The following is a 57,671-nucleotide window of genomic DNA, read 5'->3' on the forward strand; positions in this document are numbered from 1 at the left end:
CGCAGGATTCGCTCCTGACCTGGGCCGGCAACCCTACTACGTACTACAACTACCTCCGCACCCAATGGAAGGGTGTTTTGGGTGGTGACTTCAACAAAGCCTGGGATAAAGCCGTGCATGACGGTGTGGCCCTTGGTTCCGCCGCTCCGGCTGCTCCCGCCCAGGCGGCGCCGGCTCTCGACGTAAACGCTGCCATTTCGGCCATCAAGTCGGCCCCCAAGCCCTCGGGTATTGAGTTGGCTATTTATGAGAAAGTAGGCCTTGGCAGCGGGACGGATGCCAACAACCCCTGGCTGCAGGAGTTGCCCGACCCAGTAACTAAAGCCACCTGGGGCAACTATGTAACCGTACCCCGTGCGTACGCCATGGCCCAGAAATGGGAGCAGGGCGACGTGGTAAAGGTTTCGGCCAACGGTAAATCAGTTGAGCTGCCCGTACTGATTCAGCCGGGTCAGGCCATCGGTACCATTGGTATTGCATTGGGCTACGGCCGCACCAAAGCGGGTAAAGTAGGCAATGACCGGGGGGCCAACGTCCTGCCCTTGGCGCAGATGCGCAACGACGCCATCCTGTACACCAACTCCGTAACGCTGGCCGCAACCGGCACTACGGAACCCATTGCCCAGACGCAGACCCATCACACCATCATGGACCGCAAGCCGGTGGTGCAGGAAGCTACGCTGGCCCAGTACATCAAAGATCCTAAGGAGGTAACGGAGTACGAAACGATTTCGACCCCCGATGGCCCCCAGAAACCTAATAAGGTTTCGCTGTGGCAGGACTACGAGTACAAGAACCACCACTGGGGCATGGCCATTGACCTGAACTCCTGCATTGGCTGCGGCTCGTGCGTGGTAGGTTGCCAGGCCGAGAACAACGTGGCCGTAGTAGGCAAACAGGAGGTAATCAACCGTCGCGAGATGCACTGGATGCGAATCGACCGGTACTACAGCTCTGCGACCCACAAGTCGGACTTTGAGGAGAAAGGTAAGCTGGCCACTTATGCGGCCATGGAAGACCCCTCCGAAAACCCGCAGGTTATCTTCCAGCCGATGATGTGCCAGCACTGCAACCACGCGCCCTGCGAAACGGTGTGCCCGGTACTGGCTACCACCCACAGCTCGGAAGGCCTGAACCAGATGACTTACAACCGGTGCGTGGGCACGCGCTACTGCGCTAATAACTGCCCCTACAAGGTTCGTCGCTTCAACTGGTTCTCGTACTACACCAACGAGAAGTTTGAAACCGTAAACGGCCACATGTTCACCGACCTGGGCCGCATGGTGCTGAACCCGGACGTAACCGTACGGGCCCGCGGCGTGATGGAGAAATGCTCCCTCTGCGTGCAGCGGATTCAGCTCGGTAAACTGGAAGCTAAGAAGCAGAAGCGTCGTCCGAAGGATGGCGAGATTGTATCCGCCTGCGCCCAGTCCTGCCCCACCCAAGCCATCGTATTCGGCGACATGCGCGACCCGGAGTCGCGGATTTCGCAGCTGCTGCGCCGCGAAGATGGGGAGCGTGCCTTCCACGTACTGGACGCCATCAACGTGCAGCCGAACATCACCTATCTGACCAAGATTCGTAACACTGAATCGTCGGAGTTTAACGCCTAGAAACTGAGCCACGGGGGAGGGCAGGAGTGCCCGCTGCGCTATTGCCCTCCCTCACTACTCCTTTAAGTCCAAAAAACTATGCAGCACGTATCGCCTGTACGGGAGCCGCTCGTTACCGGGGGGAAAACGTACCACGACGTCACCCAGGACGTGTGTCGCCAGGTAGAAGCCGCCCCGAATATCCGGTGGATGGCCGCCCTGAGCGTCGCCCTCTTCCTCCTTGGCGTCTTCTTCTACTCGGTATACCGTACCCTGTGGTACGGAATCGGGGAGTGGGGTTTGAATAAAACCGTTGGCTGGGCCTGGGATATCACCAACTTCGTGTGGTGGGTAGGTATTGGTCACGCGGGCACCCTGATTTCAGCAGTATTGCTGCTGTTCCGTCAGAAGTGGCGCACTTCCATCAACCGCGCGGCCGAGGCCATGACCATCTTCGCCGTAATCTGCGCCGCTATGTTTCCGGTACTGCACATGGGTCGCCCTTGGCTAGCCTACTGGGTATTCCCGCTACAGAATACGTTTGGGTCGCTGTGGGTAAACTTTAACTCCCCGCTGCTGTGGGACGTGTTTGCTATTTCGACCTACTTTACCGTGTCACTGGTATTCTGGTACACGGGTCTGGTGCCCGACTTCGCTACTATTCGTGACCGGGCCAAGGGGCCTATTGCCAAAGTTGCCTACTCGCTGCTAAGCTTCGGCTGGAAAGGCTCGGCCAAGCACTGGAGCCGCTACGAAACCGTGTCGCTGATTCTGGCCGGTGTTTCTACCCCCCTTGTACTCTCGGTACATACCATTGTATCCATGGACTTTGCTACCTCGGTTGTACCGGGCTGGCACACCACCATCTTCCCTCCCTACTTCGTAGCGGGTGCTATCTTCTCCGGCTTTGCCATGGTGCTGACGCTGATGCTCATCACCCGTGTGGTATTCAAGCTGGAGGACTACATTACTTTGGAACACATTGCCCTCATGAACAAAATCATGATGGTAACCGGCTCTATCGTAGGGGTGGCTTACATCACGGAGTTCTTTATTGCCTGGTACTCGGGTGTTGAGTTTGAGCAGTATGCCTTCATCAACCGCGCTACTGGTCCGTACTGGTGGGCTTACTGGTCGATGATGACCTGCAACGTAATTACCCCACAGCTGGTATGGATCCGTCGGGTGCGCTACAGCATCCCGCTGACGTTCGTCCTGTCAATTATCGTAAACATCGGGATGTGGTTCGAGCGTTTCGTAATCATCGTAACCTCGTTGCACCGCGACTATCTGCCGTCGAGCTGGGCCATGTTCTCGCCTACTATTATCGACATCGGTATTTACGTGGGTACCATTGGCCTGTTCTTCACGTTGTTCCTGCTGTTTGCCAAATTCTTCCCGGTAATCAACATGGCAGAAGTGAAGTCAGTCCTGAAATACACGGTTGATAATGGCCCGACTTACACTGGCCACGACCCGCACCACCACGTTCATCAGCCTGCCACCACTCACGGGGTTCCGGCCTCGGCCTCTGTAAACTACGATAAGCATGACTAAGCGCTTCGCCCTCGGCATCTTCGACGACGAAGACGTGCTGCTGCACGCCGTTGAAAACGTCCGCGAAGCGGGCGTCAAGATCTACGAAGTTTTCACGCCGTTTCCGATCCACGGAATGGATGATGCCCTCGGCATCGAACGTTCCCGTCTGCCCATTGCGGCTTTCTTCTTCGGCCTGACTGGTCTGTGCTTTGCCCTGTGGCTGCAGATCTACACGTTGGGCTTCGACTGGCCAATGATTATTGGTGGTAAGCCACATATTGCGCTGCCTGCCTTTATTCCGGTATCGTTCGAGCTAACGGTGCTCTTCTGCTGCCACGGTATGGTAATCACCTTCTATACCATCAGCAAACTCTATCCGCGCTGGAAAACGCCAGTATTGGACGTGCGCTCTACCGACGACAAGTTTGTAGTGGCCATTGAGGTGAACGAAAACACTGACATGACCAAGCTTACCCAGTTGCTGCGCGACAACGGTGCTTCGGAGGTGAACCAAAAAGAAATGTCTAAGTTCTAATGACGCACGCGCTGAAAACAACTCTGCAAGCGTCGGCGGTTCTGCTGGCATCGGTGTTCACCACCGCCTGCAACCGCGCCGATGATCCTGGCCTGGAGTACGCTCCTGAAATGTACGAGTCCATTCCGTACGACCCCTTGCGCCAAGTGAATGCCAACACGGTTAACCCGATGGGCATCAATGAGCGCACTCCCGCAGTAGGCACCGTTCCGCGGGGCAAAGCCAACTACTATACTCACATTGCCAAAGAGGATGTGGCTACGGCCGAAACCACTCTGCGCAATCCATTTCCTTATACCAAGGAGAATCTGGAGGAGGGAAAGGTTCTGTACTCGCGCAACTGCCAACATTGCCACGGTGAGGGCGGTGCCGGTGACGGTCCGGTTGGGGCTAAGTTCAAAGGTGTTCCGAACTATTCAGCCGGGGCTTACAAAACCATGAACGATGGTCATATCTACCACGTGATTCAATGGGGACGTAACCGGATGATGCCACATGGCTCACAGGTTAACCCAGAGGAGCGTTGGAAGATTGCCATGTATGTGCGCGCTCTGCAACTAGGCAAAGGTCCCGATGGGTTGGCTGACATGGTGAAGGCTGGTGGTGCCAATGCGAATGTACCAACGGCAGATTCGACTACTACCACGGGTCAAATGAAAGAAAACCCCACCAAGGCCGGCTCCGACAAAGCTTCGGAAACGCTTGGGCAGGGCGATAAAGCAAACAACGGAACGGCTATTTAACTGACTTCTATGGCAACTCTGACGCATCAAGAAAGCGTTACGGCTGAATACCTGGAGGTTACGCCGGGTACCCGCAAAAAATTCATGCTGATAATAGTGGCAGGGGTCATCCTGCTGGCTATCGGCATCATCATGTCCATGATGGGCATCGGGGCCGCACATCACGAGGGCGCTGCTGCTGCTCATGGTGCCGCCCACGGTGCTGCTGAGCATCATGGCAGTGCCCCTTGGCTCAAACGCCTGATTGTAAGCTTGTGGCATAGCAACGTGTTCTTTACCGGTGTAGCCGCTATTGGCACTGTGTTCGTTGCCATTCAGTACGTGGCCTACGCTGGTTGGTCGGTATTGATTAAGCGTATTGCAGAAGCTCTTAGTGCCTGGCTGGTTCCTGGTCTGGTGATTATGGTGGTGGTATTTGGCATCAGCTACTTCACCCACGATATTTTTCACTGGACGCTGCCTGGTATCATGGAGGAAGGCAATGCCAACTACGATGAAATCATTGCCGGCAAATCAGGCTTTCTGAACCTGCCCTTCTACATCGCCCGGATGATCATTTTTCTGGGACTGTGGGCGTTTTTCACCAAGCGCCTGCGCGACCTGTCACTGGCTGAAGACCTGAATGGTGGAACTGAGTACTTCCACAAAAGCATCAACGTATCCGCGCTGTTTCTGGTAATTTTCGCAGTGTCTTCACCCATTGCCGCCTGGGACTGGGTAATGTCGATTGACACGCACTGGTTTTCCACCATGTTCGGCTGGTACATCTTCGCCTCCTGGTGGGTGTCGGGCCTGGCTGCTATTACCCTGTGCACTATTCTGCTGAAGCAGGCTGGTTACCTGCACTGGGTGAAAGAGGGCCATCTGCACGATTTGGGCAAATTCATGTTTGGCTTCAGCATCTTCTGGACCTACGTTTGGTTCTCGCAGTTTATGCTGATCTGGTACGCCAACTTGCCCGAAGAATCGGTGTACTTCAACCAGCGCCTTGGTGGTTTCGATGGGCAGTATACCTGGATGTTCTTTGGTAATCTGCTTATCAACTTCGTCTTCCCTTTCCTAGTGTTGATGACCCGGGATGCCAAGCGTCAGATGATTATGATGAAAATCGTAAGCATTGCCATTCTGGTAGGCCATTGGTCAGACTTCTATTTGGCCATTATGCCCGGAACGATGAAGGCGGAAAACGGGTTTATAATTGAGATTGGCGTAGCCCTCATTTTCCTGGGTGCCTTCCTGACCCTGATGACCAACCGCCTGGCGCAGGCTTCCTTGGTGCCCGTTCATCATCCATTCCTGGATGAAAGCGTTCATCACACCACCTAAAATCAAAGAAGCTAGGAGTTAGGAGCTGGGAGTGGGAATATCCTCTACCTAGCTCCTGACTCCTGGCTCCTAGCTTCTAAATTCTTTCCAAATGACTACTCTTGGTATTCTTCTGGTGCTGGTGTTGCTGTTGGTCGTGTTTGGCCTGCTGTTTCGCCTCCAGATCCTGACCTCTATTTTCTCGGGCAGCTCAACCCGGGAAGTAGGGGTGAGCAACCGCGTTAACGCCATTTTGTGCATACTCTTTCTGGTAATTGGTGGTGCGGCCTTCGCGTGGTCGTTCGTCGATAACTATGATAAGATGAACCCGCCCATTGCTTCTGTTCATGGCCATGCTACCGAACGGATGTTCTGGACGACCATGATCATTCTGGGTATTGTATTTACCCTGACCCAGATTCTGCTGTTTGTATACTCCTACAAATACCAGCATAAGGATGGCCGTCGGGCTTTCTTCTTTCCACATAACAACAAAATAGAAGTTATCTGGACCGTAATTCCAGCTGTTGTAATGGCAGGCCTGGTTTTCGCTGGCTGGAAAGAGTGGACCCGTATTACGGGACCTGCCCCGAAGGATGCCATTGTGGTGGAAGTAATGGGCAAGCAGTTTAACTGGCTGGTTCGTTACCCCGGCCGCGACCAGAAACTGGGTGTGGTGAATTACCGTCTGATTGATGCCACTAACGAGTTTGGCTTCGACCTGAGTGACCAGAATGGTATTGATGACTTCGTGGCACCTGAGATTCACGTGCCTAAGGGGCACCCGGTGCTTCTGAAGATTCGCTCCCGCGACGTGTTGCACGCCGTATACATGCCGCACTTCCGCGTGCAGATGTATGCCGTGCCAGGAATGCCGACTAAGTTCTGGTTTACGCCTACCAAGACTACCGATGAGATGCGTGCTCAGACGGGCAATCCAAAATTCAATTATGAATTGGCTTGTAACCAGATCTGCGGCCGTGGCCACTTCGCCATGAAGCTGAACATTGTAGTAGATGAGCCAGACGACTACGTGAACTGGTTCGCGGCACAAAAGTCTTTCTCCGAACAAAACCCCGATGTTTTGGCTAGCTTCAAACAGAAGCCGAGCAAACTGGTTGAGAAGGAAGCTGCTGCTGCTGCCGTAGTTCCTACCGCTGCCAAGGCTTCGCTCTAAACTAATCTAATCGCACGCTTCACTTATGGCTGCTAACCTTCCTACTCACGCGCAAGTGCAGGGCGGCATCGGGACCACCGAGCCGGGCATTTCGCACGACGAGCACCTGCACCACGACGAGCACCACGACCAAAACTTCCTCCAGAAGTACGTATTCAGCACCGACCACAAAGTAATTGCCAAGCAGTTCCTGATTACGGGTATTCTGTGGGCTATTATTGGCGGTACGCTGTCGAGCCTTTTCCGGCTGCAGCTGGGCTGGCCCGAGGCTACGTTGGAGTGGCTGCAGCCCTTCCTGGGCAAGTGGATTGAAGGTGGGAAACTGAACCCCGAATTTTACCTTGCACTGGTAACGATGCACGGCACCATCATGGTGTTCTTCGTACTGACGGCGGGTTTGTCGGGTACGTTCTCCAACTTCCTGATTCCGCTCCAGATTGGAGCCCGTGACATGGCTTCTGGTTTCATGAACATGCTCTCGTACTGGTTTTTCTTCCTGTCGAGCGTAGTAATGTTCACTTCCCTGTTCATTGAAACCGGCCCGGCTGCCGCTGGCTGGACCATCTATCCGCCGCTGTCGGCACTGCCCCAGGCTATTTCGGGCTCGGGCATGGGCCAGACGCTGTGGCTGGTGTCGATGGCGCTGTTCATTGTTTCGCAGCTGTTGGGTGGGGTGAACTACATCACGACGGTGATTAACCTGCGTACCCAGGGCATGAGTATGAGCAAGCTGCCTCTGACCATCTGGGCCTTCTTCCTGACGGCGGTGCTGGGTCTGCTCTCATTCCCGGTACTGTTTTCAGCTGCCTTGCTGCTGATTTTCGATCGGTCGTTTGGTACTTCCTTCTTCCTCTCGGATATCTACATTGCCGGTAAGGCGCTGTCGAACACCGGTGGTTCGCCCATTCTGTTCCAGCACCTGTTCTGGTTCCTGGGCCACCCTGAGGTATACATTGTAATCATGCCAGCAATGGGCATGGTGTCGGAAATTCTGGCCACCAACGCCCGTAAGCCTATTTTCGGCTACCGCGCCATGATTGGCTCCCTGCTGGGGATTTCCCTGCTGTCGTTCATCGTGTGGGCTCACCACATGTTCGTGACTGGCATGAATCCCTTCCTGGGTTCGGTGTTTATGTTCCTGACCCTGATCATTGCCGTGCCCTCGGCCGTGAAGACGTTTAACTGGTTGGCAACGCTGTGGCGCGGTAATATTCGCCTGACCACTGCCATGCTGTTCTCCATTGGGTTTGTATCCTTGTTTATTGCTGGTGGTCTGACGGGTATAGTGTTGGGTAATGCTGCCTTGGACATCCAAATGCATAACACCTACTTCGTGGTAGCTCACTTCCACTTGGTAATGGGCTCATCGGCCTTCTTCGGGCTGTGGGCCGGGGTGTACCACTGGTTCCCCAAGATGTTTGGCCGCATGATGGATGAGAAGCTGGGTTATATCCACTTCTGGTTGACCTTTATTGGCGTATACTTGGTGTTCCTGCCGATGCACTACGTGGGTATTGCCGGATTCCCCCGCCGTTACTACGCCTGGACTGGTTTCGACACGTTCAGCCAATTTGCTGATCTGAACAAGTTCATCTCGGTAGCCGCTATTGTGGCCTTTATCGGGCAGTTCATCTTCATCTTCAATTTCTTCTACAGCATTTTCCGTGGCCGTCGCGCTACCGAAAATCCTTGGAACTCGACGACGCTGGAATGGACCACGCCGGTAGTACTTGGCCACGGCAACTGGCCCGGCGAAATTCCGGCCGTACACCGCTGGCCCTACGACTACAGCAAGCCGGGTGCAGCTGAGGATTTCATCCCGCAGAACGTACCCTACTCGCAGACGCAGTCGTCGAACCTGCCGTACGAGAAGGAAATGGAATAACTGCCCTAGGGCATTTGCCTTCTAGAAGCGGGCCGCTGTAGCAACGGCGGCCCGCTTTTCATTCGCCCTTGAAGGGAAATCCGGACCGGTTAGGCCAGTCCGGATTTCTTTTTTGTAAGCAAACAGCCAGTTGCGCGGTTTGTATATCATAATTCATCTGCACACACAAGTAAGGCATGATACTTCCTGCATTCGTGCGCCGTTTTCGTTTTGTGGGTATTCTGACGGTAACGGCCGTGTATGTTCTGATTCTGGTGGGTGGGATAGTCCGGAGCACGGGTTCCGGTATGGGCTGTCCTGACTGGCCGAAATGCTTCGGTACCTGGGTGCCACCCACCCATATCAGCCAGTTGCCACCCAACTACAAGGAAATCTACACTGCGGAGCGCGTTGCCAAGAACAAGAAGCTGGCAGTGCGCTTAGAGCGAATGGGGTTTCACCAGGTAGCCGGCGAAATTTTCGCGCACCCCACTCAATACATTGAAACCGATTTCAACCCGGTGAAAACCTGGATAGAGTATATCAACCGGTTGGTTGGAGCACTGATTGGGCTGTTCGTTTTTGGAACGGTGGTGTTTGCCCTACCATACTGGCGGCGCGACCCAGTGGTATTCTGGCTGGCCTTTGGCTCTTTTTTGCTGACTGGCGTGCAAGGGTGGCTGGGCTCGTTGGTAGTGTCTACTAACCTGCTGCCCATTATGGTAACTATCCATATGGGGCTGGCTCTGGTCATTGTGGCCATGCTGCTTTATGCCGTAAATCGTTCGCAACGAGATGCCACTACGGCGGTGGAGCGAGTGGCTCCGGTACCGGGTCTGCTGACATGGCTGTGCCTGGCAGTGCTGCTCACATTTGGACAAATTGTGCTGGGCACCCAGGTGCGGGAGCAGATTGATTTAATTGCGGCAGCGGCTAATTACCTTAACCGGGCCGATTGGGTAGCGCAACTGGGCGGAACCTTCCGTTTTCATCGAACTTTCTCGGCCGTGTTGCTGCTGCTGAACGTGTACATAGCATATCGGCTGTATGCTCTCCCAATTCGCCGCCTGCATAGGCTGGCAACCTTCATTCTCCTGTTGATTGGGGGAGAAATACTGGCTGGCGTCGTATTGGCGTACCTTTCTTTCCCGGCGGCAGTACAACCGATTCATCTTACTTTGGCCACCCTGCTGTTCGGGGCCCAGTTCCTGGCGGTAGTGGCCTATCATCAGGCTACGAAGTTGCAGCAGCAGGCGCCTATTCCGGCGGTTGTTGCGTAACTTTGCGGCCCCGTTTGGCGGACTTTTTCGCCGCGCAATCTGTTTTCAGCAGTTGATGAGCAAGGCTAGGGCTTTTTTTCAGTTACTCAAATTTCGGCTAGCTCTTACCGTAGCCTTTTCCAGCGCCATTGGCTATCTGCTGGGTGCTCGTGAGCTGGACTGGGGTCGGGCGCTGCTGGTATTGCTGGGTGGGCTGCTAGTTACTGGCTCGGCCAACACGATCAACCAGATTTTCGAAATCGACCTTGACCGGCAGATGAAGCGCACGGCCAACCGGCCGCTGCCGCTGGGTACCATCAGCCCACAGGAAGCGTGGGTGTTTGTAGTCCTATTGGGTGTAGCAGGGTTGGGGCTGCTAACCTACTTTTTTAATCCGCTGGCGGCAGCGCTTTCGTTGGTTTCGCTGATTCTGTACGGATTTGTATACACTCCGCTCAAAACTATTTCCCCGATTTGTGTGGCTGTGGGGGCAATTCCGGGAGGGTTGCCCCCGCTCATTGGCTGGGTAGCGGCCACCGGGTTTTTGGGTATGCAGGGCTGGATACTATTCGGTATTCAGTTTATGTGGCAGTTTCCGCACTTCTGGGCTATTGCCTGGGTGCTCGATGACGACTACAAAAAGGCTGGTTTCAAAATGCTGCCAACACCTGGCAAAAAAGACCTGCGCACGGCTTTCCAGATTATGACCTACACGCTGGTGCTGATTCCGCTAAGTCTGCTGCCCTTCTACTTCCACATGACGGGAACCACCTACCCCATGGTGGCGGCTATCTGCGGGGTGCTGTTTCTGATGCAGACGTTCTACCTGATGCGGACCGTGAGCAAGAAAGCGGCCATGAGCATCATGTTCGGCTCCTTTTTGTACCTGCCCATTGTGCAGATTGCCTTGGTGCTGGACAAAATCTGACGAATGGTTGGAAGTGAGAAATGAGACATGGAAAATGAGACAAAAGCTCTCCTTTGCATGTTTTCAGAGTAGCTCACTTCTCATGTCTTACTTCTCATTTCTTCTCACCATATGCATTCTTCCGAAGCATTGAACACCAAGCAGCCGGCCACCGGGATTCATCCCACTCGCTTTCTGCTTATTCTGATGATTGTCAGCATCTTCATGATGTTTGCCGGATTGAGCAGCGGCTATATTGTACGCCGCAACGAGGGCAACTGGCTGGAATTTGATTTGCCCGCCGGTTTTATATACACAACCCTGCTCATTGTAGTCAGCTCCATCACGCTGCAGTGGGCGTGGCTGGCCGCCCGCAAGGATAATCTGGCTCAGGTGCGCGTAGCTTTGGTGGTTACGTTCGGGTTGGGCATTGTTTTCCTAGTAGGACAATGGTTGCTGTGGGGGCAACTGGTGGAGCAGCGGGTATTTTTTGGGGGCACCGATGCCAACCCTTCCGGCTCATTTCTGTATGTACTGGTAGGCCTGCACGGTTTTCACATTATCACCGGGCTTATCTTCTTACTCAAAGTGCTACGTAAAAGCTTTCAGTATCAGGTGCATTCCCGCCAGATGCTCTCCATTGGCAACGTAACCATTTACTGGCACTTCCTGGGCGCGCTTTGGTTGTACCTGTATTTGTTCCTACTTTTGAACCACTAGATTTTCGTCAACCCCGCACGCTATGTCCACCATTTCCACGACGCAGGTAATTTCTGACTCCGCCCTGGATAAGCCGCGCACCGGTACCTGGGACGGCGGGAACGAGCCTTTCAACGCGAGCTACGGCAAGCTGATGATGTGGTTCTTCCTGTTGTCGGATGCCTTTACCTTCGCGGCCTTCCTCACCACCTACGGCCTCATCCGTCACCGTTACGCGGCCTACGACCCTGCCGTGAACGGGGCGTTCCATTTCTCTACCAAATGGTGGCCCATTCCGGATAAGGTATTCAATGCCTTTCCCGGTCTGCACGGCTCCGATGTACCGCTGGGGTTCGTGGCCTTGATGACGATGATTCTCATCTTCAGCTCCGTGACGATGGTGCTGGCCGTGGAAGCGGGTCACCGCATGGACAAAAAGGACGTGCAGAAATGGCTGCTGTGGACGATTTTGTTCGGGGCTACCTTCCTGAGCTCCCAGGCCTGGGAGTGGAGCCACTTTATCCATGGCACCGAGGAAGGTACCGTAATGAATGATGGCACCGTATTTCACGGGGCGAACCTGGCCATGAACCAATACGGCCCGGTACTTTTTGCTGACCTGTTTTTCTTCATTACCGGTTTCCACGGTACGCACGTATTCTCGGGAGTTTGCTTGCTGGTATACTGCTTCATTGCTACTACCAACGGTACCTTTGAGAAGCGCGGCCACTATGAGATGGTAGAGAAAATCGGCCTCTACTGGCACTTTGTAGACTTGGTGTGGGTGTTCGTGTTTACGTTCTTCTACCTCGTTTAAACCCATAGAGTAACTGAGTAGCGGAGCAACTGCGTAGGTTGCTTCGCCTCTTTCTGCTAAACCACTCAGTTACTCAGTCACGCAGTTACTCTCTTAAGACATGGCTAATCACGCTCCTGCCCAGCCAACCCACGCTGGCGAAATCCCGAAGCCCAATGTGGGCTGGATCTGGAAGACTTTCTTTGTGCTGGTAGGTATTACGGCGTTGGAGTTCGTGTTCGTGTTCCTTATGGATGCGGGCACCCTGCGTAACTCCATCTTTATCATCCTGACCATCTTCAAGGCGTTCTTCATTGTGGCTGAGTTTATGCACCTGAAGCACGAAACCAAAGGCCTGATCTGGTCCATCATGATTCCGATGGCTCTGTTGATCTGGCTGCTGGTGGCCCTGGTTACGGAAGGTAACGCCATTCATAACGCCCTGTACTAACGAATGCGGCCCCAACAAATTCTGGTGTTGGGCCTTATTCTGCTCGTTCCGGTACTGGCTTTTCTGTTTCTGAAAAGCTTTGGAACCAACCGTTACGCGCTGCCAACTTTCCTGCCCGACCGTGTGGACTCCACGCAGGTTGACGGAAAGTGGCAGCGCGATACTGTTTTTCACCGAATTGGTGAATTTCAGTTTACCGCCCAATCGGGGCGGAAAGTAACGGGCACGGAGCTACGCAGCAAAGGCCTGTATGTGGCCAGTTTCTTCTTCGCAACCTGCCCCGGTGCCTGCCCGCGCATGAATAGCCAGCTGGTGCGGGTGCAGGAGAAATTCCGCAACGACCCCCGGGTGCGCCTGGCTTCTTTTACCGTAGACCCCGCCCACGACTCAGTAGCCGTGCTGGCCCGCTATGCAGAGGAGTATGGGGCCATTGCCGGCAAATGGTTTTTCCTGACCGGCGACAAAACGGCCCTGGACCGGTTAGCTACTACCGAGTTCCGGCTCCCGGCACCTACCGGCGCTGGCCCGGCCCTGGTACACAGCCAAACGGTGTTTCTGGTGGACCGCAACGGGCAAGTGCGCGGCCGCTACGAGGGCACCGACGAGAAGGATGTGAACCGCCTTATCACTGAAATTGGAGTTCTGCTCTACACCTATGAACACCCCTGATTCTACCGTTAACCCGGCCGGCTTCACCAAGTACAAAATACTGGCCGGCGTATTGGGCGCTGTAGTGCCGCTGGCTGTGGCGGTGCTGTACTTCTTCCCGGGTGCCTTCCGCATTCCGGGAGCCAACGTGAAGATGCTGCCCGCCGTGAATGCCGTCCTCAACTCCCTGACGGCTGTGTGCCTGATGCTGGGCTATTATTTCATCCGGCGTAAGGACGTGGCCAAGCACCGGGCTATGATGGGCACAGCGTTTTTGCTGGGGGCCTTGTTCCTGGTTTCCTACGTCGCCTACCACTCTCAGGGCATTGTAACGAAGTTTGGCGGCACTGGGCTGATCAAAGGCATGTATTACTTCATTCTGGTTACGCACATTGTGCTGGCTGCGGTAACAGTAGGGCTGGTATTGTTTACGCTGTATTTCGCCCTTACTGAGCAGTTCGCCAAGCACCGCCGTATCGCCCGCTGGACGTATCCCATCTGGCTGTACGTATCGGTTACGGGCGTCATTGTGTACTTCATGATTTCGCCTTACTATACCTAGGCGCTGCCTCGAGAATATCTATTGGGCGCATCTGAACCCGGAGGCCTTGTGCATAGTTACTCTGTTAACTTACCCTAACGCTGACATCATGATGAAGGTGATGAAAAAAATAGCCAGTAGTAGCTTCTATACCTTGGTAGTAGTGCTATTACTCAGTGTGATGCCTCTGCCAACGCAGGCTCAGTGTACCATGTGTAAAACGCAAGTCGAGGCATCCCGTCAGGAAAAGGACGGCTACGATACTACGGGGCTGAACAAAGGAATCCTGTTTCTGATGACTATTCCGTACGTATTGATTGGAACAGTGGGCTTCTTCTGGTACCGGCATAGCCGCCAGCAGAAGAAAAAAGCTACTGTGTAGTCAATTCTGTATGGAATCCACTCTGCTCAGCATTGTGCAGCAACGGTGTCCCCGCTGCCACCAGGGCGCTCTGTTTACGCACCCGGCGCATAGTCTGGCACATTTCACCGAAATGCCAGCGGCCTGCCCGGTCTGCGGGCAGGCGTATGAGCCGGAGCCAGGTTTTTACTGGGGAGCCATGTACATCAGCTTTGCCTTTTCCACGGCTATTATGCTGGTAGTCGGGTTTGCCGTGTACCACCTGCTCCACGACCCTGATACGTGGGTGTATATTACGGCTGTAGCCGTTGTTGCGCTGGTACTTACCCCTCTGAGCCTGCGGTATTCCCGTACGCTGATGCTGTACCTGTTTGGTGGAGTGACCTACGACAAGCGCTACTCCGTGCGGCAGTAAACCGGCTGCCGCAGGATCGGGTTAGGAAATGCCGCCACAGGGCGGCATTTTTGTTTGGTATCAAGGTTGTAGTGTTCTAGGCTCACCAGCCGTTCGTCTTGTTGAAATTCCTGCGTTTACCTTCGGTTTGGCTGCTGCTACTGGCCCTGCTCTGCTTTGCGGGAGCATATTTCAGCAACCACTACAGCCAGAACCCTGACCTTGTGCTGCGCGCCTCCGCCACCCGACTGCAGGATGCCCTAATGGAGGCAGAACTCACCGGGGAGCGGGAGTCGACGGACCTGCTGCAGCGGCTGGCGACGGGCCGGGTGAGCTTCCGGAGCCTGACCAGCCATACTACGTACCCCACGTTCATTTTTCGGGGTGAGCAGGTGGTGTACTGGTCCGACCACACGGTGCGGCCGGACGTGGAGCAGGCCCTGCAACGCTACCACGAGCGGCTGCTGGAAACCCGCTTTGGTCGGTTTCTGGTGCTGCGCCACGTGGAGGGGCCGTACACCGTGCTTACCTATATTCCGCTGGAAATCAGCTACGGCATCAGCAACCGGTACCTGCGCGACGGCAACGGGCAGGGCATCTTTCAGGGGCAGAATGTGCGGCTGGTGGTGGAGAAGCCAGGCCCGGAAACCGGCCTGCCCCGGCTGGTATCCAACGAGGGTAATTACCTGTTTTCCATTCAAAGTCTGCAGGCCGATCCTATTACCGGTAAATATCTGCCGTTGCTGCTGCTGCTGCTGGGCGTGGCGGCCTACATAGCCGGTTGGGCCGTACTGGCCCGCCGACAGTTCGCGGCGGGCCATGTAGTGCGAGGCGTAGTATTGGTTATTCTGCCTTTGGTGGCTTTCCGGGCATTTATTCTGTACCTGGGCCTGCCTTTTTCCTTTCTGGAAGTAAAGCTTTTTGACCCCCGGGTGTATGCCGCCTCCTGGATGTCGCCCTCCCTGGGCGACTTGCTGCTAAACGCTCTGTTGCTGGCTGTAATAGCCTGGTACGGGCTGCTGCTATTCCGTTGGTATGGGGTGCTGCGCCGGATGCAGCGGGTGCGGGGCTGGCGGGCCCGAATAGCGGCCGGGGCGGTTGTAGTGCTGGTATTCTACGGGTTGCTGGAGGTGCTTTTTGAGTTTTATACCAGTAGCTTCAGCAACTCGCAACTGATTCTGGACATCACCCAGGATATTCAGGTGAACCCCTTCAAACTGGTGCTGGGCTTGGCCATTGTGCTACACACGGGCAGCTTTCTGGTGGGGTTTTACATGCTGGCCCAGCTGTTCAGCGCCATTGTACGGCCGGGTACCCGTCGGATTGGGGTGTTGCTGCTGACCCTGAGCGCTCTGAGCTTTCTGCTGCTGGGGCTGGGTTTTGGGCAGGTACAGGGCACGCTGCTGGGCATTACCCTATTGTTTTTCCTGATTCTGCGCCTGACGGGGCTAAAATCGGCTGGGGCGGTGCTGCCCTACCAGGTATACCTGTTCATCTTTCTGATGCTGGGCATCAGCTCGGCGGTGGGGGCCCTGGCCCTGTACGAGCACTTCAACCGCCAGCTCCAGCTCAACAAGCAAAACCTGGCTGGCAACTTACTTACCGACAACGACTTGCAAGGCGAGTACCTGCTGGTGGAGCGCGGCCAGGAAATGGCCAAGGACCCCGTGCTCCGCACCATGCTGGCCAGCCCCTTCGTCAACCTCGACCTGATCCGGCAGAAGGTGGTGAAGTTCTACCTGCGCGACTACTTCGATAAGTACGAGGTGCGGGTAATGCTGTTTAACCCGGAGGGGCGGGGCGTGGCTATTGGGGGTACGCTGGAAACCACCCGCGAGTTCCTGCTGCGGAATGCCCGCGCCACCGACCATCCCAACCTCTACCTGGTGCGCGACAACAATACGGCCTTCAGCTCGCGGCGCTACGTGGATTTCATTGCGGTGCCGGCGCCGGAGGCTGCCGACGGCACCAGCACTATTGTGCTGGAGCTGACGCTGAAAAAGCTGACCACCAACAGTGTGGTGCCGGAGCTGCTCATCGACCAGAAGTTCTTCCAGCCCCGCCTGGGCACCGAGCTTAGCTACGCCGGTTACGAACGGGACCGGCTGGTGTACAGCGAGGGAGATTTCGACTACATCAACCGCTTGGCCGCCAGTCTGTTCCGCGACTCCCGCCTGTATACTACCGGCGTGGCTCTGAACGGCTACCACCACCTGGCCGTGCGCAGCACCGACCAATCGGGGCGGCTGGTGGTGGTGACGACGGCCACGTATTCCTTTTCCGACTGGCTGGCTAATTTCTCCTTCCTGTTTCTGCTCTACAGCTTTTGCTGGCTGCTGCTGATGGGCGTGGTGCTGCTGGTACAGGGGCGCTACCGCACCCTGCTGCGCACCAACTTCAGCACCAAGATTCAGCTGTTCCTCAACTTCGGGGTGCTGGTGCCCCTGATTGTGGTGAGCGTGGCCATTGCCAGTCAGGTAACCAGCTCGTACAAGCGGGATTTGCGCCGGGCGTACCAGCGCCGGGGGCAGGCCGTGCAGGAAAACCTGCTGAAAAACCGGGCCATGCTCAGCGAGTCGGCCAATCGTGCCGAACTGGTGGAGTTGGCCGAAAACGTAGCCGCCCTCACCGAAACCGACCTCAACCTCTACGACGCTCAAGGGGAGCTGCTGGTAAGCAGTCAGCCGCTCATCTTTGAGGCCAGCCTGCTCAGCACCCTGATGAACCCCCAAGCCGTGGCGGCGCTGGCTGAGGATGGGCAGCCGCAGGTGCTCCTGACGGAGCGGGCCGGCTCCCTGTTTTTTAACACGCTTTACCTGCCGTTGCGGGCTAACGCTGTGCGCCGGGGCGGTGGCGGCCCGGTGGTAGGGTACGTGGGTATCCCGTTTTTCGACTCCGAGAAAGACCTGGATAACAAGCTTACGGAGCTGCTGAGCACCATTCTGAACGTGTTTACCCTCATGTTCATCCTGTTCCTGCTGCTGGCCTTCATTGCTTCCCGTATCCTCACCGAGCCGCTTAAGCTCATCACCGAAAAGCTCAAGCAAACCACCCTGACGGGCCAGAACGAAATGCTGGCCTACGAGTCGGAGGATGAGATTGGGCTGCTGGTACGCGAGTACAACCAGATGCTGCTGAAGCTGGAGGAAAGCAAGCAGGAGCTGGCTACCCAGGAAAAGGAAGCCGCTTGGCGCGAAATGGCCCGGCAGGTGGCCCACGAAATCAAGAACCCGCTCACGCCCATGAAGCTGAGCCTGCAATTCCTGCAGCGTGCCATCCAGGACCAGCGCCCCAACCTCGACGAGCTGATGAACAAGGTGTCGCAGACGCTTATCACCCAGATTGACGTGCTCACCGACATTGCCACTTCGTTCAGCAACTTCACCAACCTGCCCGCCATGCGCCCCGAGCGGCTCGACGTGGCCCCGATTTTACGGCGGTGCGTGGGGCTGCACCAGGGCGGCGCGGCGGGTGGGGAAATCCGGCTGGAACTGCCCCCGGATGCCGATGCGGGCCGTTACGTGGTGTTTGCCGATGAAAGTTTGCTGGTGCGCACCTTCAACAACCTGCTCATCAACGCCCTCCAGGCTATACCCGCCGGCCGGATGCCCGAAGTAGCCGCCACCCTGGAAGCAATAGGCACCGACCGGGTGCGCATCGGTATTCGGGACAATGGTACTGGTATTCCCGCGGACGTGCAGAGCAAGGTGTTCGTGCCCAACTTCACTACCAAGGAGAAAGGCTCCGGTATCGGGTTGGCCGTAGCCCGGCGCGGCATCGAAAGCGCCGGGGGCCACATCTGGTTTGAAACCGAGGCCGGCCAGGGCACGCAGTTTTTTATCGAGTTGCCGCTGGCGGGGTAGGGGAAAGGGAATTAAAAATTGAGAATTAAAAATTAAAAGTGGCGGTTGGGGCGTTCAAGAAACGGCGCTGGAGTGGTCCGAGAATAAGTACTGTCTGGTACACGAACCAAAGGCCGCATGGGCTCAGGCAATCAGCCGCTACCTTTACCCAGGGAATTTTTAATTTTTAATTCTCAATTTTTAATTCCGTTGACCAGCAGCTCTACGCCTTTTCTTTTGCGCTTGTGCGGGCTGCTGGCGTGGCTGTTGCTGACCATTGGAGCGGCCCAGGCCCAGCAGCGGCCCGATGCTCCGCCCAGCACCCGCCGCTGCGCCTGGGTGCGCCTGGCCCCGGGGCGGGATACTACGGAGTTTGCCCTGCGCGACACGCTGACCATTGTGCCGGCCTCCGTGAGCGTGGCGGGCCGCTCAGTGGCCTATGATGCCCGCCTGAATAGGTACCGGCTGGTGCTGCCGGGGCGGCGGGTGCCCAGCCCGGCGCCCGGCCGGCCCGATTTGCGGCTGCCCGGCGGCCCCGATTCGGTGCTGGTGTGCTACCGGGTGCTGCCGGTGCAGCTAGCGGCGGCGCGCTACCTGCGGCCCCGTCGGCTCATGGACAGTTTGGAGTTCTGGCGGCGGCCTTCGTTCGGGGCCGAGGATTTTGCGGTGAAGGAGCAGATTCTGAGTACGCCGGGCATCAACAAAACCGGCAACTTGTCCAGGGGCGTATCGTTCGGCAATGCCCAGAACGTGTTTGTCAACTCCTCGCTCAACTTGCAGCTGGAAGGCCGACTGACGGACCAGATTCAGCTGACGGCGGCCATTTCCGACCAGAACGTTCCCTTCCAGCCCGAAGGCAACACCCAGCAGCTCCAGGAATTCGACCGGATTTACATCACCCTGACGCACCCGCGCTGGAACCTCACGGCCGGGGACGTGGTGCTGCGCAACAAGCCCGACTACTTTCTGCGCTACTACAAAAATATTCAGGGCGGAGCGCTGGAAACCAACTTTGGGCAGCTGCCGCTGGGCGGCTTTGGGGGCGGAATCGGGCCGGGGGCTACTACGCCCCAGCTGTTTCAGTACCCCAACGCGCCCGGTACCAGTACTGGCACCTTCGTTACGGCCCCGCCCACGGTGCCGGTACCGCCCGGCTCGGGGCAGGTACAGAACGGCACGGCCACCGCGCCCACCACCGCCACGCCCAACGGCGTGGGGCCGAACGGGCTTAGTCAGTCGGTGACGACGCGCAGTGGGCGGCGCACTGGGCCACTGCTATCCACGAAAACGGGGGAGGCGTTTGCCACTACCTCGGTAGCGGCGGGCGTGGCCAAGGGGAAATTTGCCAGCCTCGATATTGCCCCCATTGAAAACGTACAGGGGCCGTACCGGCTGCGCGGGCCCAACGGGGAGCAGTTCATCATTATCCTGGCCAACTCCGAGCGGGTGTACCTGGACGGGCGGCTAATGGTGCGGGGCTTTGATTTTGACTACGTTATCGACTACAACCAGGCCGAGCTAACGTTTTCGCCCCGCCACCTCATCACCAGCAACACGCGCATCAAGGTCGATTTCGAGTATTCCGACTTCAACTACACCCGCTCTCTGGTGCAGGCCAGCCACTACCAGCAGCTGGGTCGCCTGCAGGTGCACGCCAACTTCTACCGCGAAGCCGACAACCCCGACAACTCGCCCAACCTCACCCTCGACGACTCCACCAAGGCCCGGCTGCGGCGGCTGCGCGGCAACGTGAGTCTGGCCCAGCTGCCCGGCGCCGACTCGGCCAAGTACGACCGGACTCAGATTCAGTACAGCCGGGTAGTGCAACTGGACCCTACTACCGGCCAGCGGGTGCCGGTATTTGTGTTTCCGCTGCGCGACACCTTGCGGGGGACTTATACGGTGCGGTTTACCAATGTGGGCGCGGGACAGGGAAGCTACCGCATCAGCACCCAGTTCGGCTCGGCCAACGGGCGGGTGTATGAGTTTGTGGGCCAGGGCCGCGGCGACTATGCCCCGCTACGGTTACTGCCCACGCCACTGCAGAAGCAGCTGACCACGGTGGGAACCAGCTACCAGCTCGATTCCACGGCCACAGTATTCGTGGACCTGGCGGCTTCGGACCTCGATTTGAACCGGTTTTCGCCCGAGTCGGCCCAGGGGCGGGCTATGCGGGTGGGTTATGCGGTGCAGGACCGGCCGGTGCAACTGCCGGGCCTGACGGGCTATAAGCTGCGTAGTGCCTTGGATTATGAGTACACCAGCCGCCGCTTTGCGCCCATTGACCGGTACCGGGATATTGAGTTCGACCGCAACTGGAGCACCGATAATACCCTTCTTACCAACAACCAGCGGCCCCGCGAGGAGAATATTCTGAACGCAGCCGTGGGCTTAATAAAGGACGCCGACAACGCCCTGGGCTACCGCCTGAGCCGGCGCTACCGGGCCGGGGAGGTGAATGGCATCCAGCACTGGCTGGATGCGGCGCAGCAGCTAGGGCCAGTGCAGCTGCGCGGTAATTTGTTTCTGCTGAACTCGGAGGCCGGCCGGCGCGAGTCGCGGTGGGCGAGGGGCGAGGCGGCGGCGCGCTACGTGGCCGGCCCGGTGGTGCCCGGCTACGTGTACCGCTTCGATAAAAATCGGGTGGCCCGCTCCGTCGGCGACTCTATCAGCTCGGCTAATTACTACGATGAGCACGCCGTGTTCGTGCAGAGCCGCGACTCGGCCCGCACCCGCTTTCGGCTGGATTACAGCTACCGCCGCGACCAGACGCCCAACCCCGATCAGACTGCCCTGCGCGGGCGGGGCCGGGCCCAAACCTGGCAGGGCACCTTTGCTTCCCGCATCAGCCCCAACCAGGACCTGAACATCCTGGCTACGTACCGTGACCTGGCCGTGCGCGACTCGGCGCGGCAGCGCACCGTGCTGGGCAAACTCGACTGGAACGCCAGCTTTCTGCAGAATGTATTTCGCTCGGAGCTGAGCTATGCCGTGGCTACCGGCCGGGAGGCCAAGCGCGACTACACGTTTCTGAGCGTGCCGGCCGGACAGGGCACGCACTTCTGGGACGATTTGGACGGGGACGGACAACAGGAGCGCAACGAGTTTTTCGAGGCCCAGACGCCCGACGCCCAGTACCGTACCTATATCAAGCTGTTTCTGCCCACCGATGTGTACGTGCCGGCCTTCAGTAACCGGTTCAGCTACCGGCTTACTACCACGGCTCCGCGTGGCTGGCGGGAACAATCCGGCTGGCGGAATGTGGTCAGCCGATTTTCCACCCTCACTACCGTCACCCTGGACCGGCGTTCCACGGATAACTCGTTGTCGTCGCGCCTGAACCCCTTTGCCTTCCAAACGGCCGATTCCCTACTGCTGAGCCTGAACAAGCTGTTGCGCAACACATTGTACTTCAACCGCTCCAATCCAATTTTCGGGGCCGAATTCACGGTGCAGCAAACCCAGCAGAAGGTACTGCTGACCCAGGGCTCCGACACCCGCAACCTGGCCACCCAAAGCCTGCTGCTACGCCGGACGCTGGCGCAGTCGTTCACGGGGCGCTTTACGGTGTCGCGCAGCATCCGCGAGAATCGCTCAAACTACCTGGATAACCGCAACTTCCGGGTGCTGCAGCTAGAGCTGGCCCCCGAGCTCAGCTACCAGCCCAACCAGGTGCTGCGCCTCACGGGCAGCTACCTGCGCACCTCCAAAACCAACACTGCCGGCCCGGACGGCGACACCCGCGGCACCTTCGACGACCTGGGGCTGGAAACCCGCATCAGTCAGGTCGGCAAGCGTACCGTATCGGCCACCACGCGCTACGTACGGGTTGGTTTTGCGGGCGACCAGGCTAGTTTGGTGGGGCTGGAAATTCTTAACGCCCTGCGCCCCGGCAGCAACTTCACCTGGAACCTGAACGTGGAGCAGCGCCTCAGCAACGGCCTCAATATCACCCTGGCCTATGATGGCCGCAAAGCCAATGGCCTGGGCGCCGTGCACACCGGCCGTATGCAGGTGGCCGTGCTGTTTTAGAGTTGATAAGCGGATGAAATAAAAAGTGCTGCCATCCTCCTGACCATTCCGCGCATGAAGCGGAATGCTCAGGAGGATGACAGCGCGTTTACCCGCACGACTTATCACTTACTTCGCCTCTACTAGCCGCCGCAGGTGGGGCAGCACGGCCAGTTCGGCCTGGCCGGCAGGGGCTTTCAGGGCTTCGAGCTGTTTGAGGGCGGCGGCCGGCGTGGCGGGCGGGGGCACCTGGCCTTTTTCCAGCAGCGTGAGGCGCTCCAGAGCCAGGGCAGCGGCAGTTTTCAAATTTGTCGAAAGCGGGGCGTACTCTTTCAACAACGGGTTCTGCTGCAGAGTCGGCTGCACCAGCGCGTCGTTGTTCTTCCACAGTTGCAGTTGGGCGCGAAGCGTTTTCAGGTGGCGCTGAAAGGCAGCGGCAGAGCGGCCGTTGGCAGGCACCAGCACGCTATCCACCAGCTGTCCAAACGTCCGGGCCACGTCCGATTCGGCGGGGGCGGCGTCCACGAGGCGGTTCAGGGGCGTTTGGGTGGTGTATTTGAAGCCCTGGAAGTGCCGCTTGTATTCTTTCACCGGCTCCAGCACCTCGGCCAGGGTACGCAGGGGAGGCACGGCTGCCGGGCTGCCGGCCAGCTGCCGCAGCAGCTGCGCCGGCGCCTTGCGGTGCTGCAAACCCAGGGTTTCCAGCTGAGGGCTAAACAGAGCCAGGCGGCGGTACATATCGGGTACGTTACGGACGGTGCCGGCGCTCCAGAGCCGCTCCGCCACGGCCGCCGCCCGGGGCCAGATGCGCGAATCGACAATAACGGAATCGGCAAACTCGGCCCACATAGTGGCCTCCCCGCCCAAAATCAGCTTTTGCTGCTCGGGCGTGAGAGGGGCATCCTGGGGGAGCGGGTCTGGGGAGTAGTGGGAGGCAGCAGACAGGTTCAGGTCGATGTAGTAGCCGTTTGACAGCAGGGCCTGGTGCCCGGCCTTAGCGGCATCGTAGAGGCCTTTTTTGCCCCGCCAGCTCTGAATTACGGCACTGGTAGGTAGGCCGGGCCCCAGAATTTCGTCCCAGCCCACCAGCTGCTTCTTATAGCGTACCAGCATGGCCAGCACCCGCTGGTTGTAGTAGGCCTGCAGGGCGTGCTTGTCGGGCAGGCCTTTGTCCGTCACGAAGCCGTTCTGCTTCATGTAAGCCACAATGCGCGGGTTGCGCCGCCACTGCCGCCCGTCGTTTTCGTCGCCCCCAATGTGAAAATACGGGTCCGGAAACAGCGGCGTCACCTCACTCAGCAGCGAATCCACGAAGCTATAGGTGGTTTCGCGGGTAGGGTCCATGGCAATATTGAGCACGCCCCAGCGCGTCGACACGCCGTACACCGAGTCATTGGAGGCCAGGCGGGGGTAGGCGGCCAGCCAGGCGGTGGCGTGGCCGGGCATATCCAGCTCCGGAATTACCCGAATGCCGCGGCGGCCGGCGTAGCGCACCACCTCCCGAATCTGGCGCTGGGTATAGAACTGGCCCTGCCCGCCTACTTGGTGCAGCCGCGGAAACAGCTTGCTTTCCACCCGGAAGCCCTGGTCGTCAGAGAGGTGCCAGTGCAGTACGTTGAGCTTAGTGGCCCACATGCCGTCGAGGTTGCGCTTCACTACGGCCACGGGCATGAAGTGGCGGGCCGCATCAATCAGCAGCCCCCGCCACGGAAAGCGCGGCGTATCCACCACATCCACTTCGGGCAGCACCGATAAGCCTTGCTTGGTGGGCTGCGCCAATTGCCGCAGCGTGGCCAGGCCCCGCAGAATGCCCAGGTGAGTATTCGCATTCAGGGCCACCCCCATGGGCGTTACGCGCAGGGTGTACGACTCATCGTCGCCGACGGTGAGCAGGTTGCCGGGGCGGCCGTACTGCAACACCAGCGCCGCCGTGGGCAGGGGCGAAGCGCGCCGTCGGGACGGCGTGCCCGCTTTGCCCGGCAGCAGGGTCGGCAGCACCAGCCGCTCCACCGCTTCGGTCACGGCCGAGTCGGCGGCCTGGGTTTCCGGGGTTTGGGTGGGCGTGAACACCTGCCAGGTGAAATCCGACTTTACCGCAAAACGGCTCTTGCCCCAGTTCGCCTGCACCGGCACCGGCAGCAGCATACGGGTATCGGGCGGGGTGGGCTGCGCGGAAACCGGCGCACTGAGCAGTAAAATCAGGAAAAGCAGCAAATGGCGCATAGGCGGGAAAGGGTAGGACGTCCGGACAACGAAGGTAGCAAGCCGCGGGCCAGAACGGATAGGCCGCATCATTGCGAGGACGAAGGACGAAGCACCTGCAGGACAGCGCAGCTAATCCGGCCTTTTCAGAGTTATAAGCGTCGGAATTCTGAAAAGCCTTTGACGCCGGAATGATGTAGAGACGCGACACTTCGCGTCTTCCGTCAGAACGATATAGAGTTGAACGACGCCCAAAAGACACCGTTCAATGCCGAGACGCGAAGTGTCGCGTCTCTACACGCAAAAGCCCCTGACGTGCGAACATCAAGGGCTTTTGAGTAGGTCAGCGTTTCGCGCCTAGAAAAGGACGGATTGCTTCGCCTCCGGCTCGCAATGACAGGTGTTAAATCAGGCCGCGGGCTTTGAACTCCAGGTATTTGTTGATGGTGTTGACTGTGAGATGCTGGGGCGCTGTGAGCAGGGCGTGGATTCCGTAGCGGTTCAGCTCCCGCACAATCTGGCGTTTTTCCTGGGCAAATTTCTCGGCCACTGTCTGGTTATACACGTCCTGGGTGGTGGCTGTAGGGCCATCAAGGTAAGCGCGCAGCTCGGTATTCTCGAAGAACACCACCAGCAACAGATGGTCCTTGGCCAGGCGGCGCAGGTAGGGCAGCTGCCGCTGCATACCGTGCAAGGTTTCGAAATTGGTGAACAGAATGAGCAGGCTGCGCTGGCGGACGTGGCTGCGCACCGAAATGTAGAGCCGCTCGTAGTCGGTTTCGAGGTACTTGGTTTTCTGCCGATACAGCACCTCCAGCAGCTTGCGCAGGTGGCCGCTGCGCCGGTCGGCCGCCACCATGGCGCCCGGCTGGTGCGAAAACGTTATCAGCCCCGCCTTATCGTGCTTGAGCAGGGCAATGTTGCTGACCACCAGCGTAGCGTTGATGGCGTAATCCAACAGGCTCAGCCCCTCAAACGGCATCCGCATCACCCGGCCCTTGTCGATGAGGCAGTACACCTGCTGGGCCCGCTCATCCTGGAAGTGGTTGACCACCAGCGAGTCGCCGGCATCGGCGGTGGTAGCGCGGCGGGCGGTGGCTTTCCAGTTGATGTTGCGCGGGTCGTCGCCGGCCACGTAGGGCCGAATCTGCTCGAACTCCATGCTCTGGCCCACCCGCCGGATGCGCTTCACGCCCACTTCCGTGAGGCGGTTATGAATGGCCAGCAGCTCGTACTGGCGCATCTGCAAAAACGACGGGTACACCGGCACCACGCGGTTCTCATCGAAGCGGAAACGCCGCCGCGCCAGCCCCAGCGGCGAGGCCACGTACACGTTCATGGCGCCAAACTCGTACTCGCCCCGCTTGGTGGGCCGCAGCTGGTAGCGGATGATGCTGGTTTCGCCCGGCCGGATGCCAGCCCGAAACAGCACGTCGCGCCGCTGAAACTGGTGCGGCACCTCATCAATGGTTTCGGTGCGGACGGGGAAGCGGTACTGGTTTTCGAGGTAGATGGCAATATCGTTGTCGGAGCCGTTGGCCAGCTTGTCGCCGAGCACCCGCCGGCCAAACACGCCGCTGCCGCCCGCGTACAGCAGCACCACATCCACCACCGTCAGCACCAGCACCAGGCCCAGCGCCAGCTGCACCGGCGCCAGCCAGCCCGGCAGGAAAAACGCCACCACCAGCCCGGCAATCAGGGCGGTCAGCAGCAGGAAGAAGCGGCGGGTGAGGAAGAGAGTCAATTAAAAATTGAGAATTAAAAATGAAAAATTACGGGCGTAACGGAACTGGTCTGCTGGTGCCCAAAACTTCAAAATCGGGTGTTTGCCTGGCTCTATGCTGGTAAGGCATACGCCTATCTGTTTTTTAATTTTTAATTCTCAATTTTTAATTAACTCTACCGCGGCACCTCAATCTGCTGTAGAATCTGCTTTACCACGTCGTCCGGCGTGCCGCCTTCCATTTCCCGCTCCGGTGTCAGCTGAATGCGGTGGCGCAGCACCATCGGGGCCAGGTACTGCACGTCTTCGGGCGTCACGAAGTCGCGGCCACGCAGGGCGGCCAGAGCTTTGGCGCCGTTGAGCAGGGCCAGGGAAGCCCGGGGCGAAGCGCCCAGGTACAGGCCTTTGTGGGCGCGGGTCTGGCCTACCAGCCGGGCAATGTATTCCAGCAGCTTGGGCTCAACGTGCTGGCGGCGCACCTGTTCCCGCAGCTGCTGCAAGTCCTCGGCCGATACCACGGCCCGCACTGCCTCCAGCGGCGTACCCCCAAAACCCGCGTGGTGGCCCTGCAGAATGGCTACTTCCTCGTCCACGCTAGGGTAGCCCACCGTCAGCTTAAACAGGAACCGGTCGAGCTGGGCCTCGGGCAGGCGGTAGGTGCCTTCCTGCTCAATGGGGTTCTGGGTGGCCAGTACCACGAACGGCGCAGGCATGGCGTAGCGGGTGCCATCCTGCGTTACCTGCCGCTCCTCCATCACCTCAAACAGCGCCGACTGCGTTTTGGCCGGGGCGCGGTTGATTTCGTCAATCAGTACCACGCTGGCGAAGATGGGGCCGGGCCGAAATTCAAATTCGGCTTTGTTGGGCCGGAAAACCGAGGTGCCCAGCACATCGGAGGGCATCAGGTCGGGGGTGAACTGGAGGCGGCTGAACGGGACGCTCAGAGTGCGGGCCAGCAGCTTGGCGGTGAGGGTTTTGGCCACGCCGGGCACGCCCTCCAGCAGTACGTGGCCATCGGCCAGCAGGGCCACCAGCAGCAGCTCGGCCAGGGCCTGCTGCCCCACAATCACCTTGCCCAGCTCCTGCCGGATGGCGTCGGCGTGGCGGCTGAGGTGGCTAAGGTCGGTGCGCGGGGCGAAAGGGGTAACGGGGGCCGCCTCCGGAGCCGGTGGCGTTACGGCGGCTGGTTCGGTGGCCGGCTGGGGCTGGTTTTCCGGCAGCTCCGACGACGAGGGAAAAGTGGATTCCATCAAAAAGAAACGGTGAAATGAGTACGGTTGAGGTGCTGAATAATTACATATGATTAATCATATGCTTAACCAATTTTTAGCTTTGAGCACTTTAATTCAATAGCTTGGAATAGTGCTATATTGGTTAAAGGCAATTTGAGGGTTCAGTGCAATTCTAAGCCGCAGTCTGGCGGAAGGTATTGATGGTCTTATTTAAATCCATCAACTCGCCATCTGAAATCTGGCGGGCCGTTAGCAGAAAGTTGATTCGCCGGATCAGAGCGTCTACTTCAGCGCGGGCCACGCCCGACTTTTGGGCCAGTCGTTCCCGGGTGGCTTCGTCGCTAAGGTCGAGAGTGGGCTCGTGGTAGCGGGTGCGCAGGTGCTCCAGAAACAGCCCGATTTTTTTCTCGGCAATCAGGGCGTGGTCGCCGTTCTGGCGGTAGAGGCCGGCTACGGTGCGCGTGAACAGCAGCGTGGTATTGGGCAAAGGCTTGAGCACCGGAATAACCCGCTGGCGGCGACGAGCTTTAAACGCCACAAACAGCAAAGCCGCCGCCATGGCCAGGTAGGTGGCGTAGCGCAACGCCTCGTGCTCCAGCAGCACCCGCATCAGCGACTGTTCGCCCCGGCGGCCCTGCTTCTGGTATTCATCCCACCACACGGGGCGGGCAGTAGGCAGGTAGGAGAGGGCCGCGAAGGCAAAATTGGTGGTGCGGGGCTGTAACACAAAGTAGTTGGCAAACGCCAGCGGCACCGTGCAGATGTAGACGTGGCCCCGGCCGTGCGGTATCCGCAGCAGCACGGGGCGGCCCCGCTCGTCGGTGGCCAGGGCAACTGCCCCGTCGGCCAGGGCGGGGCGGGCCAGCAGCCGGGCCGTAACGGCCTGGGCGGGCAGCCTGAACCCCGCGCCGGCCTGCCGGGCCAGGGCCGGGTTGCTCAGCCGCAGCTCCACCGAATCCGGCAGGAGCTTTTGCTTGCCGTTCTGGTCAGTGAAAAAGCGCGGAAACACTGGCCGGGTGCTAAAGCCAAGCGTGTCGGCAAAATGGGAGTTAAAATCCTCGGCCGCCACAAACACGTCGTTACCCCGGGCCACGTGGCGCAGCAGGGAGCGGCAATCCAGGCGGCTCAGCTCGAAGGTTCGGGCCACAAACAGGTAGGTGGCCGGCGCAAAATCCCCGTCTTCCAGCCCCGCCGCATAATCCGCATCCTCCGCATCCTCATCGGCTTCTCCGAGGCCGGCCGTGTCGGCCGCGGCCAGGCTGGGAGGGCCGGCCTCCTGCCGGAATACGCCCACCGAATCGGTGGCCAATAGTACCCCCGAGCCCGGTGCCGCCGTGCTGTCGGCCGCCGGCTGGTCGGTTTCAAACTCCGATACGTCCACGCTGTCGGCAGAAGTTTCCTCCGTCGGCTCTGGGCGCTGCTCGGCTGGCGCATCCTCCTCTACGCCCTCAATTTGGCTGTAGATGGGTACCCGGATGGTCTGGATTTGCTGGCTGGTCGTGCCCAGCACAGCCGGCAGCTGGTCGTAGAGCACGTAGGTGCCATACGGAATCTTATGGTCGTTGCGCAGGGTCGGGCTCCAGTCGAGCGGCTTGGGGCGGTAGTACTCCACGGCCACATACGCGCCAAACAGCAGCGCCAGCCCCAGCATGTACCAGCGGAAAGTAGTCATGGGAGAGAGAGGCAGTTAGGCGGCTTGGCGGGTGGGAGTGAGGCGGCGCTGGAAGGCCTGGCGGGTGGTGCGTACCCGCTCGTAGTCGGCGGCCGTGAGGTCGTCCTGCTCCCCGTACCATACGTACTCAAACTGGCGGGTAAGCTCGCGGAAGGCTTCCGGCAGCGGACCGGCGGGCAGCTCGTAGAGGTAGTCGTGGTTGGTTTTGTCGGGCTGCCAGCGAATCAGGCCTTTGTCGGAAAGCTGGCGTAGCACCTGCAAATAGCCCAGGCGCACGGCCAGGCGGTAGCTGTGCTCGGCTTCGGCCTGGGCCAGCAGTCCGTCCAGGTCGAGCCCGTGCAGGTCTTCGGTTTCGGTGTCGAAGCTGAGCGGAGCCTGGCGGGGCGCCCGGCCAAAGGCCCGGGTAATGTCAACCTGCAGAATCTTGAGCACGGCAAACACCAGGGCGGCGACCAGCACGGCGTAAAACCCGTATTTCCAGGCAAAATTGCCGGCCGGCGTATCCAGCACGTCCGCCAGCCACCGCCAGAAAGGGGCGAAGAAGGCGCTCCAGTCGCTTTGCTCACTTTTTACCTCCACGTAGCGGAAGTCGCGCTGGCCGCGTAGCTCACTGAGGCGGGCCGCAGCGGGGCGGCGCAGCCGCACGGGCAGGCTGGCATCAGGGGGCAGGGAGCGGCTTACGGTATCGGGCTTCTGGTTGAGAGACTGGCCGGAGGCAGCCGCACCCGGAGCCAGCCAGAGCAGCACGGCCAGCACCACCAGCCGCCCGCCCCGGAGTAGTCCCTGAAAAGTACACACGGCAGTCATCAACAAAGCAGCGTAGCGGAAGGCAGACAGACGGATTCTAGTATTCACCCTCATCATCGGGTCGGAAGGCGGCGTTGTGCACCACCGGGGCGGGGCTGCTGCCCAGGGTCTGTACCATTTGGCGCAGGCCGAAGCCGTCCTTTTTCTCCACCAGGTTGAAATACTGGAACGCCAACGCCACCATCAGAATGGAGTACAGCAGCAAATTGCCCATGGCCGCAAAAATACCGCCCGCCACCAGCAGCACATCCGACGACAGAAACTCCCAGTGCATAGCCTTCCCGAAGATGGCCACGTACTGCGGAATCTGGAAGACGATGCCCAGCATCCCGATAATCAGGCTAACTACAAAGGTCAGGCCCAGCGTCGACCACCACTTGTGGTTGATCAGGTTCACGCTGCGGCGCAGGCTGAAGCCCAGGTCCCCGTCTTCCAGCACCTGCACTGCCCACACCAGGCTCAAAGCCACGCCCAGGTAAATGCCCGGAACAACCAGCAGCATACTGGCAAATACTACAATAATAATGGTGACGATGCTGCTCAGCAGCAGCGGGGGCGAGTAGCGGGCTACGAACTGGCCCACCTGCCGGGGCGTTACGGTTTCTTCGGCCGGGGTTTCTATACGGGCCCGCAGGTAGCCGTACACGGTAGCGCCCAGCAGGATGTAGCCAATCAGGGAAGCAAGCAACCCAAACCAGTAAGCCGGTCCCATGTAGGAGAAGGTCGAGAACCGGCCGCTGCCAATGCGGGCCGCTGTGCTGCCCCCGAACAGCTGGGTTTGAGCCAGGCCCATGCCCAGCCCGGTGAGGATGGCGGCGGGCAGCACGAAATACAGCAGGCACTTGCCCAGCGGCTTCCAGTGCGCGGCCAGAAACTCAAACGTGGCGCCAATCTTCTGGCCAAAATCCCGCTCCTGCCGGAAATCGGATTCCTGGGTAAATTTCTGTTGCATAACTACGTAAAACTGAAAAAGCGAAACGTGAAGCTAGGCCCGGGCGGCCAGGCGGCGTGGGTACAGCAGGAAGTACCAGATGATGAACGCCGCCGACGAACCAATAATGAGCAGGCTGAGCCACAGGGGCATTTCGGTGTGGCGCGTCACGAAGCCTTCCAGAAACCCCGCCACGATAAAGATAGGCACCAGCCCGATAGCCAGCTTCAGCCCGTCGCGGGCCGATTCGCGGAAAGCATGGGCGCGGGTGTAGGTGCCCGGAAACAGCAGGCCCCGGGCCATGACCAGCCCGGCCCCACCCGCCAATATAATGGCCGATATTTCGAGGGTGCCGTGAATCCAGATGGTGAGCACCGAGGGCAGCAGCACCCCTTTCTGGTAGAAGAAATACTGGAACGAGCCCAGCATCAGGCCGTTGCGGAACAGCAGGTACACCGTGCCCAGACCCAGCGTGGCGCCCAAAGCAAAGGTGGCCAGCGCCACGTAAATGTTGTTGGCCGTAATGCCCAGGAACATCATCGTCTCGCCCCCGCTCTTGTAAATGGCCATCGGGTCGCCGCGCTCAATGTTTTCGATGGTCTGGTTGACGTAGGCGTCGCCCAGCACCACCCGCACAAATGTGTCGTCGTAGGCCGCCGACAAAGCCCCAATGGCTGTGAACAACGCAAACAGCACCAACGATACGGCCAGGGTGCGGTGGTGGCGGGCTACCAGCAACGGCAGCTCCCGGCGCCAGAACTCCCGGAAGCGGCTCGTCGATTCGGGCTTGTTTTTGTACAGGGCCTGGTGCTGGCGGGCGGCCAGGTCGTTGAGGTAGCGGGTGGTGGGGGAGCCGGGGTAGAACGTCTGGGCGTAAGCCAGGTCGTCGGTGAGGGCAATGAAGCGGGCGGCCAGGTCTTCGGGGCCGGTGGCCTGCTGCTCGTATTGTTTCCAGCGGGCTTCATTCTGACGCAGAAAAACGGCTTCGCGCATAAGGAATCAGGACTTCGGATAGGAGGGCTGGAGCAGCCGGATAAAATTGATGCGCGGCCAATTCGGGGTTTTCCCGCCGGGCCTGTAATTTGCACGGCGGACCAGCCGTGCGAAGATTGTTAAATTTTCGGTTTCGACCCGCATGTTTTCGGTTTCTATTGCCCGTTATCCACCCCATGAGTACCATCCGCATCCAGACCACCCAAAACGTCAGCCTAGAGTACGAAGTAGCCACTGTGGGCGACCGGGTGCTGGCCACCATCATCGACAGCGTGGTTGGCTGGGCCTGGCTGCTGGTATTGTTCGGCATCAGCACCGGGCTGGGGCTGAGCGAAACGGTCATGGGCGTGCTGCTCATCGTGCTGGGCGGCATTCCCTACGTGTTCTACCACCTGCTGTGCGAGGTGCTGATGAACGGGCAGAGCGTGGGCAAAAAGGCCCGCGACATTAAGGTAGTGCGCCTCGATGGTACGCCCCCGCGCTTCGGCGACTACCTCATCCGCTGGCTGCTCCGCATTGTGGATACTGGTATTTTCAACGGCCTGATTGCCCTGATTGTAGTGCAGGCCAACGGCCGGGGGCAGCGCATTGGGGATATTGCCGCCGGTACGGCCGTAGTGCGTATGCGGCCCCGGCAGGCGGCGGGCGTACTGGCTCCTACCTTCACCGAGCCCGGCTACGTGGTGGTATTCCCCGAAGCTGGCCGCCTCGCCGACCACGACGTGGCCACCATCCGCCAACTGCTGCAAAAGGCTACGGCCGCCGAAAACTACGTGCTGCTGAACGAGCTGGCCAATAAAGTAAAGGGCCTGACCGGCATTCAGGCCGATTTGCCCGACGAGGCCTTCCTGCGCACCGTCCTGCGCGACCATGCCCACCTGGCCGCCCAGGAAAGTCCTCACGCCTCCTAACGGAATTTCCGCTCAACCAACACGGCAAACGCCCCGGCCAGTACTGGCCGGGGCGTTGTGCTGAATAGCTAACGCATGAATTGATTAGTCGCGCACGACCATGGTGTTAGAGCGAGAGTCGTGCCAGCCGTAGGCGTCGCCGAGGAAAGAGAGGCCATCAAAGGGTACAATGCGCCAGGCCGTACGCTTGAGAATGTCGCCGAAAGAGGGTTGCAGCCCTTCGTCGGTTACCACGCGGGTGCGGGTCAGTATTTTGCCCAGGGTGCGCCCAAACAGGCCCTCCATAATGAGGTAGTAGGCCACCGACAGCACAATGAACAGAAGGCGCTCCAACAGGCCATTGTCCAGGGAGTCGAGCAGGGCCTCCTGCCCGGTGGCCGCCAGCACCACGCCCAGCCCGAAAATCATGGCGAAGATGGCCAGGGAGTCAATCAGCAGATTGGCCAGCCGCCGCCCTTGCCCGGCCCGGATGAGCGTTGGCTCGGTTGTGTATTCTGTGGATAGCGTAACGTGTTCCATTCGATAAAAAGAGGGATGAAAAAGAATATACGCCGCCAGCCCCATGCCGGCAGACCGGCTAAGCTCATCAGAATTTCAGCCTTTTCCAACATGAAAGGGGCCCGTTTCAGCTGGATAAGTACCCGCAGACTACTGGAAATAGCAAGGCCGCTCCGGAGTACCCGGAGCGGCCTTGTGGCATCATGTACAAAAGCAAAAAATGTTATTGGATGGCAAGCCGCTGAATGCCAGCATTCTGTCCATCTACACTCAGCCGCAGGAAGTATACTCCGGCTTTGTGCGAGGCCGGCTGCCAGGAGCGGGCATGTGGGCCTGCCACCAGGTTACCCAGTGTCTGGCGCTCTACAATCCGGCCCAAGGCATCAGTTAGCGTCAGTTCGGCCTGGCCGGTGCGGGGCAGGCGGAAGCTCACCTGCGCCGATTCAGTTACGGGGTTAGGATACAGACTGAAACCCGTAGCTACGGCCGGCTGCCGGGTACCCGTTGATACCCCGGCGGCGCCGGCAATGGCAATATCACGCACGGCAATGCCGCTGCCAATCTGCACGGGGGCAGTAGCTGCCCCCGTAGTAAGGTTGAGCGAGTACAGGTTGGAGCTGGCCGAGGTGCCAGTGGCCGCCACCAGGTAGGCGGTGTTGGTACCGGCCGCCGTGCTGTAAATATCCAGGTCGAGGTTGGGGCCAGCCGTGGCCGTAATGCCCGAAGCCCCCACCGTATTCAGGGTGCCGTTGTTTGGTGGGTTCTGGGTTACCAGCAGGTTCAGGGCCTCATCGTAGCCGTAGAGCGTAGTGGTGCGGGTGGCATCGGCAGGGCCGCCGTAGCTGTTGGTGTAGGCTACCGAGCCCAGGGCCGGCGTGGCAGCGGCGTTGGCATCGGTGGTGGCGTAGGTAATGGTGCCATCCACGATGGGCGCGGCCGTACCGTCGTTGGGGTTGATACGGAAGTTACCCCGGTTCACGCCCACAATCCGGATGCGGTCCACGGTGGGGTTAAAGTCGAAGCCAATGCTGCCGGTGCCCAGGGGCAGAGCCAGGGCGTTACCCAGCGGCGTGGCCACGCCCGTGTTGGCGTTGATGGTGTACAACTGCCCGGTTTGGGCCGTGGCATCGTAGCCCAGTGCGTACAGAGCGTTATTGAGGGGGCGCACATCCATGCCCACCAGCGTCTGGGTAGCGGCCACACCCGTAATTCCTACCGACGTGCGAATGGTGCCGGGCAAATTGGTATCGAAGGTGAGCAGATTGGTGCCTGCCAGAGCATACGCCAACTGCCCGGTAATAGCGGGCAGGGTAGTTGGGCGGGTAATCTGCACGGCAATGTCGCGCACATCCAGGTTGGTCCCGATAACGCCCACAGCCGTAGTGGCTGCCGTGGTCAGGTTGAGCGTATAAAGCGTGGTGGTATAGCCTGCCACCCCGGATATAGCCGACGACAGATAGGCCGTGCTGGTTCCGGTTGCGGGGGCGGTATAAATGTCCAGGTCCAGGTTCTGGCCGGTGCCGGAAGGCACGTTGATGTTGGCCACCGTGTTGAGCGTGCCGTTGTTGGGCGGGTTTTGGGTCAGGAGCCGGTTGCTGTTGGCTTCATCAATATCGTAGAGCGTGGTAGCCGTGCTGCCGATGTAGGAGTTGGTGTAGGCCGCGGCGCCCACGCCCGGCGTGGCGCCGGCGTTGGCGTCAGTGGCCGCATAGGCCAGGTTGGTATCGGTGGCGGCAATGCCGCCCGAAATGGGATTCAGGCGCAGGTTGGCCCCATTGGAGCTTACCACCCGAATGCGGTCCACGGTGGGGTTGAAATCAAACCCGATGCGGGAGGAAACATTGCCCAGGGGCATGGCTACGGCAGCAGTGCCTACGGCCGTAGCCGCCCCGGTGCTGAGGTTGAGGGTGTACAGGCGGCCAGTTTGCGCGGCGGCATCATACCCCAGGGCAAACAGCTCACCGGTATTGGGCCGGAAATCCAGCCCCACAATCAGCTGCCCGGTGCTTATGCCGGTTATGGGCGAAGCTCCCAGCGTTACGCCCGGGGCCGCCGCCGCAAACGAAACCAGCGTGTTATTGTCGGCCAGCCCGTAGATGGTTTGGGCGCTGGCCGTTCCGGCAGTTAACGTAAGGGCCAACGCCCCCAGGAGAAAACCACCCCGACGGGCAGCCTTCAGGCGAGTAAAGTGTGCGTGCATGAAATACGTAGATGTGGTGAATGGTATCGGATGTAGTACTGTACCTATATAGGCTACCGGAAATACGAAGAAGAACTGCGGATGGCTTGCACCGGTGCAGTAATTAATCTGATTTTAATCCCAATGCGCCACAGTGCCCGTTTCTGCCGGAAAAACCGCCAAAAAGATGTAACCCGGCAAACCAAAAGCGCCCTGCCGGAAAACCAGCAGAACGCTTTCAAGGCAACAGAAAATCCGGGGTTGGCCCGCGGCAGGGCGGCTACCCCGCCGCTACCGCTTTGCGGCGGCTGGCGGTCTTGGGAGCCCGCTCTTCGCCCTGAGCCAGCAACTCGTCGTCGCGCTCTGTCTTCTTTACCCAGTTCAATGAGTACAGGTCTTTGCGCCGGTCGCGGAGGTTGCGCACGGCCCCGCTGGTGTTCAGGTCCTTGAGCAGGTCCAGGTCCAGGTCGGCAATCAGGGTCATTTCGGTGTTAGGCGTAGCTTCGGCCACAATGGCGTCGTGGGGGAAGGCAAAATCGGAGGGGCTGAACACGGCCGACTGCGAGTACTGGATATCCATGTTCTCCACGCGGGGCAGGTTGCCCACCGAGCCGGTAATAGCCACGTAGCACTCATTTTCAATGGCCCGGGCCTGGGCGCAGAGGCGCACGCGCTGGTAGGCGTTCTTTGTATCGGTCCAGAAGGGCACGAACAGAATCTTCATGCCCTCGTCGCTCAGCATCCGGCTCAGCTCCGGAAACTCCACATCGTAACAAATCAGAATGCCGATTTTACCAAAGTCGGTATCGAAGCAGCGCAGCTTATCACCGCCGCGCATCCCCCAGTAGCTGGCCTCATCGGGCGTTACGTGCAGCTTGTATTGCTCGTCCACGGTACCGTCGCGGCGGCAGAGGTAGCTCACGTTGTAGAGCTTGCCATCGTCGTAGAGCGGCATGGAGCCGGCTATTACGTTGATGTTGTAGCTCACGGCCAGCTCCATCATCTTGGTTTTGATGGGCTCGGTGAAGGCCGCCATTGAGCGGATGGCTACCGAGGGCGACTCCTCATTGGTGAGGGCCATCATGGGGGCGTTGAAGAACTCCGGGAACAGCACGCAGTCGGCCTTGTAGCCCGAAACGGTGTCCACGAAGAACTCCATCTGCTGGAAGAAATCCTCCAGATTCTTGGTGGCCCGCATCTGCCACTGCACAATGCCAATGCGCACGTTCGACTTCTGGTTGCCAATCAGCTTGTCAGTTTCCTCGTCGTAGTACACGTTAATCCACTCCAGCAGCGTGGCGTAGGCCTTGCTCTCGGAGTCGTAGGGCAAATATCCCCGAATCAGCTTGCGCACGTAGAAGTCGTTGGCCAGCTGAAAGGTGAGGATGGGGTCGGTAATTTCCTTATTGCGCACCATCTCCACGTACTTAGCCGGGGTCATTTCGTTGGCGTAGGTATTGTAGCCGGGGATGCGGCCCCCGGCCACCATAGCGCGTAGGTTCAGGTTTTCGCACAGCTCCTTGCGGGCGTCGTAGAGGCGGCGGCCCAGGCGCAGGTTGCGGTACTCGGGGTCCACAAATACATCTACGCCGTAGAGCGTGTCGCCGTCGGGGTTGTGGGTGTTGAACTTGCCGTTGCCGGTGATTTTGGCGTAAGTGTGCTTGTCGCCGAAGTCGGAGTACTGCACAATGATGGCCAAGGCCGCAGCCACCACCTGCCCGTTGTCTTCGATGCAGATCTGGCCTTCCGGAAATTTCTTCAGCAGGGCATTATACTCGTCCTGGGCCCAGGCGCCTTCCATGTTGGAGTACACCTTGTCCATAATGGCCTTCACGGCCTTGAAGTCGCCGCGGCGCAGGGTGCGCAGCACCAGCTTGTGGGCCGGAATGGCCGTAGGGGTCAGCAACTCGGGAGCTGCCGGCATTCCGGGCAGGTTATTCTTTTTGGCGGGGCCGCCGCCTACTTTTGCGTGAGAACTGGCCATATCAGGTAAGCAGGAGTGTCAGAAAATGCGGGTAAAGGTACCGCTTCGGATACCGTTACCGCCCGGTAATACGGCTGTCTAACAACTTCGGTGGCGAAATGGCTCAAGTAAGCTTACTCCCGTACCACCCGCCGCACGGCTACGCCGGCCGCCGTTTGCACCCGCAGCAGCAGTACCCCCCGGAACGAGCCAAACGCTTCGGCCGGAATTTCCGCAGTTCCGCTACCAGCCGCCACGCGCCGCTCAAACAGCCGGCGGCCGGTTAGGTCCGTGGCCGTAACGGTTGCCGCCCCCGGCAGCCGCAACTGCAAACTGCGGCCGGCCCCCAAGGGATTCGGGTACGCAGCCACTACCGACTGCGGCAGTTGGGCACTAGCCGCCAATGGCCCCGCAATGCGGCGGTACACGTCGCGGTACTCCACGCCCGATATCACTTCCTGGGTGCCGGCCTGGGTGGTGGTGATGGTGAGTAGCGGGACGTGCTGCCCCACGGCCAGCCATTTGTACTCGCGGGTAACCGGCAAATCGAAGCCCTGGGCCACGCCGCCGGCCGCCAGGCTGTCGTGGTCCTCTATGCGCGTAACCACCCGCACCGTCTGAAATGTGCCGTAGGGCGTGGTGAGCGTGCCCCAGGCATCCACCTTGTTTACCCGCTTGCGGCGCTGGCTCAGGTAGCCCGTGCCCGGCAGGTTGATAACAAAATAGGAGCGGCTGGAATCGGAGGCACTGGCGTAGCTCACCGGAAACCGGTATACCACATCCTGCTCGGCGGGCGAGTTGTAGGTAACCGGCACGGCCGTGCCCGCCAGAGTACCCCCGTAGCCCACCGACCGGAAGTCGGCCGGGGAGGCATTGAAAAACTGGTAGGGCTCGGTGATGGGCAAGGTAAAACCGGGCGGGAGGGGCACAGTCTGCGGCGCGGCTACCGTGGCCCGGTTGGCCCCGCTCAGGATGGAGTTGAAGGTGAAGGTGTACAGCGGCTGAGCCGGCACGGTGGTGAACCGGGCCACATTCTGCGCGGTGGCTACCAGTGCGCCGTAGTTCCAGGTCTGGTTGGGGCCGCGCCGACTCAGGGGCGGGGCGCTGGCGGGCAGCACCAGGGCCGCCGTGCTGCGGCGTAACGTATCGGTGGGCACCGGCATATCGGTGCGCGTGATGCTGGGCGAAGTCTGGGCCCGCACTCCGGTGCTGAGCATCAAACCACAAACAAACAGGAAGTAACGGTAGCGCATACGCAGGCGGAAATACGGTGATAACCCGGAAGCCGGTTCGAGGCAAGATACGTGCTGCCAGGGTTGGATGCTACTACGCAAACTACCAGTGAAGCTACCGACTGAGCGGTAGTACTACCGCTCGGGCAACGGCTGCCCCGGGTTCCTGCGTACCTTGCAGCGTGGCTGTCCCTGAACAACGTATGCAAACCCTGGCCGCTGTGCTGCAAGCGCCGGACCAATTTCCGCCCACGGCCTGGCTGTGCGCCCCGCCCCAAACGGCGCGCTGGGAGCCGCGTAGTCCGGCCGCCGTGCTGCTGACGGCCGCGGCCGGCCAGGCCGTGCCAGCCCCGCCTGGCCTGGTACGCACGCTGTTTCTGGATGAGGTGCAGCTACTAATGGAGCGGCTGCTGCGGCAGGTGCCCGGTGCCGTGCCCGAGCTGCGGGTAGAGACGCTGCGGCGCTACAAGCAGGAAGCCGAGTTTCCGGCTCTCACGTCCGACCCCGAGCTACTGGCGCGGCACCTGGTAGAGGCAGTACGCTACGGCGCATTGCTACCCAATGAGGCGCTGGCACATTTTCAGCGCTGCTTTTCCCACTTCACCCGTGAGGCCGCCCAGCACATTCTGGCCACGGCGTTTCTGAAGTGGTAGTTGTCAGGGATGGAGTGATGAAGAGAAAAGCAGAACGTCATTCCGAGCGCAGCCGAAGAGTCTCGCGTGCTGACGTCGGAATTACCCTTGCAACGTCAGCACGCAAGATTCCTCCTCTCGTCGGAATGACGTTCCTGTTATTACCTCTTTCAATCACTGACCTCCTCGCTCACCTAAACGCCCTGCATTTCCGGGATGTCGCCGCGCACGACGAGCTTGCCGGCGGTGGCCGCCTGAATCTGTTCCACGGTTACGCCGGGGGCCCGTTCGCGGAGCACGAAGCCATCGGGCGTCACGTCCAGCACGGCCAGCTCGGTCACAATCTTCTTCACGCAGCGCAGGCCGGTGATGGGCAGGGTGCAGGCCGGCAGTAGCTTGCTGCTCCCGTCGCGGGCCACGTGCTGCATGGCCACGATGATGTTTTTGGCCGAAGCCACTAGGTCCATGGCTCCCCCCATACCTTTTACCATCTTGCCCGGAATCTTCCAGTTGGCAATGTCGCCGGTTTCGGAAACTTCCATGGCCCCCAGAATGGTCAAGTCCACGTGCTCTCCCCGGATCATGGCGAAGGAGTCGGCGGAGCTGAAGAGGCTGGAGCCGGGCAGGGTGGTTACCGTTTGCTTGCCGGCATTGATGAGGTCGGGGTCTACCTGGTCTTCGGTGGGGAAGGGGCCCATGCCCAGCAGGCCGTTTTCGCTTTGTAGCTCCACGTTGATGCCTGCCGGGATGTAGTTGGCTACCAGCGTTGGGATGCCGATGCCGAGGTTGACGTAGGAGTTATTCTGGACTTCCTGCGCAATGCGCCGGGCAATGCCGTGTTTGTCGAGCATAGCTCTTGGGAATTAAAAATGAAGAATTAAAAATCAAAAAATTGAGGAAAAAACGGGCTGCTGCCACTCATTTCTGCGCGAAAGGGGATGCCCGTTTTTAATTTTTAATTCTCAATTTTTAATTGAAAGAACCGTCCGCTGCTCGATGCGCTTTTCGTAGTTCTTGCCCTCAAAAATGCGCTGCACGAAGATGCCGGGCGTGTGAATCTGGTTGGGGTCCAGCTCGCCGGCGGGCACCAGCTCCTCCACTTCGGCCACCGTAATCTTGCCGGCTGTGGCCATCATGGGGTTAAAGTTGCGGGCCGTGCCTTTGTAGATGAGGTTACCGGCCGTGTCGCCGCGCCAGGCTTTCACGAAGGCAAAATCGGCGTGCAGGGCGGTTTCCAGCAGGTACATCTTACCGTTGAACTCCCTGCTTTCCTTGCCTTCGCCCACTTCCGTGCCGTAGCCGGCGGGCGTGTAGAAGGCCGGAATGCCCGCGCCGCCGGCCCGGCACCGCTCGGCCAGGGTGCCCTGCGGAATCAGCTCCACTTCCAGCTCCCCGCTCAGCAGCTGCCGCTCAAACTCGGCGTTTTCGCCCACGTAGCTCGAAATCATCTTGCGCACCTGCTTGGTCTGGAGCAGCCGCCCGATGCCAAAATCATCGACGCCGGCGTTGTTGCTGATGCAGGTGAGGTTCCGCACGCCCCGGCGCAGAATTTCTTCAATGGAGTTTTCCGGGATGCCGCACAGGCCGAAGCCGCCCAGCATCAGGGTCATACCGTCGGTGAGGCCGTCGAGGGCCGCCTGGGGGCCGGCCACTACTTTGTTTATCATGGAAGAATGGGTGGGTTTGGGGGCGGAAAGGTAAGCAGTAGTGCTGTATGCGTTGCTACCCCGGCCCGCCAAAAGCCGGCAACTTACTGCACCACCACGCGCAAATAGGCGCGAGTGCCATTGGCCCGCACCCCACTCAGGATGTACAGGCCCGCCGGAATATTTTGCAGGGACAGGTTCTTCTCGCCATCCACGGGTTCCGGCCAGCGGCGCACCACGTTGCCCTGTAAGGAGTACAGTTCCAGTTGGCCGCTTTGCGCAAAGGCAGCGGGCACAGTGAGGCTTTCCCCGGCCGCAACCGGGTTGGGCCAAGCCGTGAGGGGAAGCAACGTGCCAATCTGCAGGCCAAGGAGGTTGCCGGCGCTGAGGAATACCTCTTCCCGGGCGTCGCTCCGGAGGCTACCGCCAACTACAACCTGTCCGGTGACGGGATGCACAAGCACACCGCCCGCCGAAGCACTCAGGCTTTTGCCCAGCTGGTAAACCACCGGCTCTAAGTAAGGCGGACTATATGGAGAAGTAATTTCCCGGGTAAAGTAACTGCCATCAGCGGCCAGCTCGCAGATTTCCAGGCTCACGACGTGACTACCGCCGCGGGTGCCCATCACTACCAGGTGGCCGTTGGGAAGTTGTGCCGCGTGCGTGGCATTCAGTAGCAGGTTGCCTTTCGAGTAAGCTCTTGACCAGCGTACCGCACCCGTGCTCAACTGGATTTTATCGAGCTGGCCCCCGGATACCACCAGCACCTCATCGGCGGTCAAGGGCACCACATTCTTAACTTCCATATTCACCGAGTTGCTGTAGGCCAGTGCCGGCAGGCTGACGGCCGGTCCCCAGCTACCGGCTGCCGAAGCCGGAACGAGCGTGGCCTCCGCATTGGAGCGCACCACATAGGCCAACGGGCCCGCTGGAAGCAAAAACAGCCCCAGAATTGAGCCGGGCTGGGGCAGAGGTAGTTTGCGCAACTCTTCGCTGGTGGGGCTGAGTAGCCGCAGGCATGAGCCGCTGGGTTCGTTGGTGGCAACCCAGAAGTTTCCGGTTGCGTCGGTTACAATGCCGCTGAAAGGCGGCACCCAGGTACGTGTGGGCTGAGTGCGCTGCTGCCAGGCCACGCGGCCATCCGGATTTACCAGCATCAATATTCCGGTTGTTTCCGTGTAGCCGTTGGCGTCGGTCTTGCGGGTTTGCGCAGCCAGCAGCATCTGGCCCGCCGGATTTACGTCAGCTGCTGCCACACTCAGCTGTTCGGCGTTGGCAAAGGAATACTCCCGCGTCCACACTTGTCGGCCTCGCTCGTCCGTACGAATCAGGTACAGGTTTGTGGTGTTGGTGTGGCTGGATTCACTGCTACCCGCCAGCACAAAGCCGCCGCTCGGTACGGGCACAATGCGGTTGCAGGTTTCGTGCCGCTCGCCACCATACAGGCGTTGCCAGGTTGACTGTGCGCGGGTCGTCAGACTAAGCAACAGCCCCAGCAGGATAAGCGTAGCGCGTAGTAAGCAGGAGTGCATCAATAGAAATAGTGCTGAATGAAAAGATGGGATTGGCGCTGCTTCACCACTACATCATTACTGATGTTGTCGCCCAGCAGGCGAAGCACTTATACTGGGCTAATATCTTGAATTACGTCACTATATAATATAAACAGGAGACGAAGAACTCCTAGACCAGCGCCAGCCGGGCCGCCTCGGCATCCAGGGCCAGCTGGGCTTTCAGGGCGTCCAGGCCGTCGAACTTCTGCTCGTCGCGGAGGCGGGCCACAAACTGTACCGTTAGGGGCTGGTCATACAGGTCACCGTCAAAATCGAGCAGGTGGGCCTCCACGGTTTGGGCGAGGTTGCCACCCACAGTGGGGCGCACACCAATGTTGAGCATGGCCGCGTGCCGGGTGCCGGCGGCGGTAGTGGCCATAACGGCGTATACGCCCCGGGCCGGAATCAGCTTCAGCGGCTCCGGACATTCAATGTTGGCCGTGGGCCAGCCAATGGTGCGGCCCAGCTGCCGGCCCTTCACCACCACGCCCGTAAGAGGATACTGGTAGCCCAGGTGGCGGTTGGCCGTAGCTACGTCGCCGGCTTCCAGAGCCCGCCTGATGCGGGTGCTGCTCACGCCCACGGCGTCCACGTCTTCGCGCGGAATTTCCTCTACCATCATCCCGTACCGGTCGGCGTGCTGGCTTAGGTAGTCGAAGCCGCCCTCCCGGTTTTTGCCGAAGCGGTGGTCGTAGCCAATCACCAGCTTGCGGGTGCCCACCGTGCGCAGCAGAATTTGCTGGATATACTCCTCCGAGGTCCAGCCCGCAAACTCCCGGGTAAAGGGAATAACCAGCAGGTAATCAACTCCAAACTCGGTCAGCCGGGCACTCCGCTCCTCCAGCGTATTCAGCAAATGCAGGTTCAGCGGCTCGGAGTGGGAAAGGGGCGGCCCCAGCACCAGGCGCGGGTGGGGCCAGTAGGTAATTACCACGCTGGCCCCGCCACTGTGACGGGCGGTTTCCTGGAGCCGCCGCAAAATCTGCTGGTGCCCGACGTGTACGCCATCAAACGTACCACTGGTAACCACCGCATTACCAAGGTGCGGAAACTGGGCCGGGTCCTGAATTACCTGCATAGGTGGTGCGGGGGCGGATTATGATGAGTACTAGTCTGGATGTGGTATAGAAACGCAGCTTTTCGCGTCTGCTGCCAGCTCCATACGGTTGCTACGAAACCCTTACGGAACTACAGCGCGCAAAGAGTTGCGTCTCAGCGCTGCAATCGGGCAACGTTTTTTTTACGCAACCGGCGAATCGGCGGCTGGTTGGGCGGGCGGACCGGCGTGGGTGGCGTTAAAGTAATCGAGGCCGACGCGCCGCTCCGGCAGCCGCTCCCGGCGCGGGCGGGCGGGGCGGTCAGCGTCTCCCGCGGGGCGGGGCGGGCGCAGGGCCTCCAGGGCATCCATCGTGAGGGCGTCGGCCAGCCGATACTCGCCAATGCGGGTGCGCACGAGCTTGGTAAGGTGGGCCCCGCAGCCCAGGGCTTGGCCAAAGTCGCGGGCCAGACTACGGATGTAGGTGCCCTTGGAGCAGGTAACGCGGAAATCCACCTCGGGTAGGGCCACGCGGGTAAGCTCAAACTCCCGAATTGTTACCTGTTTGCTCTTAATGTCGGCCGCGTCGCCCCGGCGGGCTACCTCGTAGGCCCGCTCCCCGTTCACCTTCACGGCCGAAAACAGCGGGGGCGTCTGCTCAATACTGCCGATAAACTGCCCCAGGGCAGCCCGCACCTCCACTTCGGTAAGATGCTGCCAGGGCAGCTCGGCATCCACGGGGGTTTCCAGGTCGAAGGAGGGCGTGGTCTGGCCCAGGCGGAACGTGCCGGTGTACTCTTTTTCCTGGGCCTGAATCTGGTCGATTTGCTTGGTCTTCTTACCAGTGCAGAGAATCAGCAGGCCGGTAGCGAGGGGGTCGAGGGTGCCGGCATGCCCGATTTTTTTGATGCGCAGCGTGTTTTTGACTTTCCGCACCACATCGAACGACGACCAGGTAAGGGGCTTATCGACCAGCAGTACCTCACCGGCCTCAAAATCGAAGCCAGCCGCCGCGGCCGGGGTTATTTCAGCGTGTTCCATAGATAACGGGATGCCCCACCGGGGTGGCAGGGCAGCGTAGGGCGGCAAAAGTACGGACTCCCACCGTAGAACGATGTCATTCCGAGCAGTGCGCGGAAGCTGGGTGAATTATTCAAGTACTTGACCCAGCTTCCGCGCACTGCTCAAAATGACAATTCCCTGCTAGATAATCTGCAAGGGAATGCCCAGGGCCAGCATAATCAGAATGACGAGGCCCACCACAATGCGGTACAGGCCAAATGCCCGAAAACCAAACCGGGACACAAAATCCACGAACGACTTCACCGCCAGCAGGGCTACCATGAAGGCCACCGCGTTGCCGAACAGCAGCAGCTTGATATCCTGCGCGCCGGGCGCGGCCACCTTAAAGGTTTTGTAAAGCTGGTAGGCCGTAATGACGAACATGGTGGGCACCGCCAGCAGAAACGAGAAGTCGGCCGCTGAGCGACGGTCGAAGCCCTGGGCCAGGCCGCCCACGATGGTGGCCGCCGAGCGGGATACGCCCGGAATCAGGGCAATGCACTGGAACAGCCCGATTCGGATGGCCTGCGCGTAGCTCGGAGTGGTTACCTGCTTGCGCGGAGTGTTGAAAAGCCGGTCGATGAACAGCAGCACCACGCCGCCAATCATCAACGACCAGGCCACCACCGCCACGTTTTTGAGCAGAGCCTCAATGATATCCTTGAGCAAAAAGCCCAGAATACCAAAGGGAATAAAGGCCGCCGCCAGTTTCAGGTAGAAGTCGAAGCTCTGCAAAAAACGCCGCCAGTACAGCGCTACCACTGCCAAAATGGCCCCGAACTGAATGGAGGTAATGAAAGTATCGGTGAAGGGGAGCTGGCCGATGCCGAGCAGGTTGGCCACGATAATCATGTGGCCCGTGCTCGAAACCGGCAAAAACTCAGTCAGGCCTTCAACAATTGCCAGCAGCAAGGCGTGCCAGTACGACATAGGAGGGGAGTTGAGAAAGGAATCCTGGAGGTTGGGGACGGAGTAGAACGCGCACCCCGAAGCAGGGCTTTGGCTTGCGTAGGAAGGAGATTACCCCCAGCCGGGAGCCGAAGTGCCGCTTCGGAGTACATGTGCGCCCACTGCAAATAGCTTCGTCCAGCCCTCCAGAAACTTACCGCTTGTAAGTAGGCGTGGTGATGACAGGCTTGGCCGGAGCCGGCTGCGAGGGCACGGTAGTAACCGTGGCGGCATCCTGGGCGACGGGTGCCGTGGTGCCGGGCCGGGCCATAATGGCCCAGAACTCGAGCACAAAGCCAATAGCCAGCAGAACAGGGCCCAGGGTAATGCCCAGAAATCCTTCACCGTAATCTTCCGTGTCAAGCGTCATAGTGACGAAGCCAGCGGCCAGTATGGCCAGCCCAATAAACATCAGGCGGTAGTTACGCGGCCCGAAGGCAAAGCGGGGAGTAGTCGGTTCCATGAACGCAAAGGTAGAAGGGCCGCGGCAACCTGCCGCACAATTTCAACCAACAGAAGGATTTGGGGAATGAAGCTGGTTGGTGGTGGTTGATTGCTGGTTGATTGTTCGGTCATCCTGAGCTTGCGAAGGACCTCATTACGTTTGAACGACCATCATAACAACGACTCGTTCTAGCGTGGTAAGGTCCTTCGCAAGCTCAGGATGACCGAACAATCAACCAGCAATCAACCACCACCAACTACCAATCAATACAACTCATCCAGCGACATGCCGAGGTATTTGCGCACGGCTCGCCAGGAACTGAGGAAGCCGATGCCCATGCCCAGCAGCACCAGCGCCACGGCCAAGGCCCCGAACAGCTGCACATCCTGCAGCAGGCGCAGCTCGGCCAGCTGCAAGTAGGCGTACTGTAGCAGTGCCAGCAGCAGCAGGCCCGCCAGCAGGCCACTGGCCAGCCCCTGCCACACGGCCCGGCGCATAAACGGCCACTGAATGAAACCCGGCGTGGCCCCCACCAGCTGCATACTCCGGATGAGGAAGCGCTGCGAGAATAGGGCCAGCTTGATGGTGTTATTGATGAGCACCACCACCACAAACGTGAGTACGGCCGCAAAGCCCAGCAGCACTAGGCTCACGTTGCGCAGGTTCTGATTCACGGAGGTAATCAGGCTCTCCACGTACTCCACCTCAAACACGCCCGGTTCCTGTTGCAGCTCCTGCTTGATGCGGGCCAGCTGGGGGGCATCAGCGTAATCGGCGTTGATTTTGAGCAAGTAGGCGTCGCGCAGGGGGTTGTCGCCGAGGAACTGCTGGAAGTCCTCGCCGGTCTGGTCGATGAGCTGCTTGGCGCCTTCTTCTTTGGAGAGGAAATGGACCTGGGGCTTGCCGTCCTTGCGGGCCAGGTAGGGCTTTTGGGCCAAATCCTGCTGGAGCCGCAGCAGCTGGGTTTCGGGCAGGTTGCGCTCCAGGTACACCTGCATTTCCAGGTTCTCCTTCACCAGCGTTGAAACTTTGTGGGCATGAATCAGCAGCAACCCAAACAGCCCGATTACCAGCAGGGCCAGGGTAATACTGAAAACCACCATCAGGTGCGGATAGCTGCCTAGTTTCTTCTTGCGGGTTGGGCGGGGCATACAAAGGTGAAATTGTGAAGGGTGAAGTTGTGAAGTTGTGCGGGGTACAGCTGCTGATTCACAACTTCACCCTTCACAATTTTACCTTTACATCACCGTGCGGGGGTCGTCGTCGATTTGTAGTTCGCGGGCTTTGCGGGCGTTCTGGTCGCGGCGGCGCAGGCGCTTGCGCGAGAACAGCTCCCGGAAGGTATCAAACTGCTCGGTATGCAGCAACGATACGCCCGCCCGGGCCTGGTTTACACCCTGAGTAAAGCTGGTCAGGTCGCGGGGCGTGGTTTCGTAGCGCAGCTTGGCCCGAAACTTCCCGTCGGGGCGCAGGTAGTATTCCATGCTCAGGTCGCCAATAACGGAGGTTTGGGCCGAGGCAATCGGCTGGGTGCCCGAGGTGGAGCCCGAAACCGTGTTGTTGCCGAAGCTGCCCTCCCGCGTAATGCGCAGCCGCCCGTTGAGAAAGGAGTAGCTCAGGCGCAGCTGTAGGGCCTGAATATCCTCGGCAGTCAGGCCGTTGAGGTTGAAGCTGATTTCCAGGTTGGGGTCAATCTGGGAAGTGAGCAGGCCCAGCTGCGTGGAGATAATCTGGCCCAGGGAATTGCCAATGGCGTTGTTTTCGCCCTGTAGCCGCGTCACGGCCAGGGAGCCGATGGGCGTGAGCTGGCGGAATACCACCAGACTGAATACCTGCCGGTTCAGCTCCTGCTCGTCGTTGCGGATGGCCGACAGGAACGGGGCCAAATCTCCCTCCAGCGACGAGGGAATATCGTTGAACTCCAGGTTCAGCTTGATGATGGGCTGCAACAGGGGGCCCGTCAGGTTCATTACGGCCGTAACGGGCACCACGGCGGTGTTGGTAGGGCCGCTGCCGGTATTGTAGATAATCGGCGCCAGGGAGGTGCGCTGGGTGTAGGTGGCCGTTACGTTCATTTCGCCGGCCAGTGGGTCGCCGTTCCAACTGATAACCCCGCCGGGCCGCACCACAAATTCCTTGTTCACCAGGCCCTGCAAGGTGAAGTTGTAGGCCCCGCGCACAATTTCCACCTGCCCGTACATATTAAAGTCGCCGCGCGTATCAATGTTCAGGCGCAGCTGCCCGGTGGCCGTGCCCCGGATAATGTCGCCGGTGCTTTCATCCAGCAGCAGCTCCACGTACGCATCAGGCGTAATATCCAGGTTCATATTCAGCCGAATGCCCGACAAATCAGACGTGCCCGCCACCTGCACCGGGGCCGTGCGGGCCGTGTCGGGCAGGTTGCGGTTCACAAACTTGATGTACTTAGCCTGCTCGGCCTTGGCGGCATTATCAAACGGCAACGACACCCGCGTACCGGCTTCCGAGCGGGCCGTCACGTTGATGAACAGGTTATCGGAGGGGCCGCGTACCACGGCCGTGCCAGTGGCGTAGGCCTGCCCGAAGTACAGCTCGTTATCCTTGCGGGTGGTATTGAGTACCTGAAGCTTACGGTAAGTGGCATTCAGGTCGAGCCGCATGTTCTGGAAGCCCTGCTCGTAAATGTTGCCATTCACCACGCCGGTATTGCCCTGGGGGTCGCGCACGGTTATGTTCTGCAAGGCAATCCGGTCTTCCAGGAAACGGATCCGGTCGGAAAATGTGTAGGTGGTGCCGAGGTAGATGAACGTAAGCTGCCCGTTGCTGACATCGAGGTTGCCCGTAAGCACGGGCGCTGAAAGCGGGCCGGTAAGGCGCAGCGTACCCACGGCCGTGCCGTTCAGGTCGCGGAACAGCGTGTTAAGAAAAGGCTGGGCCAGCTTGATGGGGGCGTTGTCAAGGATGCCGGTGAGGTTGAGCTGCTGCCGCTCCTCGCCGGGGGCGTAATAGCCGGTTACGGCCACTACCCGCTGCTGCTCCCGGGCCACGTCGAGGTTCACGGCCAGCCGCCGCAGGGCATTGTCCCAGTCGCCGCGGCCCTGCACGTCCCCAATCAGTACGTTGTCCATCTGCAAGGAATCTACCTTGAGAGTGGAGTTGATAACCAGCGGCCCGTACACCCCGCTGATGGTGCCCAGGGCATTCACCCGGCCGGCAAATTTCTGCCCGCCCGTCAGGCCGCTGAGCGTAGTCAGCTCGAAGTCCTTCACGGTGAGGGCCAGCGGCTTGTTGGGGTTTTCCGACAAAAAACCTTGGGCGCTGATGCTCTGCCCGCCGTTGCTGAGTGTTACGTTCTGGAAGTCGAACTCCCGGCCCCCGCCCGAAATAACCAGCGAGTTATCGGGGGCAATGGTCCACTCCTTGCCCAGCACGTTTACCCCTGACTGCCGGAAAGTAATTTTCACGGCATCGGCCAGGAAAGCCAGGGCCCCGTTAATCTGGGCTTTATTGGTGGTGCCCGTTTGGGCCAGGGAAGTAGAAAAATTAATTTTTTCCTGGTCCCAGACGCCTTCCACGTAAAAATTCTCGGTGGCTCCCAGCCCCGGCACCCGCTGCCGCTCCGAGGTTACGCTGGCCTGGGCCAGCACTTCCGGCTGGTAGGGCAGCTTGGAGGTAGTCAGGTCGAACTCGCTGCCTTGCAGGCGCAGGCTGTCATAGCGCAGGTCCTTCACCAGCCCGCCCAGCTGGAAAATAGAGGTCTGCCCGTTGCGGAAAGAGCCTTCAATAAAGGTAGAGTCCGACACGGTGAGCTGGGGCATGAACAGGTGCAGCAGCGGGTTGGGGCGCTTGAGCAGCATACTCAGGCCCACTTGGTAGTCGGGGAGGGGGCGTTGGCGCTTGCGGCGGTAGTAGTCGGCAATGGCCGCGTCGTTGCTGGCAAAATTGAGGCGGTATTCTCCCACCAGCGTGGTTACGTCCCGGATAACAGTAGTTGGGGTAAAATTGCCGGCCAGGGCCAGGTTCAGTACTTCGGAGCGCACCGTTAGCTGGCGCTGTCCCCGCCCGTACTGACTTATCATGTCGAGCGTATCGATGGGTACCGTGCGGCCGGCGTAGCTGAGGCGGGAGTTACGCAGGCGCACGTAACCCAGCAAATCATCCAGCTTCAGCCCCTTAAACTTTATATCTGCCGTAGTGGCTACCACCACGCTCTGCCGGGTTAGGCCCAATGCCCGCAAATCGGCTTTGCGCACCCGGGCGCGCAGGTCAAATGCCTGGCGGGCTTTATTGAGCTCCACCGAGCCGTCGGCGTCGAACTGCAGGTTGGGGTCGTTGGCAGCCAGCTTACCCGTGAAGGATTCGCGGCTGAACCGACCGTTGGTGGTGATGTTGCGGTAGCGGTACCCGTTCAGCCAGATGCTGGGGATGGTGGCATTGGCCGTAAGGCGGGCCGTGCGCATATCAAAGCCCACGCCGGCTACTTTGCCGTTCATCGTCACGTCGCGCACCATGCTTTCATCACCCAGCAGCTTGCCCAGCTGAAAACCGGTGGTGCGCACGGTGCCCTCGTAGCTGCTGTAGCGCGGGTCATTCTTGAACTTCAGGTTCACATCCGATACCACCGAGCCCAGGGCGGTCTGAAAGGAGCCATTAGCCACGAAGTCGTTGTAGAACCCCAGAAACTGGCCTTTGAGCCGCACCGTGCCCAGCCGCTGCACGTAGGGCCAGCCCGGGGCCGGAATGTAGCGCCGGATGTCGCGCCCGTCCACCACCGAAGGCTGCAGGCGCATTTCCACAAAGCTTTCCTTGAGATTGGGCAGCCCTTCTACGTTAATACTACCCTTCACCCGGGTATTGCGGCCGTAGCGGATGTCCAGGTTTTTGGTGGTGAAGTTGCGCACGTAGCCCTTGGCTTCCCCCGAAATCAATACGGTTTCCTTCAGCTCGCGCATAAAGGGCTGGGGCGCAAACTTGGCAATATCGTCGGAGTATACCCGGCTGGGCTGCAGGCGGGCAATAACTTTTACCGAGTCGTTGAAATCGGTGAAATTCAGGAAATGCTCGTACTCAAACCGCACATAGTTGCTGAGCTGGCTGTTCTGCACGCGCAGCATCAGCTTATCAAACTCCCAGAACTTGCCCGCGTAGGTCATGTTCGAGGTCAGCTCGCGCAGGCGGGTGCCGGAGGGCCGGTCCACGGTGCGCAGGCCCGTAATGTTGGCATGAATGGTGTCTCCCCGAAACCACAGCTGGTCGGCATCGGCGTAGATGCTGTCCAGGTACATGTGGGCATAGTCCATGGTGCGGCCATACTCCGGAATGCGCGGCACGTTCTGGCGCTCCAGCACAAAGCGGCCGTTGCGCAGGCCCAGGGCCTCAATCTTAAAGTCGAAGGGCTTGCTGACTTTGGTGGTATCGGAGGGGCCCAGCAGCCGCTTCACCGAGCGGATGAACTGGTCGAGGGTGGTGGAATCGGGCTGGTCCTGGTAGGTGAGCAGGGTGAAACGCGGCTCTTCCAGCGTAAGCTTGCCCACGTGCAGGTGGCTGGGGTCGAAGACGGTGAACAGCCGGATGTCGGCATCGGCCCGCCCAATATTGAACAGCTCGTTGCCGCGTCGGTCGAGCACCCGCACGCCTTCCAGCAATACCCGCGAAAACGGCCGGATATCCACCCGGTTTACCAGCACTTTCTGCCCCAGCTTGTCGGTGAGGATGCGGGCCGCCCGTTGGGCCACGTTGGTTTGCACGCTCGGAATCCGCAACGCCACCAGTGCCCCCACCACGGCCAGTACCCCCACCAGCAGCAGGGCAAACACAACCTTCAGGATGACGGACAGAAACCGGGGCACAGAGGAGAGGAACTGAAACGGGGCAACAACAAAGATAGGCACTTACCCCCGACCGTTGCCTGGGGGGCTGCTGCCGGCAAAAACGTTTGCCCGCCGCGCAAGGTTAAAGAAAACGCCCGAAGCGGCAATCTGGTGTTTTGCTCCGACCTTTGCCGGACGAATTATGAATGTTGAGTTATGAATGATGAATTGGCCACGACGCCAGTTTGCTGCTTTCATAACTTACAGGTGTTGCAGCGCGCCTGTGGATTCTACTCAATTCATAATTCATACCTCATCATTCTACATTCCAAATGACCATTCTCGCCATTGAGTCTTCCTGCGACGATACCTCGGCCGCCGTACTGGTAGGTGGGGAAATCCGCTCCAATGTAGTAGCCACCCAGCAGGTGCACGAGCAGTACGGCGGCGTGGTGCCCGAGCTGGCCTCCCGCGCCCACCAACAGCACCTGATTCCGGTGGTGGAAGCCGCCCTGCAGAAAGCCGGCGTCAGCAAGCAGGACCTCGACGCGGTGGCCTTCACTCAGGGGCCGGGTTTGCTGGGCTCCTTGCTGGTGGGCGGCATGTTCGCGAAAACGCTGGCTCTGGCCCTGGGCAAGCCGCTCATTGCCGTAAACCACATGCGGGCCCACATTCTGGCCCACTTCATCGAGGAGCCCCGGCCGCAGTTCCCGTTTCTGTGCCTCACCGTGAGTGGGGGCCACACCCAGCTGGTAGTGGTGCGCTCGGCTATGGATATGGAAATCATCGGGCAAACCACCGATGACGCGGCCGGCGAGGCCTTCGACAAAACCGGCAAGCTGCTGGGCCTCCCGTATCCGGCCGGCCCCCACCTCGATAAGCTGGCCCGCCAGGGCAACCCCACCCGCTTTCCGCTGCCGGTGGGTACCATGCCCGGGTACGACTTCTCATTCAGCGGCCTAAAAACCGCCGTACTCTACTTCCTGAAAAAAGAAGTAGCCCAGAACCCCAACTTCATCCAGGAAAACCTGCCCGACCTCTGCGCCAGCATCCAGCACACCATCATTCAGACGCTGTTGCGCCAGCTGCGCCGCGCCGCCCACGACCAGGGCCTCCGCCAGATTGCCCTGGCCGGGGGCGTGGCCGCCAACAGCGGCCTGCGCCAAGCCTTGCAGGACGAAGCTCAGGCACAAGGCTGGGAGGTGTTCATTCCCGCCTTCCAGTTCTGCACCGATAATGCCGGCATGGTGGCCATGACGGCCCATTTTCAATACCAGGCCGGCGACTTTGCCGACCAGCTCGTCAGCTCCGACCCGCGCCTGAAACTGACGTAGTCCATTGTCATTGCGAGGACGGAGGACGAAGCACCCGCAGGACAGCGCAGCTAATCCTTCTTCTTCAGGGTTGAGAGCATCCGAATTCGACCAACCCGATGTCGAGCCGCAATAGGAAACAGGCCGTCATGCTGAGCTTGCCGAAGCATCTCTACCGCTGACTAATCAATTACTGTTGCAACGAAGCGGTAGAGATGCCTCGGCAAGCTCAGCATGACGGCCTTTTTTTTGACTGTCCACACCGCATAGTAGAAGACGCAGGATATTGCGTCTCTACGGCCATTCTGAAACCAGCTATTTTCAGCCCGGCAACAGCCCCGATGCATTCGGCTGCGTACAACCCCACCCGCTACCGCAGGTCTGGCCCGAGCTGGAAATCTGCGTAATCAGCGAAAAATCCGCGCCCATCAGTGATGAAGAAAGACGATAAACCCAAGAACATCAATATCCAGAACCGCCGCGCCCGCCACGAGTATAGTTTCCTGGCCAACTACGACGCGGGCCTGATGTTGCAGGGTACCGAAATTAAGAGCATTCGGGAGGGCAGTGTGCAGCTGCAGGATGGCTTCTGCTCCTTCCACCAAGATGGTAGCCTGTGGGCCCACAACATCACCATTGCCAAGTACACCGAAGGCACCTACAACAACCACGAGCCCACCCGGGCCCGCAAGCTGCTACTAACCAAGCGGGAGTTGAAACAGCTGGCCGGCAAAGCCACCGAACAGGGACTTACCATTATTCCGGTGCGCATGTTTGTTAACGACCGGGGATTTGCCAAGCTGGAAATTGCCCTGGCCAAAGGCAAAAAGCTCTTCGACAAGCGCGACGACCTCAAGGCTAAAGATCAGAAACGCGAAATGGACCGCGCCCGGGACTATTAGGTGAACTAGTGAGGTGGTGAAATGGCGAGTTTTTACGTGGATGTTTGGCCGCTTGGGTTTTAAGCGGGAGCTTCGCACAACTACTGGGTAGTGGATTTGAGGAATCGACATCCGCTTACCTATGGTGAGCCACAAACTCACCATTTCATCACCTCACTAGTTCACCACCTTGGAATACGGAATCTGCGCGCTGAGTGCCGTGCCGGTACGGGCCGAACCCTCCGATAAGGCTGAAATCATTACGCAGCTCCTGTTTGGGGAGTGCTACACCATTTTGCGGGCCCAGGACCAGTGGCGGCAGATTCGGCTGGCAGCGGATGGCTACGAGGGCTGGTTCGACAGCAAACAGCACCTGCCCGTAACGCCTGCCTACTTTCAGCAGTGGCAGCAGCAGGACCACCCCCGCACCCTGGATGTGGTACAGATGGTGAGCAACGAGAGCACCCGCATCCCCGTTACGCTGGGCACGCGCCTGCCTTTTTTTGACGGCATGACGCTGCGAGTAGGAGAACGGCAGCTGTTTTATAATGGAGCAGCCACCAACCCCCAAAACGGCCACGGCCCCCTGGGACCCACCGAGGTACGCCTGCGCCTGCTCCAAAAAATGGCTCAGACGTTCCTGAAAGCCCCCTACCTCTGGGGCGGGCGTACCTTGTTCGGTATCGACTGCTCCGGTCTGATGCAGCAGCTCTACGGCCTGATAGGCGTGCAGCTCCCCCGCGATGCGCACCAGCAGATTCAGGTGGGCCAGCCGGTACACTTCGTTGCCCAGACCCGCCCCGGCGACCTGGCGTTTTTCGATAATGCCGAGGGCCGCATTATTCATGTAGGCTTGCTACTGGAAGACCAGCAGATTCTGCACGCCAGCGGAGAGGTGCGCGTCGACCCCCTGGACCACAACGGCATTTACCGCCGCGACTGGCAAAAATATTCGCATAAGCTGCGGCTGCTCAAACGGATTTTGCCCGAGGAGTAAATTGAAATTTACCATCAGCACGTCCTTCCGAGCGAGGCCGAGGAATCTCGCGTGCTAACGTCAGGGATGTTACCGAACCATCAGCGCGAGATTCCTCGGCCTCGCTCGGAAAGACGTGCTGCAACCAGTACTTCTCCCCACCGAACTAAACCCTTTGTCTATTGTTAATACGCTAAGAATCATCTAGCTTTCTGGCAGACCAGATTCTTTTTTCTTAGCGTAGTATGGACCAAAAGGTGCTTGTGTTAAACGGTGACTACACAGCCATTACGCTGTGCAGTGTGCAGAAAGCTTTTGTGCTTCTGTTTCTGGAAAAGGCCGAATTGATTGCCAAATCAGAAAACGGGGTGTTGCGTACGGTGAGCAAGGCGTTTCCCAAGCCTAGCATCATCCGGCTGCAGCGGTACGTGCGGGTACCCTATAAGGGTATTGCGCTGAGCCGGCATAACATTATGAAGCGGGACCATTTCGAGTGCCAGTACTGTGGCTCGACCAAAAATCTTACCCTCGACCACGTATTGCCCCGAAGTAGGGGCGGCGACTCCAGTTGGGCCAATCTGCTAACGGCCTGCGCCCGGTGCAACCATGCCAAAGGGCACCGCACCCCCCAGGAAGCCGGCCTTACCATCAGGCAGCAGCCCAAAAAACCTACCCTTACCGGCTTCCTCAAACTAAGCGCCGGCACCCTCGACCAAAACTGGCATCCCTACCTCCACTAAAACCGGTGGCCTCCATGGCTGACCGGTTTTTTGTTGGGGTAAGCCCGGTGGTAGTGGGGAGGAATGCAACGTTTCTCGCTCGGGTAAGCTCTTGAGCAGACATGCTTGCTATTTCCTCTACTTCTACTTCCCTATGAAACAAGTTGTACTTCTGCTGTGCCTGTGCTGCATTGGCCTGCTGCACCTATCCTGCAAAAAAGAAACGGCCGACGAAGTGCGCATCCGGGTGAAAAACACCAGCGCCTACCGGTTCGATGCGGCGTACGTGAACACCAACGGCGGCGAAAATGACTACGGTTCCCTTAATGCGGGGCAGGTATCTGAGTACGCCACGTACAGAACGGCCTACAGCTACGCCTACATCAAGGTGACGATAAACGGGCAGGAGCTGCGGTGGCAGCCTATTGACTACGTGGGCGAAACGCCGCTGCAACCCGGTAACTACACCTATGTAGTAGATGTAGTGGATCTGGCCAGTGGCCGTCTGAGCCTCAGGCTGGACAACTAAACCAGTAAATACCAGAACCCCACCGCGCCCCGGTAGAACTTGATTGGTCCTGTCGGGGTGCGGTGGGGTTCTGTCCGTTAATACCGGTCGGCGGTGCCCTCTACTGTGTTACCACTCACAAAAGCCTGCAAGTCACGGTTCAGGCGGTCTTTTTCGGTGATAAACAACCCGTGGGGGGCGCCGCTATACTCCACGTACTGCGCGTGGGGTACAAACTGCGTCATCCGCTCCCCACTCACTTTCGCCGGTACCGTGGCATCATCACCGCCATGGATTACCAGAGTAGGCACGGTAATGGTCTGCAAATCCTGGCGGAAGTCGGTAGCAGCAAAGGCGTACACGCACTGCTCGGTGGCGCGGGGCGAGGCCAGCTGGCAAATGCTCTGCATCCAGTCGAGAGTAGCCTGGCTGACCGGGTGGCTGATGGTGCCTACGCCAAAGAACTGCTTACCAAACGTTTTCAGAAAATCGAATCGGTCTTTGCGGATGCCCTCCACCATGTTATCGAAATTCTCCTTGGGCGCTCCATCGGGGTTTCCTTCGGTTTGGAGCAGGAAGGGGGTTACGGCGGCCACAAAAGCTACTTTGCTTACGCGGGCGCCCTTGTACTTGCTCATGTAGCGGGCTACTTCGCCTCCCCCCATCGAGAATCCCACCAGCGTCACGTTCTGCAGGTCCAGCTCCGTGAGCACCGCGTTCAGGTCGTCGGCAAAGGTGTCGTAGTCGTTACCATCCCAGGTTTTGCTGGAGTTACCGAAGCCCCGGCGAGTATAGGCTACCACACGGTTGCCGTGCTTGGGTAGCTCAGCCAGCTGGTACTCCCACATTTCATAGGTGGCGGGCCAGCCATGAATCAACACAATGGGGTTGCCAGTGCCCTGGTCGGTATAATGCAGTTTTACGTCGGTGCCGTTAGCATCCTGGCCGGCTTTGATGTAGCTCATACGAAAGTTGTAAAGAAGGTGAGGGAAGAAGTAGTCAATGAATTCAGGTATCTACATACGCCCGGCCCTGGCCGGGGATAATCGAATGCCAAGAAGTTGCACGAGTTTGAACGCATAGCCAAATTCTGCGTTATTTGGGCCAATGAGCTTCCTTTCTCCTTCTCGCCCGGCCTGGCTGCTTCGCCTGTTGC

The 57,671-nt window shown here is 59.2% G+C and carries 47 protein-coding genes (2 of these 47 cut by a window edge); 26 read left to right on the plus strand and 21 right to left on the minus strand.

Annotation, left to right across the window (positions count from 1 at the left end; genetic code table 11):
• From EI290_RS20135 to EI290_RS20215, 18 genes are all read left to right on the plus strand, one after another.
• Positions 1-1,613: the 3' portion of a TAT-variant-translocated molybdopterin oxidoreductase gene (locus tag EI290_RS20135; RefSeq protein WP_125433444.1), read on the plus strand. It extends 1,429 nt beyond the left edge of the window; only the last 1,613 of its 3,042 coding nucleotides appear in the window; its start codon lies off the left edge, out of view; it ends in the stop codon at positions 1,611-1,613.
• A 78-nt stretch (positions 1,614-1,691) separates the two neighbouring features.
• Positions 1,692-3,149, plus strand: a complete 1,458-nt coding sequence (gene nrfD / locus EI290_RS20140) for an NrfD/PsrC family molybdoenzyme membrane anchor subunit (RefSeq protein WP_246009014.1) — start codon at positions 1,692-1,694, stop codon at positions 3,147-3,149.
• Positions 3,142-3,666, plus strand: a complete 525-nt coding sequence (locus tag EI290_RS20145; protein WP_044002828.1) for a DUF3341 domain-containing protein — start codon at positions 3,142-3,144, stop codon at positions 3,664-3,666. Before nrfD ends, EI290_RS20145 begins: the two co-directional genes overlap by 8 nt.
• Complete coding sequence (locus EI290_RS20150; protein WP_125433445.1) at positions 3,666-4,409, plus strand: c-type cytochrome; 744 nt, start codon at positions 3,666-3,668, stop codon at positions 4,407-4,409. The genes EI290_RS20145 and EI290_RS20150 overlap by 1 nt, the downstream gene beginning before the upstream one ends.
• Positions 4,410-4,418: 9 nt before the next feature.
• Positions 4,419-5,735 (plus strand): quinol:cytochrome C oxidoreductase, encoded by a 1,317-nt coding sequence (locus EI290_RS20155; protein WP_246009015.1) that lies wholly within the window; start codon positions 4,419-4,421, stop codon positions 5,733-5,735.
• A gap of 91 nt (positions 5,736-5,826) precedes the next feature.
• Entirely contained in the window at positions 5,827-6,891 is a 1,065-nt protein-coding gene (locus EI290_RS20160) for a cytochrome c oxidase subunit II (protein ID WP_125433446.1), read from the plus strand.
• A gap of 25 nt (positions 6,892-6,916) precedes the next feature.
• Entirely contained in the window at positions 6,917-8,776 is a 1,860-nt protein-coding gene (locus EI290_RS20165; RefSeq protein ID WP_246009016.1) for a cytochrome c oxidase subunit I, read from the plus strand.
• 194 nt (positions 8,777-8,970) lie between these two features.
• Positions 8,971-10,035: a COX15/CtaA family protein gene (locus EI290_RS20170; RefSeq protein WP_246009017.1), complete on the plus strand. Its 1,065-nt coding sequence runs from the start codon at positions 8,971-8,973 to the stop codon at positions 10,033-10,035.
• 55 nt (positions 10,036-10,090) lie between these two features.
• Complete coding sequence (gene cyoE / locus EI290_RS20175) at positions 10,091-10,942, plus strand: heme o synthase (protein ID WP_125433448.1); 852 nt, start codon at positions 10,091-10,093, stop codon at positions 10,940-10,942.
• Positions 10,943-11,053: 111 nt separating this feature from the next.
• Positions 11,054-11,641, plus strand: coding sequence for a cytochrome c oxidase subunit 3 (locus tag EI290_RS20180; RefSeq protein WP_125433449.1), 588 nt, complete (start codon positions 11,054-11,056; stop codon positions 11,639-11,641).
• Between the two features lie 22 nt (positions 11,642-11,663).
• The gene (locus EI290_RS20185; protein WP_125433450.1) at positions 11,664-12,437 is read left to right on the plus strand and encodes a cytochrome c oxidase subunit 3; all 774 of its coding nucleotides are present in this window, start codon (positions 11,664-11,666) and stop codon (positions 12,435-12,437) included.
• A gap of 100 nt (positions 12,438-12,537) precedes the next feature.
• Positions 12,538-12,867, plus strand: coding sequence for a cytochrome C oxidase subunit IV family protein (locus EI290_RS20190; protein ID WP_125433451.1), 330 nt, complete (start codon positions 12,538-12,540; stop codon positions 12,865-12,867).
• Positions 12,868-12,870: 3 nt separating this feature from the next.
• Positions 12,871-13,536, plus strand: coding sequence for an SCO family protein (locus EI290_RS20195; protein WP_125433452.1), 666 nt, complete (start codon positions 12,871-12,873; stop codon positions 13,534-13,536).
• Positions 13,523-14,077, plus strand: coding sequence for a DUF420 domain-containing protein (locus EI290_RS20200; protein WP_125433453.1), 555 nt, complete (start codon positions 13,523-13,525; stop codon positions 14,075-14,077). The genes EI290_RS20195 and EI290_RS20200 overlap by 14 nt, the downstream gene beginning before the upstream one ends.
• Before the next feature lie 190 nt (positions 14,078-14,267).
• Positions 14,268-14,438 (plus strand): hypothetical protein, encoded by a 171-nt coding sequence (locus EI290_RS22525; RefSeq protein WP_185817089.1) that lies wholly within the window; start codon positions 14,268-14,270, stop codon positions 14,436-14,438.
• Positions 14,439-14,448: 10 nt separating this feature from the next.
• Positions 14,449-14,832 (plus strand): DUF983 domain-containing protein, encoded by a 384-nt coding sequence (locus tag EI290_RS20205; protein ID WP_246009018.1) that lies wholly within the window; start codon positions 14,449-14,451, stop codon positions 14,830-14,832.
• Positions 14,833-14,933: 101 nt separating this feature from the next.
• On the plus strand, positions 14,934-18,674 hold the full coding sequence (locus EI290_RS20210) for a sensor histidine kinase (protein WP_148103653.1): 3,741 nt from the start codon (positions 14,934-14,936) through the stop codon (positions 18,672-18,674).
• Between the two features lie 189 nt (positions 18,675-18,863).
• On the plus strand, positions 18,864-22,685 hold the full coding sequence (locus tag EI290_RS20215; protein WP_125433455.1) for a hypothetical protein: 3,822 nt from the start codon (positions 18,864-18,866) through the stop codon (positions 22,683-22,685).
• A gap of 108 nt (positions 22,686-22,793) precedes the next feature.
• On the opposite strand, the gene EI290_RS20220 is transcribed toward EI290_RS20215, so the two are convergent.
• From EI290_RS20220 to EI290_RS20250, 7 genes are all read right to left on the minus strand, one after another.
• Positions 22,794-24,887 (minus strand): beta-N-acetylhexosaminidase, encoded by a 2,094-nt coding sequence (locus tag EI290_RS20220; protein WP_185817091.1) that lies wholly within the window; start codon positions 24,885-24,887, stop codon positions 22,794-22,796.
• Positions 24,888-25,269: 382 nt separating this feature from the next.
• The gene (locus tag EI290_RS20225; protein ID WP_125433457.1) at positions 25,270-26,610 is read right to left on the minus strand and encodes a DUF58 domain-containing protein; all 1,341 of its coding nucleotides are present in this window, start codon (positions 26,608-26,610) and stop codon (positions 25,270-25,272) included.
• A 155-nt stretch (positions 26,611-26,765) separates the two neighbouring features.
• Positions 26,766-27,659, minus strand: a complete 894-nt coding sequence (locus EI290_RS20230) for an AAA family ATPase (RefSeq protein ID WP_246009020.1) — start codon at positions 27,657-27,659, stop codon at positions 26,766-26,768.
• A gap of 334 nt (positions 27,660-27,993) precedes the next feature.
• A complete protein-coding gene (locus EI290_RS20235) occupies positions 27,994-29,493 on the minus strand; it encodes a DUF4350 domain-containing protein (RefSeq protein WP_125433458.1) in 1,500 nt (499 codons plus the stop codon).
• A gap of 15 nt (positions 29,494-29,508) precedes the next feature.
• A complete protein-coding gene (locus tag EI290_RS20240) occupies positions 29,509-30,300 on the minus strand; it encodes a DUF4129 domain-containing protein (protein ID WP_221766292.1) in 792 nt (263 codons plus the stop codon).
• A 37-nt stretch (positions 30,301-30,337) separates the two neighbouring features.
• Entirely contained in the window at positions 30,338-31,252 is a 915-nt protein-coding gene (locus EI290_RS20245; protein ID WP_125433460.1) for a hypothetical protein, read from the minus strand.
• A 33-nt stretch (positions 31,253-31,285) separates the two neighbouring features.
• Entirely contained in the window at positions 31,286-32,224 is a 939-nt protein-coding gene (locus EI290_RS20250; protein ID WP_125433461.1) for a stage II sporulation protein M, read from the minus strand.
• A 176-nt stretch (positions 32,225-32,400) separates the two neighbouring features.
• Between EI290_RS20250 and EI290_RS20255 the strand changes: the two genes are divergently transcribed.
• Positions 32,401-33,135 carry an RDD family protein gene (locus tag EI290_RS20255; protein ID WP_125433462.1) on the plus strand — a complete coding sequence of 245 codons (735 nt, stop codon included), beginning with the start codon at positions 32,401-32,403 and terminating at the stop codon, positions 33,133-33,135.
• Between the two features lie 84 nt (positions 33,136-33,219).
• Here EI290_RS20255 and EI290_RS20260 read toward each other — a convergent pair whose 3' ends face one another.
• From EI290_RS20260 to EI290_RS20275, 4 genes are all read right to left on the minus strand, one after another.
• Positions 33,220-33,654 (minus strand): RDD family protein, encoded by a 435-nt coding sequence (locus EI290_RS20260; protein ID WP_185817093.1) that lies wholly within the window; start codon positions 33,652-33,654, stop codon positions 33,220-33,222.
• A 202-nt stretch (positions 33,655-33,856) separates the two neighbouring features.
• On the minus strand, positions 33,857-35,833 hold the full coding sequence (locus EI290_RS20265) for a DUF4394 domain-containing protein (protein ID WP_125433464.1): 1,977 nt from the start codon (positions 35,831-35,833) through the stop codon (positions 33,857-33,859).
• Positions 35,834-36,092: 259 nt separating this feature from the next.
• Positions 36,093-37,736, minus strand: coding sequence for a bifunctional GNAT family N-acetyltransferase/carbon-nitrogen hydrolase family protein (locus tag EI290_RS20270; protein ID WP_221766293.1), 1,644 nt, complete (start codon positions 37,734-37,736; stop codon positions 36,093-36,095).
• Positions 37,737-37,909: 173 nt separating this feature from the next.
• Complete coding sequence (locus tag EI290_RS20275) at positions 37,910-39,028, minus strand: hypothetical protein (protein ID WP_125433466.1); 1,119 nt, start codon at positions 39,026-39,028, stop codon at positions 37,910-37,912.
• A gap of 182 nt (positions 39,029-39,210) precedes the next feature.
• On the opposite strand from EI290_RS20275, the gene EI290_RS20280 reads away from it, so the two are divergent.
• Positions 39,211-39,660 carry a hypothetical protein gene (locus EI290_RS20280; RefSeq protein ID WP_125433467.1) on the plus strand — a complete coding sequence of 150 codons (450 nt, stop codon included), beginning with the start codon at positions 39,211-39,213 and terminating at the stop codon, positions 39,658-39,660.
• A gap of 173 nt (positions 39,661-39,833) precedes the next feature.
• On the opposite strand, the gene EI290_RS20285 is transcribed toward EI290_RS20280, so the two are convergent.
• The 9 genes from EI290_RS20285 to EI290_RS20325 form a co-directional block, all read right to left on the minus strand.
• Complete coding sequence (locus EI290_RS20285) at positions 39,834-40,490, minus strand: CoA transferase subunit B (protein WP_125433468.1); 657 nt, start codon at positions 40,488-40,490, stop codon at positions 39,834-39,836.
• Positions 40,491-40,601: 111 nt separating this feature from the next.
• Positions 40,602-41,306: a CoA transferase subunit A gene (locus tag EI290_RS20290; RefSeq protein ID WP_125433469.1), complete on the minus strand. Its 705-nt coding sequence runs from the start codon at positions 41,304-41,306 to the stop codon at positions 40,602-40,604.
• 83 nt (positions 41,307-41,389) lie between these two features.
• Positions 41,390-42,817, minus strand: a complete 1,428-nt coding sequence (locus EI290_RS20295) for a T9SS type A sorting domain-containing protein (RefSeq protein ID WP_125433470.1) — start codon at positions 42,815-42,817, stop codon at positions 41,390-41,392.
• A gap of 151 nt (positions 42,818-42,968) precedes the next feature.
• Positions 42,969-43,916 (minus strand): bifunctional riboflavin kinase/FAD synthetase, encoded by a 948-nt coding sequence (locus EI290_RS20300; RefSeq protein ID WP_125433471.1) that lies wholly within the window; start codon positions 43,914-43,916, stop codon positions 42,969-42,971.
• A gap of 162 nt (positions 43,917-44,078) precedes the next feature.
• Positions 44,079-44,915: a tRNA pseudouridine(55) synthase TruB gene (gene truB / locus EI290_RS20305; protein ID WP_125433472.1), complete on the minus strand. Its 837-nt coding sequence runs from the start codon at positions 44,913-44,915 to the stop codon at positions 44,079-44,081.
• A gap of 162 nt (positions 44,916-45,077) precedes the next feature.
• Positions 45,078-45,866, minus strand: a complete 789-nt coding sequence (locus tag EI290_RS20310) for an undecaprenyl-diphosphate phosphatase (protein ID WP_125433473.1) — start codon at positions 45,864-45,866, stop codon at positions 45,078-45,080.
• Positions 45,867-46,038: 172 nt separating this feature from the next.
• Positions 46,039-46,347 (minus strand): DUF3098 domain-containing protein, encoded by a 309-nt coding sequence (locus EI290_RS20315; protein ID WP_125433474.1) that lies wholly within the window; start codon positions 46,345-46,347, stop codon positions 46,039-46,041.
• 245 nt (positions 46,348-46,592) lie between these two features.
• On the minus strand, positions 46,593-47,480 hold the full coding sequence (locus EI290_RS20320; RefSeq protein WP_125433475.1) for a cell division protein FtsX: 888 nt from the start codon (positions 47,478-47,480) through the stop codon (positions 46,593-46,595).
• Between the two features lie 87 nt (positions 47,481-47,567).
• Positions 47,568-52,157 carry a translocation/assembly module TamB domain-containing protein gene (locus EI290_RS20325; RefSeq protein ID WP_125433476.1) on the minus strand — a complete coding sequence of 1,530 codons (4,590 nt, stop codon included), beginning with the start codon at positions 52,155-52,157 and terminating at the stop codon, positions 47,568-47,570.
• A 293-nt stretch (positions 52,158-52,450) separates the two neighbouring features.
• Between EI290_RS20325 and tsaD the strand changes: the two genes are divergently transcribed.
• The 5 genes from tsaD (at position 52,451) to EI290_RS20350 (ending at position 56,536) form a co-directional block, all read left to right on the plus strand.
• Positions 52,451-53,452, plus strand: coding sequence for a tRNA (adenosine(37)-N6)-threonylcarbamoyltransferase complex transferase subunit TsaD (gene tsaD / locus EI290_RS20330; RefSeq protein ID WP_125433477.1), 1,002 nt, complete (start codon positions 52,451-52,453; stop codon positions 53,450-53,452).
• A gap of 413 nt (positions 53,453-53,865) precedes the next feature.
• Positions 53,866-54,333 carry an SsrA-binding protein SmpB gene (gene smpB / locus EI290_RS20335; protein ID WP_125433478.1) on the plus strand — a complete coding sequence of 156 codons (468 nt, stop codon included), beginning with the start codon at positions 53,866-53,868 and terminating at the stop codon, positions 54,331-54,333.
• Between the two features lie 169 nt (positions 54,334-54,502).
• Complete coding sequence (locus tag EI290_RS20340; RefSeq protein WP_246009019.1) at positions 54,503-55,309, plus strand: C40 family peptidase; 807 nt, start codon at positions 54,503-54,505, stop codon at positions 55,307-55,309.
• Between the two features lie 224 nt (positions 55,310-55,533).
• Positions 55,534-56,028 (plus strand): HNH endonuclease, encoded by a 495-nt coding sequence (locus EI290_RS20345; RefSeq protein WP_125433479.1) that lies wholly within the window; start codon positions 55,534-55,536, stop codon positions 56,026-56,028.
• A gap of 133 nt (positions 56,029-56,161) precedes the next feature.
• Complete coding sequence (locus EI290_RS20350; protein ID WP_125433480.1) at positions 56,162-56,536, plus strand: hypothetical protein; 375 nt, start codon at positions 56,162-56,164, stop codon at positions 56,534-56,536.
• Between the two features lie 77 nt (positions 56,537-56,613).
• Here EI290_RS20350 and EI290_RS20355 read toward each other — a convergent pair whose 3' ends face one another.
• Positions 56,614-57,480 carry an alpha/beta fold hydrolase gene (locus EI290_RS20355; RefSeq protein ID WP_125433481.1) on the minus strand — a complete coding sequence of 289 codons (867 nt, stop codon included), beginning with the start codon at positions 57,478-57,480 and terminating at the stop codon, positions 56,614-56,616.
• A 142-nt stretch (positions 57,481-57,622) separates the two neighbouring features.
• Here EI290_RS20355 and EI290_RS20360 point away from each other — a divergent pair, with 142 nt between their 5' ends.
• Positions 57,623-57,671, plus strand: partial view of a DUF3298 and DUF4163 domain-containing protein gene (locus EI290_RS20360; protein WP_125433482.1) — the start only. The gene runs 1,214 nt beyond the window's last position; only the first 49 of its 1,263 coding nucleotides appear in the window; it begins with the start codon at positions 57,623-57,625; its stop codon lies off the right edge, out of view.

It is taken from the genome of Hymenobacter metallilatus (genome assembly GCF_003944705.1).
Taxonomy (GTDB): Bacteria; Bacteroidota; Bacteroidia; order Cytophagales; family Hymenobacteraceae; genus Hymenobacter; species Hymenobacter metallilatus.

What these genes read in the sequence shown, in the direction of transcription:
- nrfD (WP_246009014.1), top strand. Translation starts at nt 1,692, where the DNA reads ATGCAGCACGTATCGCCTGTACGGGAGCCGCTCGTTACCGGGGGGAAA.
- EI290_RS20145 (WP_044002828.1), top strand. Translation starts at nt 3,142, where the DNA reads ATGACTAAGCGCTTCGCCCTCGGCATCTTCGACGACGAAGACGTGCTG.
- EI290_RS20150 (WP_125433445.1), top strand. Translation starts at nt 3,666, where the DNA reads ATGACGCACGCGCTGAAAACAACTCTGCAAGCGTCGGCGGTTCTGCTG.
- EI290_RS20155 (WP_246009015.1), top strand. Translation starts at nt 4,419, where the DNA reads ATGGCAACTCTGACGCATCAAGAAAGCGTTACGGCTGAATACCTGGAG.
- EI290_RS20160 (WP_125433446.1), top strand. Translation starts at nt 5,827, where the DNA reads ATGACTACTCTTGGTATTCTTCTGGTGCTGGTGTTGCTGTTGGTCGTG.
- EI290_RS20165 (WP_246009016.1), top strand. Translation starts at nt 6,917, where the DNA reads ATGGCTGCTAACCTTCCTACTCACGCGCAAGTGCAGGGCGGCATCGGG.
- cyoE (WP_125433448.1), top strand. Translation starts at nt 10,091, where the DNA reads ATGAGCAAGGCTAGGGCTTTTTTTCAGTTACTCAAATTTCGGCTAGCT.
- EI290_RS20180 (WP_125433449.1), top strand. Translation starts at nt 11,054, where the DNA reads ATGCATTCTTCCGAAGCATTGAACACCAAGCAGCCGGCCACCGGGATT.
- EI290_RS20185 (WP_125433450.1), top strand. Translation starts at nt 11,664, where the DNA reads ATGTCCACCATTTCCACGACGCAGGTAATTTCTGACTCCGCCCTGGAT.
- EI290_RS20190 (WP_125433451.1), top strand. Translation starts at nt 12,538, where the DNA reads ATGGCTAATCACGCTCCTGCCCAGCCAACCCACGCTGGCGAAATCCCG.
- EI290_RS20195 (WP_125433452.1), top strand. Translation starts at nt 12,871, where the DNA reads ATGCGGCCCCAACAAATTCTGGTGTTGGGCCTTATTCTGCTCGTTCCG.
- EI290_RS20200 (WP_125433453.1), top strand. Translation starts at nt 13,523, where the DNA reads ATGAACACCCCTGATTCTACCGTTAACCCGGCCGGCTTCACCAAGTAC.
- EI290_RS22525 (WP_185817089.1), top strand. Translation starts at nt 14,268, where the DNA reads ATGTGTAAAACGCAAGTCGAGGCATCCCGTCAGGAAAAGGACGGCTAC.
- EI290_RS20205 (WP_246009018.1), top strand. Translation starts at nt 14,449, where the DNA reads ATGGAATCCACTCTGCTCAGCATTGTGCAGCAACGGTGTCCCCGCTGC.
- EI290_RS20220 (WP_185817091.1), bottom strand. Translation starts at nt 24,887, where the DNA reads ATGCGCCATTTGCTGCTTTTCCTGATTTTACTGCTCAGTGCGCCGGTT.
- EI290_RS20235 (WP_125433458.1), bottom strand. Translation starts at nt 29,493, where the DNA reads ATGACTACTTTCCGCTGGTACATGCTGGGGCTGGCGCTGCTGTTTGGC.
- EI290_RS20240 (WP_221766292.1), bottom strand. Translation starts at nt 30,300, where the DNA reads ATGACTGCCGTGTGTACTTTTCAGGGACTACTCCGGGGCGGGCGGCTG.
- EI290_RS20245 (WP_125433460.1), bottom strand. Translation starts at nt 31,252, where the DNA reads ATGCAACAGAAATTTACCCAGGAATCCGATTTCCGGCAGGAGCGGGAT.
- EI290_RS20250 (WP_125433461.1), bottom strand. Translation starts at nt 32,224, where the DNA reads ATGCGCGAAGCCGTTTTTCTGCGTCAGAATGAAGCCCGCTGGAAACAA.
- EI290_RS20255 (WP_125433462.1), top strand. Translation starts at nt 32,401, where the DNA reads ATGAGTACCATCCGCATCCAGACCACCCAAAACGTCAGCCTAGAGTAC.
- EI290_RS20260 (WP_185817093.1), bottom strand. Translation starts at nt 33,654, where the DNA reads ATGGAACACGTTACGCTATCCACAGAATACACAACCGAGCCAACGCTC.
- EI290_RS20265 (WP_125433464.1), bottom strand. Translation starts at nt 35,833, where the DNA reads ATGCACGCACACTTTACTCGCCTGAAGGCTGCCCGTCGGGGTGGTTTT.
- EI290_RS20270 (WP_221766293.1), bottom strand. Translation starts at nt 37,736, where the DNA reads ATGCCGGCAGCTCCCGAGTTGCTGACCCCTACGGCCATTCCGGCCCAC.
- EI290_RS20275 (WP_125433466.1), bottom strand. Translation starts at nt 39,028, where the DNA reads ATGCGCTACCGTTACTTCCTGTTTGTTTGTGGTTTGATGCTCAGCACC.
- EI290_RS20280 (WP_125433467.1), top strand. Translation starts at nt 39,211, where the DNA reads ATGCAAACCCTGGCCGCTGTGCTGCAAGCGCCGGACCAATTTCCGCCC.
- EI290_RS20285 (WP_125433468.1), bottom strand. Translation starts at nt 40,490, where the DNA reads ATGCTCGACAAACACGGCATTGCCCGGCGCATTGCGCAGGAAGTCCAG.
- EI290_RS20290 (WP_125433469.1), bottom strand. Translation starts at nt 41,306, where the DNA reads ATGATAAACAAAGTAGTGGCCGGCCCCCAGGCGGCCCTCGACGGCCTC.
- EI290_RS20295 (WP_125433470.1), bottom strand. Translation starts at nt 42,817, where the DNA reads ATGCACTCCTGCTTACTACGCGCTACGCTTATCCTGCTGGGGCTGTTG.
- EI290_RS20300 (WP_125433471.1), bottom strand. Translation starts at nt 43,916, where the DNA reads ATGCAGGTAATTCAGGACCCGGCCCAGTTTCCGCACCTTGGTAATGCG.
- truB (WP_125433472.1), bottom strand. Translation starts at nt 44,915, where the DNA reads ATGGAACACGCTGAAATAACCCCGGCCGCGGCGGCTGGCTTCGATTTT.
- EI290_RS20310 (WP_125433473.1), bottom strand. Translation starts at nt 45,866, where the DNA reads ATGTCGTACTGGCACGCCTTGCTGCTGGCAATTGTTGAAGGCCTGACT.
- EI290_RS20315 (WP_125433474.1), bottom strand. Translation starts at nt 46,347, where the DNA reads ATGGAACCGACTACTCCCCGCTTTGCCTTCGGGCCGCGTAACTACCGC.
- EI290_RS20320 (WP_125433475.1), bottom strand. Translation starts at nt 47,480, where the DNA reads ATGCCCCGCCCAACCCGCAAGAAGAAACTAGGCAGCTATCCGCACCTG.
- tsaD (WP_125433477.1), top strand. Translation starts at nt 52,451, where the DNA reads ATGACCATTCTCGCCATTGAGTCTTCCTGCGACGATACCTCGGCCGCC.
- smpB (WP_125433478.1), top strand. Translation starts at nt 53,866, where the DNA reads ATGAAGAAAGACGATAAACCCAAGAACATCAATATCCAGAACCGCCGC.
- EI290_RS20345 (WP_125433479.1), top strand. Translation starts at nt 55,534, where the DNA reads ATGGACCAAAAGGTGCTTGTGTTAAACGGTGACTACACAGCCATTACG.
- EI290_RS20350 (WP_125433480.1), top strand. Translation starts at nt 56,162, where the DNA reads ATGAAACAAGTTGTACTTCTGCTGTGCCTGTGCTGCATTGGCCTGCTG.
- EI290_RS20355 (WP_125433481.1), bottom strand. Translation starts at nt 57,480, where the DNA reads ATGAGCTACATCAAAGCCGGCCAGGATGCTAACGGCACCGACGTAAAA.